The following is a 55,735-nucleotide window of genomic DNA, read 5'->3' on the forward strand; positions in this document are numbered from 1 at the left end:
GGTGGGGATGCCGCCGGGGATCGAGCCGCGGGTGGGGATGGTCTGCAGCAGCAGCGCCGCGTCCTCGTCCAGGCCGAGCAGCTCGGCGACGGCCTCGGCGGCGGTCTTCGGCAGGGCGTGCTGGCCGAGGACGGCGGCGGTGGTGAAGGCCACCGACAGGCCGGACACGTCGGCGATCTGCTGCCAGGTGAGGTCCTTGCGGGTCTTGGCGTCGACGGCGGCGACGGCGAGCGCCTGGCGGGCGGTGGGGTCGAACTGGGCGTGCACCATGGGGGGCTCCTTCGGGTGGACGGCGCTTCGCGGTGGCGCGGAGCGCGCGGGTCGAGGGGTCCGGGTCGCGCGGACGGGGCGGCCCGGGGACTGGGCGATCAGGCCGCGAGTGCGGTCCGGTCGGCGGCGGTGAGGTCTTCGACGCGCCCGGTGGCGATGTCGAAGACCCAGCCGCGCAGGGTGACCGTCCGCTCGGCCAGGGCCCGGGCGACGGACGGATGGGTGGCCAGGTTCGCCAGCTGGGCGAGCACGTTGTGCCGCACCAGGGCCGGGACGTCCCCGGCGGTGGCGGTCCGGGCCACCGAGGCGTCGGCGAGCCGCAGCCAGTCGGCGACGGCCGGGACGCCGCTGAGGTCGTGGCCGTGGGCGAGGGCGGTCATCGCCCCGCACGCGGAGTGCCCGCAGACGACGATGTCCCGGACGCCCAGGGCGGCGACGGCGTACTCGATGCTCGCGGTGACCCCGTCGGCCCCGGGGGTGTAGGCGGGCACCAGGTTGCCGGCGGTGCGGATGACGAACAGCTCGCCCGGCTCGGACCCGGTGATCAGCTCCGGCACGACGCGGGCGTCGGAGCAGCCGATGAGCAGGGTGTGCGGGCTGTGGTGGCCGGCCAGGCGGGCGAAGAGCTCCTCCTTGCCGGGGAAGACGTCCCGCTGGAAGTGCGCGATGCCGTCGGCGAAGTCACGCATGGAATCACTCCCTTTCGTGGCGCCGGGCCGGGGGGCCTGGCGAGATCCACTGTGCATGACCTGGGCGTATAGAGTCCAAGAGCTGCTACCGATGGTTTCCATCGATGAGGTCTATAGTTCGACCATGGCTCTGGAACTGCGCCACCTGCGCTACCTGCTCGCCGTGGCCGACCACGGCAACTTCACCCGCGCCGCCGAGGAACTGCACATCTCCCAGCCCACGCTCTCCCAGCAGATCAAGCAGCTCGAACGGACCCTGGGCACCCAGCTGCTGGACCGCACCGGACGCACCGTGCGCCTCACCGACGCCGGCCAGGCCTACGCCCACCACGCCCGCCGCGCGCTGCGGGACCTCGCCGCCGCCGAACGCGCCGTCCACGACGTCCAGGACCTCTCCCGCGGGCAACTGCGCCTGGGCATCACCCCCACCTTCACGGCCTACCTCGTCGGCCCGCTCGCCGCCGGACTCCACGAGCGGCACCCCGGCATCACCCTCACCGTGCGGGAGACCAGCCAGGACGGCATCGAAACCGGCCTGCTGACCGACGAGTTCGACCTCGGCATCGCCTTCCGGGGCCCCCACCCGCCCGGCGTCACCGCCACCGACCTGTTCACCGAGACCCTCACCCTGGTCACCGGCGTCGGCCGGCTGCCTGCTGGCCCGCTGCCCGTGCGGGACCTCGCCGAGCACCGACTCGCCCTGCTCAGCGGCGACTTCGCCACCCGCGGGCACATCGACGACTACTTCGCCCGCCACCGCGTCAGCCCGCGCATCGCCGTCGAGGCCAATTCCATCCAGGCCCTCACCGAGGTCGTCCAGCGCACCCCGCTCGCCACCGTGCTGCCGGACGCCGTCACCCACGACCACCCCCGGCTCGCCCGGATCCCGCTCGACCCGCCCCTGCCCACCCGCACCGTCACCCTCCTGCACCGCGCCGACGCCTACCGCAGCGCCGCCACCCGCGCCTTCACCGCCCTCGTCCACGACCTCGTCCGCGCCCGCGGCTACCCGCCGGCCACCTGAACACCAGGCGACCGGCGGGCCCGGTCACGCTCAGCCGGCCGAGGGCGCGCCGAACCAGCGGGCCAGGGACGGCCGCAGGGTCGCCGGGGTGCTCACCCAGCAGACATGGCCGTCCGGACGGATCAGCATCGGCTCGACGGGCGCACCCCGGCCGGCCCGGTCCACCCGGTCCGACCAGGGCGCGGCGGCCTCGGCGAGGGTGCCCTCGGGGTCGAGCAGCACGCCGCGCCCGGACCGCAGGAGTTCGTACACCCGGGCCGGGCCGAGGTCGACGTCCGGCACGGGCCGCCCCAGGAGCGGGTGGTCGCCACCGTCCGGCATCGGGTAGCGGATGGCCGTTCCGGACATCAGGGCGGCCAAGTGGCGCCGCACGTCCGGCAGTTCGCTCAGCTCGACGAAGACGTCCCGGGTGGCCAGCACGTCCGGGTCGCGGGTGCCCACCCAGTCCATCAGCAGGCTCTGCGCCTGGACGTTGCGCAGCGCCAGCGCCCCGGCCAGGTGGCGTTCGGCGTGGTAGCTGTCGAGCAGGCCGTCCGGCGCCCAGCCCCGTACGGCGGCGCCGAGCTTCCAACCCAGGTTGAAGGCGTCCTGTATGCCGCCGTTCATGCCCTGGGCGCCGAGCGGGAGGTGGACGTGGGCAGCGTCGCCGGCCAGGAACACCCGCCCGTGCCGGTACTGGGCGGCCTGCCGGGCCGCGTTGGTGATCCGGCGGGCGTGGCAGAGTTCGAGCAGTTGCACCCGCTCGCCGAACACGGCGCGCAGCCCGTCGCGGATCTCCTCCTCGGTGATCGGGACGTCCCTGGGCAGCGACCGGCCCGGCCCGCCCATGGCGAGCCGGCGCAGCGGCCGGCCCCGGCCGTCGGTGCCGAGCGGGAACAGTCCCGCCCAGGCGCCGTCGGCAGCGCGGTGGTGCGTCGGCAGGCCGTCGGCGCCGCTCAGCCGCACATCGGCGGCGATGGTGGTCAAGGTGCCTGCCCGGCCCGGGAATTCGGCCTTCAGCAGGGACCGCACCGCGCTGTGGCCGCCGTCGGCGGCGACGAGGTAGCGGGCGCGGACGGCACGGCCGTCGGCGAAGGTCGCGGTGACGGCGTCCTCGTCCTGGCTGAGGCCGACCAGTTCGTGGTCGCGCCGGACATGGAGGCCCTGATCGGCGAGGTGGCGCTCGAAGAAGGCCTCCAGTTCGACCTGGGGGACGGAGCGCCAGGGCTGCCGGGGGCGGAAGGCCGTCCGGGCCGCTTCGGCCTCGGGGGCCTGGACGGGCGCCAGCGGGATGCCCGCGAAGTGGCCGTCGCCGACCGGGTGGTCCCCGCCGGCCAGCAGCGGTGCCAGCAGCCCGCGCTGGTCGAGCGCCTCCAGCGTGCGGGTCTGCACGCCGCCCGCCCTGGACAGGGTGCTGCGCTCCGGCAGCCGGTCGGCCAGTACGGTCCTGGCCCCTGCCAGCAGCAGTTCACCGGCCGCCGTCATCCCGGTGGGGCCCGCGCCGACCACGAGTACGTCGGTGTCCATGGTTCCTCCCTGGTTCCGTCGATCGGCTGCTCCGCCGATCGGTCGCCCAGCCGGCCGGTCGTTCCGGTCCGTGGCTCCGGCCGGTCGTTCCCGGCCGTGGTCCCGGCCGGTGGTTCCCGGCCGCGGTGTCGGCCGGCCGTCCCGGCCGGTCGTCCTGGCGACGGGACCAACGCTCCGTCCGCCGGGGGGCCTTGGGCCAGTGAGGGGCCCGATGGTGCCGGTATCCGACGCCGACTACCCTCGGCACGGTGGAATCCGACTACGACGAGCTGGACCGCCGCCTCGTCCACGCCCTGCAGATCGACGGCCGGGCCCCGTTCAGCACGATCGCCGCCGCCCTCGGGGTGTCGGACCGCACCGTCGCCCGCCGCTACGCCGCGCTGCGCTCCACCGGCGCGCTGCGGGTGCTCGGCGGCGTCGACCCGACCGCGCTCGGCGCGGTGCTCTGGCTGCTGCGCGTGCGCTGCGCGCCCAACGCGTCGGTCGCGGTCGCCGAGGCGCTCGCCCGGCGCCCCGACACGTCCTGGGTGAGCCTCACCTCCGGCGGCACCGAGATCACCTGCTCCGTCCGCACCGAGACCGACGCCGACAGCGAGGCCCTGCTGCTGGCCCGGCTCCCCCGCACCCCGCGCGTCGAGGGTGTCAGCGCCCACTCCGTCCTGCACTCCTTCTACGGCGGCCCGGACAGCCTGATCGCCAAGCTCGGCCCGCTGGACGCCACGGCCGTCGAGGCGCTGCGCCCGCCCCCGCTTCCGCACCGGCCCGGCCCGGCACGGCTCGACGACGGAGACCGCCGGCTGCTCGCCGCCCTGGCCGCCGACGGCCGCGCCGGGTTCGAACAGCTGGCCGCGGTGACCGGCTGGTCACCCACGACGGTCCGGCGCCGGATGACGGAGCTGCGCGAACGCGGGGTGCTCTACCTGGACCTCGACTGCGACCCGCGCCTGCTCGGCATCGGCACCCGGACCCTGCTGTGGCTCTCGGTCGCTCCCCCGCACCTGGAGGAGGCCGGCGAAACCCTGGCCGGGCACCCCGAGGTGGCCTTCGCCTGCGCCACCACCGGGCCGACCAACCTGTACGCCAGCGTGGTCTGCGCCGACCATCGGGCGCTGTACCGGTACCTCACCACCCGGGTCGCGGCCCTGCCGGCCGTCACCCACGTCGAGACCGCGCCGGTGATCCGGACCGTCAAGCAGGCCGCGAACCGGGTGTAGCGGCCGGGGTGCGCCGGGGTGCGCCGGGGTGTCCGCCTCCCGGGAGGGAGGTGGGCCGCCCCGATGGGTCGTCAGACCCGCATCTGTTCGAGGATGCCCGTGGTGTCTCCTGACGGCCCCCGTAAATGCGTTGAGGGTCTCAGGTGGTTCGTGAATGATCCGCTGCATGACCATCTATCTGGAGACCGAGCGCCTGACGCTGCGCCGATTCACTGCTGACGACGCGGACCTGTTGATCGAGTTGGACAGCGATCCGGCGGTGATGCGCTTCCTCTCCGGTGGGGAGGGGACGCCTGCGGAGGTCGTCCGCGAGAGCCATCTGCCGAACATCATCGCCGGCTACGAGAGGTGGGGCGGCGAGCTCGGGTTGTTCGCCGCGTTCGAGAAGGACGGCGGGGCGTTCATCGGCTGGTTCTGTCTGCGACCCGCGAAGGACGGCCCGAAGGACGAGGCCGAGCTCGGGTACCGGCTGCGGCAGGCGGCCTGGGGCAAGGGCTATGCCACCGAGGCCTCGCGGGCCCTGCTGCGCAAGGGGTTCGGCGAGCTCGACCTGCGCATGGTCTGGGCCGCGACGATGGCGCTGAACCGCAGTTCGCGCAACGTCATGGAGAAGGTGGGCATGACGTTCTCCCATCCCCTCCCCACCCCGGACGACATGCTGATGGTCGAGGGCGCCGACCTCGGCGGCGTGCAGTTCGAGATCACGAAGGAGCAGTGGGAGCAGCGCTGACCTCCCGCCCTGTCCGGCCGTGCGGCACGGAGGCGGGTGAGGACGGCCAGGACGCGGCGGTCGCCTTCGGCGGGGTCGAGGTCGAGTTTGGTGAAGGTGTTGGCGCAGCGCTTCACCACGGAGGCTTCGACGACGTCCTCCCCGTCCTGGACGCCGACGGCCTCGTACCAACGGACGGCGAGCTCGCCGACCGGTACCGGCCGTGGCCGCCCCCGGCAGGTCCCGGCAGGTCACGCCCGGTGCCGCCGGTGCCGCCCGGTCACGCCCGGCACCGCCCGGCGCTGAGCCGTCAGGGCCGGTCGGCCGCCTCCCGGAGCGCGTCGAGCAGGCCGCGCACCGCCGGGTGGGCCAGTGCGGTCTCCCGGACGGCGGCGTGGACGGTACGGACCGGTTCGGGGCGGCGCACCCGGCGGACCACGACGCCGGGGTGGCGGCTGCTGAGCCCCAGCCTCGGCATCACGGCCACCCCGAGCCCGGCGGCGACGAAACCCCGGGCGGTGGCATGGTCCTGACCGTCCACCACGAAGTCGGGGCTGAAACCGGCGGCCGCGCAGGCCTGGAGCACGGGTTCCAGGCAGGGGCCCGGCGGCTCGCTGCCGACCCACGGCTCCTCGGCCAGGTCGGCGAGGTCGAGGACACGTTTCGCGGCCAACGGGTGGTCCGCCGGGAGGACCGCCACGTACGCGTCGTCGAGCAGGTGGACCGTCCGGACGCCCGGCGCCGGTTCCTCGGTGCCGCCGATCACCAGCGCGAGGTCGGCTCGGCCGTCCGCCACCTCGCCCAACGGGTCCTCGGGGTCGTGCAGCCGCAGGTCGATCCGCACCCCCGGGTGTTCCCGGCGCACCCGGGCGACGGCGGGCGCGACCAGCCGGGCCCCGACGGTCGCGAAGTAGCGGATGGAGAGCCGGCCGGTCCGGCCGGCCCGCAGTTCGGCCAGGGCGGTCTCCGCCTCGGCGACGTTGCGGCTGATGGTGGCGGCGTGCTCGGTCAGCAGCCGTCCGGCCTCCGTCGGACGGACGCCCCGGCCGGCCCGTTCCAGCAGGGCGATCCCGGCCTCCCGCTCCAGGGTCGCGATCTGCTGGCTCACCGCTGACGGGGTGTACCCCAGGTTGGCCGCAGCGGCGGTGACCGAGCCGCTGCTGACGACGGCCCGCAGCACCTGCATGCGCCTCACATCGATCATGTAGCCCAGCTTAACGGACCTGAAGATCTTTTCGCTTGTGCTGTCGAATGGGCCCGGGCAGCGTTCCTCCCATGAGAACCGCAAGCCTGTACTGGTCACGCGTGGGAATCCTCGCGCTGCTCTGGGGATCCACCTTCCTGTGGATCCGACTGGCCCTGGACGGCCTGCAGCCGGCCCAGGTCACGGTCGTCCGCTGCGCCCTGGGGGCGGTCGTCCTGGTGGCACTGTGCTTCGCCCGGGGCCTGCGGCTGCCGCGCTCGGCCGGGACCTGGCGGCACATCATGGTGGCCGCCTTCTTCTGCAACGCCCTGCCGTTCACCCTGCTCAGCCTCGGCCAGCAGAGCGTCGACTCCGGCCTGGCCGGCGTGCTGAGCGCGACGACTCCGCTGTGGTCGCTGCTGATCGGTCTCGCCGTCGGCACCGAGCGCCCGGGCCCGTTCCGCCTGGGCGGGCTCCTGCTCGGGTTCGGCGGCACGCTGCTGATCTTCGCGCCCTGGCAGCACGGCCGGGCGCTGGGCTGGGGAGCCCTCGCCGTCCTCGGCGCCTCGTTGAGCTACGCCATCGCCTTCGGCTACATGCGGCGCCACCTGGTCGGCCGGGGTACGCCCACCCTCTCCCTGTCCGCCGCCCAGCTGATCGCCGCGACCGGACTGACCGCGCTGGCACTTCCCGCGGGCGGCTCACCGCCGGCCCATCCCGGCGCGACCCCGCTGATCGCCGCGGCCGTGCTCGGGGTCTTCGCCACCGGGGTGACGTTCCACCTCACCTACCGGATCATCGCCAGCGAAGGCGCCACCGATGCCGCCACCGTCGGCTACCTGCTGCCCGTGGTCTCGATCCTGCTGGGCGCGCTCGTCCTCGGCGAGCCCGTCGGCCCGAGGACCCTCGCGGGAATGGCCGTCGTACTCGCCGGGGTGGCGCTGACCCGGCTGCGCAAGGCCCCCGCACCGGCCGGCGCGAGGTGACGATGACGCCCCAATCCCCCTGGCGGGTAACGGACTTCCGCACCCTGTTCGCCGCGACCATGCTCAGCCAGCTCGCCACCAACGTCAGCTACGTCGCCGTCCCGCTCATCGCCGTATCCGCCCTCGACGCGACTCCGGCCGTGGTCGGCCTGCTCGGGACGCTGGGCACCGCCGCCTTCCTCCTCATCGGCCTGCCCGCCGGAGCCTGGGTGGACCGGCTGCACCACCGCGGGGTGCTGATCACCGCGGACCTGTCCCGCGCTTTGCTCTTCGCCTCCGTACCGCTCGCCTGGTGGCAACACGCCCTCACGGTCTGGCAGTTGTCCGTGGTCGTGCTGCTGAACGGCGCCGCGACCGTCTTCTTCGACATCGGCTCACAGAGCGCGCTCCCGCACCTCGTCGGCCGGGACGCGCTGGTACGGGCCAACGCCGCCGTGGTGAGCCTGATCGCCCTCGGCAACGTCGCCGGGCGCGGCGCGGGCGGCGCGCTGGTCCAGGTGCTGACGGCTCCGGTGGCGGTCGCCGCCACGGCCGCGTGCTACCTCGCCTCCGCCCTGCAACTCACCGCACTGCACCGGTCCCCGGCCTCCCCCGCCCCCGGACCGCCCGCCCGGCTGCGGGACCAGATCGCGGACGGCCTGCGCCACGTCTTCGGCCATCCGGAACTCCGGGCGCTCGCGCTCACCGCCACCCTCGCCAACCTCGGCTCGCAGATCGTCAACACCACGCTCCCGTTCCTCTTCCTGCGCGAACTCGGCCTGTCCGCAGGCACCCTGGGCCTGTTCTGGGCGGCGGGCGGGGCCGGCCTGCTGCTCGGCGCCCGGTGCGCCCGCCCGTGGGCCGCCCGACTCGGCCACGGCCGTACCCTCGCCCTGGCCGGCCTCTGGCTGTCCCCGACCGGCCTGCTGGTGCCGCTGGCCGGCCACGGGGCCTGGCTGTGGCTCGCCGGGTGCGGCTGGGTCCTGGCCATGTTCAAGATCGGTATGGACAACGTGCTCGGCGTGAGCCTGCGCCAGCGGATGACCCCCGACCCCCTGCTCGGCCGGATGAACGCCACCTTCCGCTTCCTTCTCACCGGAGCCCTCGCCGTCGGCTCCGCGATCGCCGGCGCGATCGGTCAACTGGGCGGCGTGCACCTCGCGCTGTGGGTGGGCGGTGCTCTGATCGCGACGGCCTTCCTGCCGGTCTTCCTCTCCCCGGTGCGCCACCGCCGCGCCCTTCCGCCGCAGTCCACTCCGGTCGACCGAAGTGCGGGCCGACCCGAGCCGACGCGAACCGGTCCGCCGGCCACCGGCGACGGGGCGCCCTAGGCTCACCGGGTCACGGATGCAAGCCCTGAGGTCACGCCCGGGTCGTCGGATCCGAGCCACCGGAACAGGGTGTTGTTCTTGGCCTGGCCCGGCTTGCCGGGGCCCGAGGTGCCGATCCCGAGGGCGGAGCGGACGAAGCTTCGGGCGCCGTCGGCGCCGATCAGGTGGTCCGCCCGGATCGTCCGGCCAGCGGCGAGGACGGCCGTCACCTGGTCCGCGTCCTGGAAGTCCCCATGCCGCTGGGCTCGTCGGTTCCACGGCCCGCGGCCCCGGCGGGCCCGCCGTCGCTCCCTGCAAGGCGGCCCATTGGTCCCGGAGCTGCCCGCACACCCCCGGCTTGTACGCTTGCGGTTGTCCGGAAGATCTGCGGTTTCTTGAAGGGAAGGCCCTGTGCGCGTCCGCCGGTGGATATGTGTGGTCGCGGGAGCCGTCGCGCTGAGCAGCCCGACGGCCGCCTATGCCCGTGGTGGGGGCGGCGGTCACGGGTTCGGGGGCAGCGGGGGCGGGGGCGGCCATGGCGGCGGCGGTGCCGGCTTCCACGGGTCGACTGGCGGCGGCTCCGGAGTCGGCTTCGGGACCGGCTTCGGGACCGGTTTCGGAGCCGGTGGCGGTGGGCTCGTCGCCGTGCTGGTGATCGTGGCCGTGGTCCTGCTGATCCTGTGGCTCAGGTCCCGGCGCCGCAAGGCGGCATTGGCAGGCGACCTGAACACGGTCTCGGACCGCACGGCGCACCGCGCGGACGCCCAGGCGCGCGAGCGCGCCGCCCGGGTCTCGGCCCGGGTCGATGCCATCGCCGACACCGATGCGACCTTCGACCGCGCGGCACTCGAGCGCCGCGCCGTGTGGCTGTACGTGACGGCCCAGCGGGCCTGGACCGGACACGACCACGCCACGCTGCAGCAGATCCTGTCCCCCGTGCTGTACGGCAAGTGGGCCGAGGAGCTGCGCGACTACGAATCGCGTGGCGAGGTCAACGTCGTGGAGATCGTCGACGGTCCGGTGGTCGAGCTGGTCCACGTCGCCAACCGGGCGGGCGAGCTGAACGACACCGTGACCTTCCGGATCACCGCGACGCTCCGCGACTACGTACGCAGCGGCGACGGCCGGCAGGCCGTGCGCAAGGACGGCTCGACGCGCCCGGTCGAGTACTGGACACTGCGCAAGAGCGCGGCCGGCGAGTGGATCGTGTCCTCACTCGAGCAGGCCGGCGAGGGAGCGCACCACCTGAGCAGCGCCATCGAGACCGACGGCTGGGACCAGAAAGAGGTCGCCCGGGACGCGGTGCTCGAGGTCGCGCAGAAGAGCACGGTCACCGGGGCGAGCGATGTCCTCTCCCTCACCAACATCTCGTGGAGCACGGACGCCGACACCGCCGCCGGCGATCTGAGCGTCCTCGACGGCCGCTTCGACAGAGCGGTTCTCGAGGTCGCCGTCGAGCGGTTCCTCGAGGAATGGGTCATGAACGACGGCAGCCTCGACTTCACCCCCGTCCGCACGCCCCGCCGGACCGTCCTGCGCGAGGCCACCGTCACGTCCGTCACGGTGCGCTCGCTGGTCTCACGCGAGCCGGTCGTCTTCCGCGTCGCGGTCGACGCGCAGGGCGTCTACTACGAAGTCGACCGCCGCACCGAACAGGTGCTGCGCGGTGACGCGCACAAGCGCAGGCCGATCGCCTTCACCTTCGACCTGCGGCTGGACGACACCTCGGCCAAGGCATGGACCGTGATCGCCACCGACACCCCCTAGCCACACCCCCCGCCACACCCCCCGCCGCCACCACCGGCCCAGTACCGAGCGACTGTCCATATCCGTGGATCGGTCGGGCCTGGCTTCGCTCGGTGGGTCGACCTCGGAGCCGTGCTCGTGTGGGGGACATGGTGCAGTCCGCTCCCCGCGTGCGGGTGTGCCGGTCCCACCGTTCCGTTGCTCGTCGCTTCGGCCTCCTGTCCAGCAAGGCGACGGTCCGCTCCGTACGCAGTCGGCCGCCGGGCGGACACCTGTCCGATCCGTTCAAGGCTCCCGCACATGACGACGCAGAAGATCGAACTGCATGTGCATCTGGAGGGGTCGATCCAGCCGGAGACGCTGCTGGAGATCGCCCGGCGTAACCACGAGTCGCTGCCCGTCGACACGGTCGAAGGCCTGGCTGAGCTCTACCGGTTCACCGATTTCCGTCACTTCGGCCGTACGGTTCCGGCCAAGTGGGAACCGGGTGTCCGGCGGTTCCACGACTCCGCTTAGAGGCACCCGGGAGCACGCGCCAAGACATGTCCCTGACAGGACAACGCGGCGGTGGCGGCCGGACCGGGCAGCGGGCGTTCCGTTTGAAGGTCCGGCGGTTCGGTGGTTCCGGCCAAGGTGTACGGCACCTGTTCCCCAGGACCCGCCGGTCGCGGAGGATTTCAGTCCCCGCCCAGGCGTTCCAGCCGGGAGTGGATGAGGTGGACCCGCGTCCTGCCATGTCGCGGGTTCCGGCGGGCGTCGACGGCATGGGAGGGGCCTTGTCCACAGGTGCCGGCAGAGCGCGGTCGTCCGCGCGGTCGTGGTTGCGGTGGATCGTCTTCGCGGTGGCGACGGTGTTGGTGGCTTCGCTGCTCCAGGCGGGAGTCCTGCCATCGGCACAGGCGTCCGCGTCCGCGGCGTCGAGGACGGTGCCGCGGGATCTGCCGATCCTGTCGGTCCCGTCAGCGGCCGAGCAGCAGCCGCGGGCCGAAGTGCGGCAGCCGAAGGCCGACTTCGCGCCCTTGGCGACCGGCGGGCATCCGCGGTTCGGCGCGCGCGGATCCGCGCGCGCCGCGGCCCCGGCGGCGCCGCAGACCAGCATGGTCTCCCCGGTCGATGGTGCCGTGGTGGGTACGGAGACGCCTGCGCTGCAGGTGGCCGCGGCCGGTGACGGCGTCCTGTACTGCTTCAAGATCTCCACCGGGTTCGACGGTCGTTCGGGCAGCGTGGTGGACTCCGGGTGCCTCGACCAGCCGCAGTGGACGGTCCCCAAGCACGTGTTGCACGACGGCGGCCGTTACACCTGGACGGCGGCCACCGCGATGTCCGGCGAGACGACCGCGACGCCGCCGCAGTGGGTCGGGCACTTCACGGTCAACCAGCGGGTCGGCGACCCGGGGCCGGCACCGACCGACCACCTGGGCCCGGTGACGGTGAACCTGTTCAACGGCAACGCACACGTCGAGGCCGCCGGGCCCGCGTTCCAGACCGTCGGCGGACCGGCCGGGGTGAACCTCGCCTACAACTCCCGGCAGGGCGCCCCGCACGGCGTGCGCGCCTCGTACTTCAACGATGCGCGGCACGCGGGCGCCCCGGACGCGACCCCGGTGATGGTGCGCGGCGAGTCGCAGGTCAACCTGGACTGGGGCATCCCGTGGACCGGCAACCCGGACAACCTGCCGTGGCGGGACAACCCGATGCCGCCGGCCCTGGACAAGAACTGGTTCGTCGTGCGCTGGGAGGGCCAGTTCAAGGCCCCGGTGACCGGGGACTTCCGGTTCGCCGGCGCGCACACCGACGGCGCGCGGGTCTGGTTGGGCGACAAGCTGGTCTACGACAACCCCGACCCCGCCGATCCCGGGGACGACTTCCTGCTGCCCGGCCCGCACCAGGACCACGATGTCGCCTTGAAGGCCGGCCAGCTGGTGCCGATCCGCGTCGAGCTGTACCACCACTCGGACCAGCGTCCCCGCATGGTGCTGTGGGCCAAGAGCTCCGTCGGCGCCGATGACCAGCGCAGCCACAACCTCGAACCGCGGATCGTGCCGACGGAGTGGCTGTTCTCGTCGGATTCGGAGTCGTTGCCGGCGGGGTGGACGCTGTCGGCGCAGTCCAGCGGCTACAGCCATGCCGAGATGCTGGACGGTTCGGTGGTGCTCACCGACGGAGCCGGCGGCAAGCACACCTGGGCCAAGGCCTCCTCCGGCGGCTACACGCCGCCGGTGGGTGAGGACGGCGTGCTCGCCTTCGACGCCTCGGGGCGGATCACGCTCACCGAGGGCGACACCGTCTCGCTGTTCAACCCCGACGGCACGCTCGCGGCGGTGGAGTCGGTGCTGGACGGCAGGAAACCGGCCGCACTGCAGTACGTCTACAGCGGGACACCGCCGCGGCTGACCCAGATCAAGGACCCGGTCTCCGGCCGGTCGCACCAGCTGTTCTACAACACCGATGGCAGCGACGGCTGTTACGGCGCAGCGTCCCGGCCGCCGGGCTCCGACCCGGCACCGCCGCAGATGCTGTGCCGGGTCCGCTACTGGGACGGCAGCGAGACCCGGCTGTGGTACCAGATGGGCACCCTGGCCCGGGTCGAGAATCCCGGCGCGGTCATGCAGGACTTCGACTACCTCGGCCGGGCCTCGGCCAAGCAACGCTACGACCAGGCCGGGGACAACGAGGAGGAGAAGCAGAAGGCCCTGGACAGCATCGGGCCGCTGGCCACCATCCGCGGCAGCCTGGCCTACGACTGGGTGGCGCACCAGGCCCCGTCCGCGGAGAACGGGTGCACCAACACCGGTGACATCGCCGCCGCCTGTACGGTCATCGGCTACGACTCCGTGACCGAACAACCCCAGGAGCCGCCCGCCCTGCGCGCGGTGCAGGTGCTGGCACCTGCCCCGGACGGCCGTTCGAGCGGGCTGCGTGCCGAGCACTTCTACCAGTACTACCTGGAGCGCAAGCAGGCCACCGTGGCTCTGGCCGGGGTGTACGACTCCACCCGTTCGCGCACCGTGACCTACGACGACGCCGGCCGCGCCCTGGTCACCACCGACTTCACCGGGGCGAGCATCGCCGCGGAGTGGAACACCAAGGACCAGGCCACCGCGTCCGTCGACAGCGCGGGCCGCCGCTCCACCACGGTCTACGACCACGCCGACCGCCCGGTCGACAAGTACGGGCCCGCGCCGGCGTCCTGCTTCACCGGCCAGACCCCGACACCCGCCTGCGCGGCCACGATGCCGCACACCCACACCACCTACGACGAGGGCTTGGCGGGGCTGTCCGCCGCCTTCTACGACAACCCGGAGCTGGCGGGTGTCCCGACGGTGTTCGCCACCGGGGTCGGCGCCGCCGACGGGGCACTGTCACGGTCGTGGGCGGCGAGCCCGCCGGTGGCGAACACCGGCGGCTGGTCCGCACGCTTCACCGGCGAGCTGCAGTTCCCGGCCGCCGGGGAGTACGGCCTCGGGTTCACCGCGGTCGACGGGGTCCGCCTGTGGGTCGACGACGTCCTGACCGTCGACGGCTGGGGCGACAAATCCGCCACCGCGGTCACCGGAAAGTACGTCAACACCACGGCCGGCGGCCGGCACCGTGTCCGCGTCGACTACTACAACCGCTCCGGCACGACTGGAGCCCTGGACTTCACCTGGACCCCGCCCGGCGCCGGCGCCCCCGCCCCGGTGCCCGGGACGAACCTCGCGCCCCGGTACGGGTGGGCGACGGGTACGACCACCGACGACACCTCCGGCGGGGACAAGGAACGGGCGCCGTCCAGGCACACCGCCAGCAGCTACTCGGATCCGGGCGCGGGCATCGACCCGGCGTACGGGCTCCCGGTGTCCACTACGGCTGACCCCGGCGGACTGGGCCTGACCGCCCGGACCACCTACGAGCGGCCTGGCGAGGGCTATCTGCGCAGGCTGGCCACGGCCATGCCCGCCGGCGACATCGCCAACCCCGACAAGCGCGGCACGACCGTCTACTACGGCGACAGCGAGAGCCGCGCCAACCCCTGCGACCCGAACGCTCCCGCCGCCAACCAGGGCGGCATGGCCAAGACCGCCACGGCCGCCAAACCGGGCAACGGACCAGCGCTCACCGGCGAGACGGTGTACGACGAGGCCGGCCGTGTGGTGGCCCAGCGCATCAACGACGAGGCATGGGCCTGCAACAGCTACGACGTACGCGGTCGGGTGGTGAGGAAGAGCGCGCCCGCCTACGGCGGCAAGGCGGCGCGCACCGTCGTCACCGACTACGCCGTCGGCGGTGACCCGCTGACTTCGAAGGTGACCGACGAGAACGGGTCGATCACCACCGTGATCGACCTGCTGGGCCAGGAGGTCGGCTACACCGACGCCAACGGCGTCACCTCCACGGCCACCTACGACCAGGTCGGGCGGCTGACGACGGACACCACCACCGTCAAGGGCGTGTCCAGTACGGTGGCATACGCCTGGAACACCGCCAACCAGTTGACCAACGTCACGGTGGACGGGGTCACGGCCGCCACCCCCGCCTACGACGCCGCCGCCGAACTGGCCGGTGTCGCCTACGGCAATGGATCCCGCCTCGCCTCGTTGGCACGCAACGACGCGGGCAAGTCATCGGCGTTGACGTGGAAGACCTCGGCATCCACGGTGGTCGACACGGTCGCCCGCTCCCGCGACAACCGCGTCACCGACGACGCAGTGACCGCGGACGGGAAGCCCGTCGCGAACTACTCGTACACCTACGACGCCCTGGGCCGACTGACCGCGGCGACCGTCCCGCACCACCAGCTCGGCTACCGGTTCGACCCGGCCGAGGGCTGCGGTACGAACAAGGCGGCCGGCCGGAACACCAACCGGACCTCGTCCACCGACAGCCTCGAAGGCGCTCCGGCGGTCACCACCACCTACTGCTTCGACGACGCCGATCGGCTGACCTCCACCAGCGGCGGCCTGACGCTGACAGTGGCCTACGACACCCACGGCGACACGGTCACGCTCGGGGGCGACACCCTCGGCTACGACTCCACCAGGCGGCACGTCCAGACCACGACCGCGTCCGGTACGTCGATCTCCTACACCAGGGACCCGGCCGACCGGCTGATCGCCCGCACGATCGCCGGTGCCGCCGACGTGTCGAAGAACGGGACCACCCGCTACTCCTACAGTTCCAAGCACGACGACGCGGACCTCATCCTGGGCAAGGACGGCAGCCTGCTCCAGCGCATCGTGGCGCTGCCCGGCGGGGTGCTGCTGACCAAGAACTACGACAAGGCCGCCACCACCAACTGGGCCTATCCGAACATCCACGGCGACGTGCTGTTCACCGCAGACGGGTCCGCCACCCGCACCGGCGACATCCGCCTCTACGACCCGTACGGCCAGAACATCGGCCCCGCCACCGGCGCCTTGACCGACATCCCCGTCCCGGCCACCGCGGCCGGTGGGATGGACTTCGGGTGGTTGGGCCAGCACGAGCGGCCGGTGGAGCACCTGGCCGGCCAGCAGGCCATCGAGATGGGCGCACGCGTCTACCTGCCGGTGCTCGGCCGCTTCCTGCAGGTCGACCCGGTGCAGGGCGGGTCGGCCAACGACTACGACTACGTCAACGCGGACCCGATCAACGGCCTGGACCTCGCCGGCACCTTCGGTTGGAAATCGGTCGTCTCCACCGCCACCAAGGCGGCGGAAGTGGTGGCCTTCGTGCCGGGCCCGATCGGGACGGTCGCCTCTGGCGCGGCCGCGGCCGGGCAACTGGCGCAAGGGCACTACAAAGAAGCCGCCATGGACGCGCTCGGTGCCGTCCCCGGCGGCAAGCTCGCCAGCACCCTCGCAAGATCCGCCGCGAAGGAAGCGTCGACCGTCGGCAAAGCCGCCCAAGCCGCGGAGAAGTGCAACTCCTTCGCCACGGACACCCCTGTGGTGATGGCCGACGGCACCACCAAACCCATCAGCTCCGTTCAGATCGGCGACCAGGTCCAAGCCACCGACCCGGCCACCGGTCACACCGCGGCTGAACCCGTCACGGACGTCATCGTCGGCCACGGCACGAAACACCTGATCGACATCGGCCTCGACACCCGGACCCCGACGACGATCACCGCCACCGCCAATCACCCCATCTGGGTCCAAGGCCGAGGCTGGACGGACGCGGGCGACCTGCGACGCGGCGACCAGGTCCGCGGCCCACGCGGCGCCGACGCCGTGACCGTCACGGCGGTGAACGATCGCGGGGACGTCGATGGCCAGACCGTCTACAACCTCACCGTTGGCCAGATCCATACCTATTTCGTGCTGGCGGGGCCGACGCCGGTCTTGGTGCACAACAACAGCTGTGGCCTTCCGCAGGAGGGGGTCTACGCGTTCAAGGACAGGGCGGACCCGCAGGGGCGGCTGTACGTGGGGCAGACCAATGACTTCGACCGTCGACTGGGTGAACACGTCAGGAACGGCAGGACGGAGAAAGGTGACGACGTCCTCCTCGTCCACGTCCCCGGCGGCAAGGGCTCTCGCGAGAAGGCGGAGGCCTCGCTCATCGACGAGCTCGGCGGCAAGGGCAACCTGTCCAACAAGGTCAACTCCCCAGGGCACAGGCCGTAGGGGCACGACGAAAGGAGCACATCGGTGACAAGAAGAGCAACAAGAAGACCAACCCTATGGAGGAGAGCGACCGTTGTCGCGGCGGTGCTGTGCGCGGCCGTGGGGATCATGACGTCCCCTGCTGCCGCGCATGAGGAGAGCGGTGCGTCGGTCACGGCACTGGTCCAGCTGACGTTCACCAACGTCAGCAACGGGAAGCTGCTGGACGTCCAGGACGGCAGCTACGACGACAACGCGGCCATCTCCGTCAACCCGGCGCCGGGGTCCGCCACCACGTGGCGCATCAACACGGGCACCAGCCTCGGCTCGGGCTTCGCCATCGCCAACGCCACCACCGGCAAGTGCGTGGACCTGACCACCGCCGGCTACCAACTGCGGCAACAGCCCTGTGACGGGCGGGCGTCCGAACAGTGGTACTTCCAACCGGTCGCCGGATCGGCACAGAAGGCGTTCAGGATCCGCCAGGTCGGCGACAACTCCTGCCTGACCGTCCAGATACCTCCCGCCAGCGACAACTGGGCGTACACCTACCGGTGCGACAACACGCCGTACCAGCAGTGGACGCTGCCCACCGAGGTCTACCAGACGGCGTGGAACACCGCCGTGGACTACGCGGCCGCCCGGTGCAACAAGGACACTGCGACCTGCTCGTGGACCACGAGCAGCCAGACACCGCCGTTCACGCTGCCGGAGCAGTGCGTCTCCCCGATCTGGTTCAACGACACCTCGACCACGATCCCGTGGGAGTTCTCGCTGAGCACCACCACGGGGTGGAGCAACACCATCGGCTTCAAGCTGGGGGGAAGCCTGAAGGTCGGCGGCGACATCGGTCTCGCCAAGGTCGAGCTGGAAATCACCGGTGAGATCAACGGCGCGACCACGGTGGACCTCAAGCAGGAGCTGGGCAGCAAGCTGACCGTGAGCGTGCCTCCGCGCCAGTACGGGTGGGTCACGCTGTCCGAACTGGCCACCAAGGCCACCGGAACCTTCACGTTCGACGCCCAGGGCTTCCCCTGGACCGCCGACGACACCATCACGGTGCCCCTCAAGTACGACAACAACGGCGGCGCGAGCATCTACAGCGCGCGGACCAGGCCCACGTTCACCAACTGCGCCGGAACCGCGTAGCGGCGCCCAACCGGTCCTGGACGCGGCGGCCCCGGTAGTCCGGGGACCGTCGCGTCCAGGCCGGCCCCATGAGGTTCCGGGTGCGCCACGGCCCCTACGGCGCCGAGCGGTCCGCCTGACCGGAGGCCGCCGAGCGTCGGACGTCTCCGGCCGGTCGGCCGGATTCGTCGAGCCACAAGCTCAGGGAAACTTGGCCTCGATGTGGGCGAGTTGGGCGGCGAGGATCTCCTCGAACGCGGTACGGCGGTCCGCGCCGAGGGGGCGGATGTCGCGGGCGAAGTGGGCCAGGGCGGGGAAGTGCTCGGGGTCGGCGCCGAGCACGGCGACGCGGAACTGCTCCATGCCCTGCGCGTACTCCTCGGAGCTGACGGTGCTGAGGCCGGCCTCGGAGGAGATCAGCGCGGCGAGCAGGATCACGAGCCGGTGGTAGCGCGCCGGGATCTCCGGGTCGGGCAGGCCGGAGGCGCGCAGGGCCTGCAGCAACTCCTCCATCACCAGCCGGGACCCGGTGCCGCCGGAGCCGTAACGCCCCCAGATCGCGGCGAGTTGGGGCTGCTCGCCGAAGGCCTCGCGCAGGCGCAGGGCCAGGGCGGTGACGCGTTGCTTCCAGTCGCCCTCGGGGCGGTGGCCGTCCATGGTGGCCAGCAGGACCCGGTCGGCGACCGCGCGCAGCAGTTCGGTCTTGTTGCGGAAGTGCCGGTAGAGGCTGGAGGAGTCAGTCCCCAGGGCCGCGGCGAGCTTGCGCACGCTGAACGACTCGGCGTCGCCCGTGCGCAGCAGCATCGCCGCGGTGTCCAGGATCTCCTCGGTCGACCATCGCCTGCGGCCAGTCATCCCGTCCCTTTCGTCCAGGCTGAGCCTAATGCATGCACTCGCCAATGCTCTCCTTAATGCACTCGCCGCTGCACGCGGTGCGTGCATAATGTCGGCATCGGGTTGTCCGACCGCGACGACACCCGGCATCGCGCCGGAAGAGGAGCAGGGCACATGAGTGAGAACACCACCGCAACCACCGCGCCCCGGCCGCCGGAGCCGGACTTCGGGACGATCACGACCGGGGAACTGCTCGCCTACCGCGAGGCGGAGAACCGCTTCCGTGCCTCCGAAGCGGCTCGGGCCGTCCTCGGAGAGCCACACCCCGGCGCCACGATCCACTGGCAGCGGATCGCGCTGCCCGGCCGCGACCTCCCGGTCCGGGTGTACCGGCCGGCCCCGGCCGAAGGCGACGAGGACGGCGCGCAGGCCGACCTGCCACTGGTGGTGCACGTCCACGGCGGCGGCTTCGTCGGCACGGCAGCCCAGTGCGACTGGACCAACAGCCACCTCGCCGCCCGGCTCCCCGCACTCGTCGTCTCGGTCGAGCACCGCCTCCTCTCCCCCACCGACCCGCTCCCGAACGCCGCCGACGACGGCTGGGCCGTCCTCGACCACCTGGTGCGGCACGCCGCGCGATGGGGCGTCGACCCGGCGCGCACGGCCGTCTTCGGCGAGAGCTGCGGCGCGCTGATCAGCGCCCTGGCCGCCCTCCGGGCCAGGGAGGCCGGCCTGACACTCAGGGCACAGGTCCTGGTCAACCCGGTGGCCGACGTGACCGGGACGATGTTCGGCTACCCGTCCATGGCCGAGTACGCACACACCTCGACCCTGGCCCTGCCACAACTGCGGCTCTTCCAACGGCTCGCCGCCCCGTCGGAGACCGACGCCGCCGCCGTCTCACCGCTCTACGCGGACGACCTGGGCGCACTCGCCCCGGCACTCGTGGTGGTGCCCACCCATGACCCGGTCGCCGACCACGGCCGCTGCTACGCCGAGCGGCTGCGCGAGGCGGGGACACCGGCCCGGCTCTCCGAATACCCGGGCGCGCAGCACGCGTTCCTCACCCTGCCCGGCGTCGAACCCCAGGCCGAAGCCGCCCAAACCGAGATCCTCCGGTTCCTCCGCGCGGCCCTGGCGGGGTGACGGGGGAATGCGTTCGGCTCAAGGCCGTCCTGCACCACCCACTCGGCACCCGGGATCCTGGCCGACACCGTCACCGGCAAGCCCGTCCCCCACGCCCACGCCTGACGGCTGCGGCCCCACCGGAAGTGCGAAGCGGAGCTTGGACCGCCCGTGGGCTCCCGCGCGGTGGTAGAAGCGGATGGCGTCGGTGTTCCAGTCCGGTGTCTGCCACTGGAGTTGGGTGGCGCCGCCGGCCGCTGCCGCGGTCCGCACGGCGGCGAGCAGGGCGTGCCCCCAGCCCTCGCCCCGGTGGGCCTCGGTGACGAACAGGCAGTCCAGGTGCACGTAGTCGGCCGCCTGCCAGGTGGAGAACTCCCGGGAGTAGGTGGCGTATCCGATCAGTTCGCCGGCGCACTCGACGACGAGGCACCAGGCTCTCGGCGGTGCCGAGAACAGTGCGGGCGCCAGGCGCTCGGCGAGGTCGGCGGGCACCGGACTGGCGCGTTCGAAGGCGGCGTGGGCGGCGCACAGGTGGGCTATCGCCCGGAGGTCGGCCGGGGTGGCCGGGCGGATGGTGCCGCCCGGCCGTGCGGTGTGGGTCAGCATGCGCAGGAGATGCCCGAGCGCGGGGCGGTCAGGTCGTCGATGGGGCGCTGCTGGGGGCCGGTGGCGGAGTCGTAGGCGAAGCCCTCGCGGGCCCAGTACTCGAAGCCCCCGAGCATTTCCTTGACCTGGTAGCCGAGGCGGGCGAAGGCCAGCGCGGCGCGGGTGGCGCCGTTGCAGCCGGGGCCCCAGCAGTAGGTGACCACGGTCTGGGCCGGGTCGATCAGGTGGGGCGCCAGGTCGGCGATCCGCGCGGTGGGGATGTGGAGGGCGCCGGGAATGTGGCCCTGGGCCCAGGCGACGTCGCTGCGGGTGTCGACGACCACGACGCCGGGTGCACCGGAGGCGAGGTCGGCGTGGACGTCGGAGACGTCCGCCTCGAAGGCGAGCCGGGCGGCGTAGTGGGCGGCGGCCTCGGCCGGGGCGGCGGCGGGCACGCTCAGGACGGCGCTGGTGATCTCGGGGGACGTGGTGGCGGGCATGGGGCTTACCTCGTGTTCCTGCTGGTGGGGCGGGGATCCGGACCGGCATCCCCGGTCGGCGACGGCTCCATCCTCTGATCCCCGGGCCCGCCCCACGAGTGGCGTGAACGCCTGAGGCCGCCAAGATCCCGCCAGCCGTACGCTGCGAGAGGATTCCGGCATGACGATCACACCGCGACTGGTGGCCACGTACCCGATCCCGGACCCGCACGGCGCCCAGGCCTTCATCGACCCCACCGGCCCCGTTCCCCGGCTGCTGGTCCACACCGCCGGGTCGCTGCGCGTCCACGAGCTGCGGGAACAGGCGGAGCCGGCAGCCGAGTTCCCGGCCCCGGCGCCCACCGCGTGGCCGAGGGTGTGGCCGGCGCCCGACCTGTCGTTCGCCGTCTTCGGCACCGCGACGGGGTACGTCGCCGTCGCCCGGGACGGCAGGAGGTTGTGGGAACAGCCGTACGGCGCCTGGGAGGTGGGCCGCTGGGGGTACCTCGCGTTCTCGACGGTCGGGACGGACACGGCCGGCGCGGACACGGAGCTCCGGATCTGGCTGCGGCTCCCCTCCGGCCTGCCCGACCGCACCCTGATCCTCACCCTGGACGCCCAGGGGACGGTGCTGGCGCGCAGCGTGCTCCCGTGCGGCGGCTACGAACGGTCCGTCGGCCTGCTCTGGGACGAACACGGCGAGGTCGCCGGCGTGACCGTGTCCGGAGGACGGACGGCCGATACCCGCTACGAGGCGCGCTGGGAGGCCGGGGCCATCGTCCTGGGCGGGCCGGCGCCGCAGGACCGGGGCGCCCTACGCCTCGGCGACCGCGACTACCTGGGCACGGACTCGCGGAACACCCGCTGCATGACCCTCGACCGCAGAGGACGGGACGTCAGCTGGCACAGCCTGCCCACCCGCCAGGTCACCGCCTCGCTCGGCCTGGGCGACTTCCCGGCCCCCGGCACCGGCGACTGCTCGGTGCACAACGCCCCGTACATCTCCTCCTGGAGCGGGTTCGTGGACGACGACACGGCGATGGTGACGCTCCACAACCCGTACGACGAGGCCGCGGTGTACCTGTTCGGCGAGGACCGCTGGCAGGAGCACAGCCACTGGCTCGCCGACCCGGCGACCGGCGCCCTGCACGGCCGCATCGAGTACCCGATGGCCGAGGTCGACACCGTGGTGCCGGTCGGCGACGGCACCTGGATCACCCGGGAGTGGGACACCTTCCACCGCTGGCGCCGCTGAGCCCGTCGATACCGGACGTCCGGCGGCCGGGGCATCGGCCGCCGAACGCCACCGGGCGCGGGATCAGTGCCAAGCGGTGCAGAACGAGTAGATGGATCAGGGCCCGATTTCGGAGCCCTCCCCGGGTGGAACGCCGTGGCCCACCGCCACGGCGTTCCACCGGGAAGCCTCAGCGACGAACGGCTCGTCGACGTGCGGTGACCACAGCGCCCGTACCGGCGGCGAGCAGGGCCGCGCCGGCGACGCCGTAGGCGAGCATCCGGTCACCGTCGCCGCCGGTGCGGGCCAGGCTCCCGCCGGGCGCGTTCGAGGCGGCCGGGCCGGAGGGCTGTGGCGCCGAGGGGGACTCGTCGTGGCCCGGGGCCGCCGACGGAGTGCCGGTGGGTGACCCGGACGGTGCGGCGCTGGTCGACGGGCCCGGGGCCGGAGCCGCCGTGGTGGTCGGAGTCGCCGTGGCGGTCGGGGTCGGACTCACCGTCGCGGTCGCCGTGGCGGTCGGACTCACCGTCGCGGTCGGGGTCCTGGTGGGCGTCGCCGTGGGGGTGACGGTGGGCGTCGCCGTCGGGGAGGACGTCGGGGAGGACGTCGGCTTCGGCTCGCACGGCAGGCCCCCGTTCCACGCCGCGATGAGCCGATCCTCGAGCGCACTGTCCGGATAGCGCGGGAGCGGACCGGCGACCCCGTCGAACCTCTCGCTGCCGACGTACAGGTCGATTTGGCCGTAGCACTCCGGCAGGTGGGCCGACACGTCCAGGGTCGCCCTGAACCTGTCCCGGTCGAGCGTGACGGTCGCCCAGCCGAGGAGGGTCTGACGGCCCGAGGTCGGCCACGTCGGACCCTCGGTGCCGTACGAGGCCAGCGAGAACTCGTACTGGCAGCCGACCTCGGGCGCCCGGTCGAGCTCGATCTCGATGACGCCGTGCGGCTCCGCCATCCGGGCGTCCGCCCGCCAGGTGCGGCCCCCGTCCACCGAGTACGAGACCCCGGGCCCCGAACAGTCGGCGGCCGTCTCGGCGCGCGCGGTGCCGAGTGGGAGGAACGTGGCTCCCGTGGCCATACCGAGTGCGGTGAGACCAGGGATCGTCCGACGAAACGCGTGGTGCACGGGTATCACTTTCTCGCGGCTTCCTGTCGCTGGGTTTCCGGGCCTCCACTTCTGAAGGCCTGTCGAACCTATCCGTCGGTACACGGAGAACCGGCCTGATACCCGGGGCACTTCCTGCAGATACGGCGTGCAGCCTCCTGCAAGGCTCAGGACATTGGTCCCGACCAATTCGAGGCGGAGGCCCCTGGGACGGCCCGGCGCACCGGTGCAGGATCACTTCCCGTCGACGCGCCCGGGCCGGGCCGCCGCACCTCACCCACGCCGTCACCCGGAGGTCCCATGAAAGCCAACGCGCTCGCGGTGCTCGGCCTGAGCGCGCGGGAGGAGACGGTCTACCGGCTGCTCCTGCGGTCCCCCGGGATCGGGCTCGCGGCGATCGCCCACCTCTGCGGCACGGACCAGGACGATGCGGCAGCCACCGTCGACCGGCTGCGGGACCTGGGCGTGGTACGGGCGACCAGCGGCCTGAGCGCGTTCAGCGGTGTCGACCCCACGACCGCCGTCGACCGGCTGGCGCGGCTTCGCATTCACGGACTGCAGGGCGAGATCCGACAGGTCGCCGCCTCGCGCCACCTGATCGACACCCTGACCGAGGACCAGCAGGCCGGGAGGCACGCGGCGGTCAGCGAACTGCAGCAGGTCGAGGGCCTGGACCAGGTCATCGCGAGCGTCGACGAACTGTCCTTCTTCGCCCGCGAGGAGCGGCTCACCACACACCCGGGGCCGATCCTCACCGCGGCCCTCGACGCGATCAGGACGTCGGATCTCCAGTACCTGCGGCGCGGTCTACGGATGCGGACCATCGTGCACACCAGCGCCCTCGACTGCCCGCGGGTCGACCACTTCGCGTCGGAACTCGCCGAGCAGGGCGCCCAGGTGCGCGGCACGGCCGGCCCGCTGGAGCGGATGGTGATCTTCGACCGGCGCACGGCCCTGGTGGCGGCCGACCCGCGCGACATCACCCGGGGCGCTCTGATCGTCCGCCAGCCCGGCCTGCTCTCCCACCTCCTGGACCTCTTCGAGCGCTACTGGTCACGTTCCTGCACCCTCGCCCAGGAGCTTCCCAGCACGGCCGAGCGGGAGGTCCTCCAGGTCATGGCGCGCGTCGACAAGGACGAGGCCGGGGCCCGGGAGCTAGGCGTGTCCCTGCGGACCTACCGCGGCCACATCGCCTCGTTGCTGCGCCGCCTGGGCGCCCCGAACAGGTTCCAGGCGGCCCTGACGGCCCGCGACCGGCGCTGGATCTGACCGGCCACCGGCCGGCGGCTGCGCATGGGCCGGCTGACGGGCGGCACGACCGGGCCCCGGGTGGGCGTGATCTACGACACGTCGTGCAACAGATCGGGCCCGCCAATGGCTCGGAGAGTCAGGAGAGTTGTCGATCGAGGACGGGCGGGCAGGGTGGGCCGGAGGCGCAAGGGTGGACAGGTCGCTCACGAGGCGGCGGGCGGTGAGCTGTCGGGCGGAGGGCCGGCCGGGCGGCGGTCGCCGGTGCTGATCGTGGGCCGGGTGGCGGCCTGCACGGTGGGCTTCGCGGTGTTCGCGGCCAGCGGGGTGGTCTGGTACGAGTACACCTCGCTGACGGACGGGATGACGACGTCCAACGCGATCGAGGAGACCAGGAAGGACGCCCCGAAGCACCTGGACAACTCGGTCAACCTGCTGCTGATCGGGCTGGACAGCCGCAAGAACATGGACGGTTCGGACGTCGACCCGGCCGTCGTCCAGAACGAACTGCACGCCGGCGCCGACTCCAGCATCGGCGGGTACAACACCAACTCGCTGATCCTGCTGCACATACCGGCGAACGGCGGCAAGGTGCAGGCGGTCTCCATCCCGCGCGACGACTGGGTGATGACCTTCAACGGGAGCGGCACCGAGATGGGCATGGCCAAGATCAAGGAGGCCTACGGCAACGCCAAGGACGCCTTCGACCGGAGCCCGAAGGCCAAGGGCCTCAAGGGCGCCGATCTGGAGAAGGCCGGCCGGGACGCCGGGCGCGCGGCCACCGTCCGCACCGTGCAGAAGTTCGTCGACCAGCCCGTGGACCACATCGCCGAGGTCAACCTGATGGGCTTCTACGACATCGCCGACGCGCTCAAGCCGATCGAGGTCTGCCTGACCCACCCGGTGGACGACCCGATCATTGCCCGGACTCCCGGCCACGAGGGCGGCGGCACCGGGCTCAAGCTCCCGGCCGGGCGCAGCAAGCTGGACGCGGCGCAGGCGCTCTCCTTCGTCCGGCAGCGGCACAACCTGAACGACGGCCACGGGAACTCGGACGACTTCGCCCGGACCCACCGCCAGCAGGCCTTCATCTCCTCGGTGATGCACAACCTCAAGGAGAAGGGCGTCATCGGCGACCTCGGGGCGATGCAGAAGCTGTTCGGGGTGGTGCAGAAGAACCTGGTGATCGACAACGAGTGGAACGTCCTGGACTTCGCCCAGCAGGCCCCGGCCCTGACCGGCGGCAACGTCGAGTTCAACACGCTGACCTACGACGGGGGCGGCGTGAAGAACGGGCAGGACGTCAACCTGGTCACCCCGTCGAAGATCCAGAAGGTGGTCAAGCAGGTGTTCGGCTACGCCGACACCTCCGCTCCCGTACCCGCCCCCGGCGACACCCCGAGCAGCGAACCGACCGGCACCACCCCGCCCCCGGCGCCCACCCAGGCCGCCGCCCCGGCCACCGTGGACGTGTTCAACGCCTCCTCCGCCGCCGGGGTGTCCTCCGCCAACGAGGCCAAGGTCCTGGTCGGCCTGGGCTTCAAGCAGGGGACGACCGGCCCGGCACGCACCAAGCCCAAGACCACCACGGTCACCCACGGCAAGGGCGCCAAGGAGGCCGCCGACCGGATAGCGGCCCGCTACGGCGTCACCGCCACCGAGTCCGCCTCGGCCGGCGCCGGCCGGGTCGTGGTCACCCTCGGCACCTCCTTCGACGGCGTCGCCTCCGACCGGCCCGCCACCCCCAGCGCGGCTCCGAACGATCCGACCGCCAACCTTCCGATGCAGGGCCCCAAGGTCGAGGCCCAGTCCGACGGCGGCATCCCCTGCGTCTTCTGACCTCGACCGGGAGCACGCGCGGGGCCGGCCGCGCCTACCCGGGTGCCTGAGGTACGGGTGCCTGCAGTACAGGTGCCTGCGCTACGGGCGCCGCGCGCGCCCGGCGCGACCAGTCCAGCAGCCTGGCCGGGCTGGTGGTGACGGCGGCGCGCAGGACCGCCGGGTCCGGACCGGCCGCCGGCATCGTCCTCTTCGCCGGCCTCGCCTACGCCCTGGCCGCCGTCGCCGCCCTCTGCCTCCCCGACACCCGCAACGACGAACCGACCCCGGCCCCCACCCCCTTCCGGGAGCACACCGCCGGCTGACCACACCGCCCGTGCGGCGCCGGTGGGTTCGGCCGGCCGCGGTCAGCCGCAGGCGCAGGCCGTGGCTGTGGGGGTCGAGTCGGTGGTGGTGCAGCAGGCACCGGGGGCGGTGGCGCTCTTGCCGAGGGTGTCGCCGTCGGCCTTGACGACGTAGACCTCCCAGGGCTCCCGGCCCGGGCCATGGACCCAGACCTTGTCCTGGAGGGCGTAGCAGCAGGAGGTGTCCTCCTCCTCGAAGGTGGCGAGGCCGGCGCCCTGGAGGCGGGTGGCGGCGGCAGTGACCTGCTCGGTGCTCTCAACCTCGACGCCGAGGTGGTCCAGGCGGGTGTCCTGGCCCGGCTCGCCCTCGATGAGGACGAGTTTGAGCGGCGGCTCGGCGATGGCGAAGTTCGCGTACCCGGGCCGGCGCTTGGCGGGCTCGGTACCGAAGAGCCGGGAGTAGAAGGCGACGGATCCTTCGAGGTCGGCGACGCGCAGAGCGAGTTGAACGCGGGACATGGCGGTTCTCCTGATCGGCGATCTTGACTCGAAGCCTCGACTCGGGGCCTTGACTCCAGCCTTGATTCGATGGCTGTCGATATGGAAGACGTTGCCACTCGCATCGACAGCTGTCAACATAGACATATGTCGAATCAAGAGCTTGTGGTGCTCGGTCAGGACGACGCGGCCGTGTGCTGCTCGCCGATGGTCCGTGAACCGCTGGGCGAAGAGGCCGCCGTCGACCTCGCGAGGATGTTCAAGGCCCTGTCGGACCCGGTGCGGCTGCGGCTGCTGTCGCTGATCGCCTCGCACGAGGGCGGTGAGGCCTGCGTCTGCGACCTGACCGGCCCGTTCGACGTGTCCCAGCCGACGATCTCGCACCACCTCAAGGTCCTGCGCGAGGCCGGCCTGGTCGGCTCCGAGCGCCGCGGGACCTGGGTCTACTACTGGGTGCTGCCCGCCGCGCTGGCCAAGCTGTCCGCCCTGCTGCAGGCCCCGGCCGCCGCCGGAGGATCCAGATGACCGGGATGGCACCGCTGGGCCGCCGGGCGGCCGTCGAGTTCGTCGGGACCGGCACGCTGGTCGCCGTCGTGGTCGGCTCCGGCATCCAGGCCGCCAGGCTGTCCAGCGACGTCGGCGTGCAGCTGCTGGCCGACTCGCTCGCGACCGTGTTCGGCCTCGGCGTGCTGATCCTGCTGCTCGGCCCGGTCTCCGGCGCCCACTTCAACCCGGCCGTGACACTGGCCGCCTGGTGGACCAGCCGCCACGATGCGGACGGGCCCGGCCTGCGGGAGGTCGCGGCCTATGTCCCGGCCCAGATCTCCGGGGCGATCGGCGGGGCGGTGCTGGCGGACGCGATGTTCGCCGAGCCGCTCGTACGCTGGTCGACGCACGACCGCTGGGCGCCGCACTTGTGGCTGGGTGAGGTCGTCGCGACCGCCGGCCTGGTGCTGCTGATCTTCGGACTGGCCCGCATCGGCCGCGCACACTTCGCCCCGATCGCGGTCGCCTCGTTCATCGGCGCCGCGTACTGGTTCACGTCCTCGACCAGCTTCGCGAACCCGGCGGTGACGATCGGCCGGGCGTTCACCGGCACCTTCGCCGGCATCGCCCCGACCTCGGTGCTGCCGTTCATCGCAGCGCAGCTCGTCGGCCTGGTCGTGGCCCTCGGGCTGCTCCCGGTACTGTTCGGCCGCCCGACGGCCGGCGCCGAGGACATCGTCGTCCGGCACGGCGACCACCGCCCAGCCCCGGCCGCCCGCTGACCCCGGCCACCCGCTGACCCCGCCTGCGCCTGCTTTCCCCGAAGATCAAGGATTCCGTTCGTGAGCACTTCCACCGTCCCGTCCGTGCTGTTCGTCTGCGTGCACAACGCCGGCCGGTCCCAGATGGCCGCGGCCTTCCTCACCCGCCTCGGCGGGGACCGGGTGCAGGTCCGCTCGGCCGGCTCCGCTCCTGCGGAGACCGTGAACCCCGCGGTGGTGGCGGCGCTGCGCGAGGTCGGGATCGACATCTCCGCCGAGATCCCGAAGGTGCTGACCGTCGCGGCCGTCCAGGCCTCCGACGTGGTGATCACCATGGGCTGCGGCGACGCCTGCCCGTTCTTCCCCGGCAAGCGGTACCTGGACTGGACGCTGGCGGACCCGGCCGGGCAGGGCGTGGACGCGGTCCGGCCGATCCGCGACCAGATCGAGCGGCGTGTTCGCGACCTGCTCATCGACCTCGGCATCGAGTAGCAGCGGGCGACGGGCGACCCGAGCGCCAGCGGGCTCAGGTGTCGTAGCGGTGGGCGAACGGGCGGCCGGGGCAGCTGCGGCACTCGAAGAGGTAGACGCCGCCCAGGCCGCCGAGGCTCACGGCGCCCACCGGGTGGAGGTCGCGGTCCTCGGCCGGGGTCCAGGCCTGGCGGGGGCCGTACTCCTCGGTGCTCTCGACGGTCAGCAGGTGGTCCATCGTCGTTCCGCAGTCCGGGCAGTCCGGCCACTGCGGCTCCTGGCACCAGCCGGGGTAGCCGCCCAGCTTGGTGCCCGGGGCGGTGGAGAGGTGGTCCTGGTAGTTCCAGCCCGTCTCCCGCTCCAGCTGCTCGAAGCGGTCGTCCAGGGCGTCCCAGAGTTCGTCCGGCAGGTCCCAGCTCGGGTACTCCGTGACCAGCTCCGGATGTACGACGCACGGCCGCGGCAGCTGCCCGTACCCGGCGTCGGCCGGCACCGGCGGGGCCTGCCGCACCTCCCCGACCTCCGCCGCGGACCGCCAGCAGACCTGCGGCACCACCCACTGGCCCTCATGGGGCCTGGGGCACCAGAGCACCTGGAGCAGGTCCCGTCCGGCCGGGAAGGGCACGACGTCCGGAATGTCGCCGCGGTGGATCTGGAGGACCGCGACCATCGGCGAGCCCGGGTGCTGCGGGCACTCGGGCCACGGCTCGCGCGCCGGCCAGAGCAGCGGGCCGCCCACCGAGCTGTCACCGCGGGTCGACCGGCCCGCGCGGGGGTGGAGGCGCACGGTCTCCCTGCGGAAGGGGGCGAGTTCGGGGAACAGCTCTTCGACGTCCACGGGGCGCGGCGGAGTTCGACGGGTCACGAGCGGACGCTACCGGTGGCAGGGGACCGGGCGCACCCCGCTCTCGGGCTATCGGGCTATCGGGCTATCGGGCTATCGGGCCGGGAACGGGCCTTGGACGACCCGGACACGCCAGGTCACCGCCCGTGACGCCGGGCGTTTCCCACCCCTGATCGGCGGATGTCCGAAACTCGCCGCTTGTCCGTAATGAACGGTTGTGTTCCCTATCGCCCGGGGCTACCTTCGGTAGTGGCGAACGAATCCGTCCCCCTGCCCGTCGTTCGCCCCCGAGCCATTGGGGAACCTGCCATGGCCACCTCGCGTGCCCTGGCCACGGCTCCGCCCGCGACCGCACGTCGGGGCCAGCACCCAGGGATTGCCCTCACCGTCATCGCGGCCACCCAGCTGATGGTGGTCCTCGACATCACGATCGTGAACATCGCCCTGCCGCACATCCAGCAGGCGCTGAAGTTCTCCACCACCGACCTGTCCTGGGTCATCAACGCCTACACCCTCACCTTCGGCGGGCTGCTGCTGCTCGGCGGGCGCGCCGGCGACATCCTCGGGCGCCGGCGGGTGTTCATCGTCGGCGTCCTGGTGTTCAGCCTGGCCTCGCTGCTCGGCGGGGTCGCCCAGAACGCCCCCTGGCTGCTGGCGGCCCGCGCTCTCCAGGGCCTGGGCGGGGCGATCGCCTCGCCGACCGCGCTGGCGCTGATCGCCACCAACTTCAAGGAGGGCCCGGAGCGCAACCGGGCGTTCGGGGTGTACTCCGCCGTGGCCGGTGCGGGCGGTGCGGTGGGCCTGCTGCTCGGCGGCATGCTGACCTCCTGGCTGTCCTGGCGGTGGGTGCTGTTCGTCAATGTGCCGATCGGCATCGCGATCGCCCTGCTGGCACCGCTCTACATCAACGAGTCCGAACGGCACCCTGGGCGCTTCGACCTGTCCGGCGCGTTCACCGCCACGGCGGGCATGGTCTCGCTGGTGTACGGCTTCATCCGGGCCTCCGACCACGGCTGGACGGACGCCGTCACCCTGACCGCCTTCGCCCTGGCCGTGGTGCTGCTGGCGGCCTTCCTGCTGAACGAGCGGCGGGTGGCCCAGCCGATCACCCCGCTGCACCTGTTCCGGGACCGCAACCGTTCCGGCGCGTACGGGCTGATGCTGTGCGTGGCGGCGACGATGTTCAGCATCTTCTTCTTCATCACCCTGTTCGTGCAGGAGATCCTCGACTTCAGCCCGCTGCGGGCCGGTTTCGCCTTCCTGCCGATCAGTGTGGCGATCGTCGCGGCCGCCCAGTTCGCGGCGCGCAACCAGGTGCGGTGGGGCCCGAAGCCGTTCCTGGTGACCGGCTCGGCGCTGGTGCTCGCCGGGGTGTTCTGGGCGACCAGGGTCGACATCCACAGCACCTACGCGGGCGGCGTCCTCGGGCCGACGCTGCTGTTCGGCTTCGGGATGGGCTCGATCTTCGTGCCGGTGATGCTCACCGCCGTCTCGCACGTGGCCCCGCACGAGACCGGCGCGGCCACCGGCATGCTCAACACCACGCAGCAGGTGGGCGGTTCGCTCGGCCTGTCGATCCTGGTCACGGTGTACGGCACGGCGAGCCGCAACGAGGCCCGGCAGCAGGTCGGAGCGTTCCTGCGGCAGGCGACCCCGCAGCAGGCGGTCGCGTTCCGGGCGAGCGGGCAGCTGCCGGCGCCGTACTCCTCGGAGGTGCTGGTGCACGGGATCGCGACGGCCTTCCAGATGGGGCTGGTGTTCGCGTCGCTGGCGGTGCTGATCGCGGTGTTCGTCATCAAGGTGCGACGACCGCCGGAGGCGGCGCCGGTCAGCCCTTCGGGGGGCGGTACTTGACAGGGCGTCGGGGCGTCCAGGACAGTCCTTTTACGCAAATGGTTTTCATCTTCGTTAACCATTCCCCGTCCGCGCCCAGCGCGCGCCCGCGAAAGAGGACCTCCATGTCGCTCGACGTCTCCCCCGCCCTGCTCGACCAGGCCCGCGCCGGCCGCGTGGACCAGGCCGACTTCCTCGACACCGTGCGCACCTCGCTCCCGTACGCCTACCAGGTCGTCGCCGGACTCAGCACCGAACTCGCCGCCACCGACGACGAGTTCACCACCGACAACACCACGCCCAGCGACGAGCAGCGCGCCCAGCTGCTGCGCGCGCTCGCCAGCAACGCCATCCGCGGCAGCCTGGAGGACCACTTCGGCGTCAAGCTCGCCTTCGTCAACTGCCACCGCGTCGGCGCCTTCCGCCCCGGATCGGACGACAGCGAGGCGTACCGGGAGTTCACCTCGCTGCACAACCAGATCCGCAACCAGAGCCCGGAGCTGCGCAGCTGCTGATCCCCGTCCGGTTCCGCAGGCGGCCCCGGCGGGCCCCGCCCGAGGAGGGCGGGGCCCGCCGGGCGGCGTCCCGGCGTCGCGTCTCCGCTTTCCGCGTTTCCGCCCGTGGCGGGTCCGTCTGTTGCGTTTCCGCCCGTGGCGGGTCCGTCTGTTGCGTTTCCGCCCGTGGCGTTTCCGTGTGTTGGGTTTCCGTCTGTTGCGCCGTGTTGCGGCCCGTTGTCCGGATCGCACGCCGATCTTGTGGCGCCGCGGGCGGCCTGCGTACGGTCGACGAGCACCACCCGTCCGGCCCTCCCCGGGGCCGCAAGAGCCCACGCGGAGCCGCCACCATGCCGACCTCCCCACGCCCGCTGCGGAAACTCGGCTTCCTCACCATCGGACTCTTCGACGAGGCCGACCCGCGCCGGGGCCACGAATCCACCCTCGACCTGATCACCCTCGGCGAGCAGCTCGGCTTCGACAGCGCCTGGCTGCGCCACCGCCACCTCCAGTACGGGATCTCCTCCCCCGTCGCCGTCCTCGCCGCCGCCACCCAGCGCACCCGCCGCATCCAGCTCGGCACCGCCGTCACGCCGCTCGGCTGGGAGAACCCGCTGCGGCTCGCCGAGGACCTCGCCACCGTCGACGTCCTCTCCGGCGGCCGGCTCAACCCCGGCTTCAGCGTCGGCCCGCCCATCCACTACGAGCACGTGCGCGGCGCGCTCTACCCCGACACCGGCGCACAGGAGGACTTCAGCCCCGCCCGCGCCGAGCGCTTCCTCGCCCTGGTGCGCGGCGAGGACGCCTCCGACTTCGCGGGCACCGAGGGCATCGAGGTGTACTCGCGCCGCGTCCAGCCGCACTCCCCCGGCCTCGCCGACCGGCTCTGGTACGGCGCCGCCAGCCTGCGCTCGGCCTGCTGGGCGGGCGAGCAGGGGCTCAACCTGCTGACCAGTAACGTGGCCAAACCCGAACCCTCCGGTCCCGAACCCTCCGGCCGCGGACCCTCCGGCCGCGAACCCGACGACGCCGAAGCGCACTTCGCCGACATCCAGGCCGGACAGATCCGCGCCTTCCGCGCCCACCACCCCGACGGCGAGCACGCCAGGGTCTCCCAGGGCCTGGTGGTCATCCCCACCGACAGCGCCACCCCCGAGCAGCGCGCCAAGTACCGGGCGTACGCCCTCGCCCGCACCCCGCGCACCCTCGCCCCGCAGGGCCCGGCCCGACTGCTCTTCGCCCCCGACCTGGTCGGCGACTCCGAGGAACTCGCCGAACGGCTGCACGCCCACGCCGGCTACCGCGAGGTCGACGAAGTCGCCTTCGCGCTGCCGTTCACCTTCGACCACGAGGACTACGTACAGATCCTCACCGACCTCGCCACCCGCCTCGGCCCCGCCCTCGGCTGGTCCCCCTCGACACTTTCGGCACCACCGGCACCATCGGCGCCCGGTCAGGGCTGAGCCCGTCCGGTTCGGCCGACCGCTCCCACGGCTCGCGGAGGTCGGAACGCAGGGGCCGGGCCGGGCCGGGCGAAGCTTCGCCTGGGCGGCGATCACCGAGTGTCGGCAGACGGCGGCGTCAGTCCGCTGTGCCGTACCTGAGTCCGTCGAGGGTGAGGTCGAGGAGACGTTCGGCCTGTTCACGCTGTTCGGGCTTTCCCGAGGCGAGCGCGACGCCGGTGAGGGCGGCGAACATGTCGGCCGGGCCGACGTCCGATCGGATGCTCCCGGCGGCGGTCGCGGCATCCAGGAGCGAGGTGAGGGCGGTCATCATCAACTCCCGGCTGTGGGCGTAGGGGTTGACGCCGGAGTCGACGACGGCGCGGAGGGCCTCGGCCATCCCCAGTTTCGCGGTGGCGTAGTCGATGAAGCGCCCCATCCAGGCGCGGAGCGCCTCGCGTGGCGGCATGGCCGCCAGGAGTTCGGGGGCCGCCTCGCACAGCCGGCTCAGTTCGTTGCGGTAGGCGGCCTCGATCAGGAGTTCCCGGGTCGGGAAGTTGCGGTAGAGCGTGCCGGTCCCGACTCCCGCCGCCTTGGCGATGTGCTCCAGGTGGGCGTCCAGCCCCTGCTCCGCGAAGACACGCACCGCGGTGGAGAGGATCTTCTCCCGGTTACGCCGCGCGTCGGCCCGCAGCGGCCGGCCGGTCTCTGTGGTCACCGGAGGGCTCCTTCCTCGAAGAGTTGATAAGTGGAGGCGCCTCCGATTAGTGTGACGTAAGTGGCGGCGCCTCCACTTATGAGTGTAGGGCATGCGCTGCCATCGTTCGCATGGTGCGGGCAAGCACATCAGAGGAGAAGACAATGAGCCTCCCACTCGAAGGCAAGGTCGCCGTGGTCACCGGTGGCGCGTCCGGCGTCGGCCTGGGGATCGCCCAGGAACTCGTGGACCAGGGCGCCCACGTGGTCATCACCGACCTTCAGCAGGACCGGCTGGACGAGGCGGTCGCCAAGATCGGCCCGAACTCCTCCGGCATCGTGGCCGACGTCACCAGGCTTGCGGACATGGAGGCCGCGTACCAGGAGGTCATCACACACCACGGTCACCTCGACGCGGTCGTGGCCAACGCGGGCATCGGCGCGCACGCCCCACTCGACGCGATCACCGAGGAGCAGTTCGACCGGACCTTCAACGTCAACGCCAAGGGCGTCCTGTTCACCGTCCAGCCGGCGATCGCACTGCTGCCGCCCGGCGGCACGGTCGTCGTCATCGGGTCGACCGCGTCCATCCAGCCCCCAGCCGGCATGGGCCTGTACGGCGGGTCCAAGGCCGCGGTGCGCGCCTTCATCCGGTCCTGGATCCAGGACATCAAGGGCACCGGCATCCGCATGAACGTCCTCAGCCCCGGCGCGGTGGACACCGAGTCCCTGCGCAGCGCCCTGGGCATGGCGCAGGGCGCCGAGGCCGTTGCCGCCGCGGTCCGGACGATGGGCGAGGGCAACCCGACGGGGCGGATCGCCGACCCGCGCGAGATCGGCAGGGCCGTGGCGTTCCTCTCCAGCGACGCCTCCAGCTTCATCACCGGCGTCGAACTCTTCGCCGACGGCGGCATGGCGCAGGTCTGAGCGGCCTATCCGGAGTGGCCAGAGGGTCCTTGGGCTTCGGCGCGGATGTGACGACGAGTGCGCATCAGGATCCGGCCGAGCATGTTCTTGCCGGTACCGGTCCTCCCGCGGCCCCACCCGCCGCACCGGTGGCGCTGGTGCTCCCGCTCGGCTCCTCGCATCCTGACACCGGGGGTGCCGGAGCCAGGAAGCGGCCTGTGGGGCTCCAGACGATCCGACGACAAGGACCGACCCCGATCGTGGGGCTGCTCATTGGTCATGCGTAGCCGACGACGCCTTCAGCGAGCGAGTCGAACAGCAATCCCCAGTTGCCCGGCAGATGCCGCACTGCGGACACCAGGTGGAAGCGGACCACCGTCCACTCGTCGGGTCGGGCAGCCGTCCCGTGCTCTCGGATGACGTGCAGGCAGCGGTCGATGAACTCTGGCGAACTGATCGGCGAGTTCCTGTTCCATGGGGTCGACCGTCCTGGCGACGACCGACACGTCGGCCGGCAACGCCGCAGTGGGCGGCCGGCCCTGCGTTCACCGGCCGACGGCGTAGCCCTGCATGCCGCGCGGGTTGGCGCCCGCCGAGAGCACTCCGGTCTCCGGGTCGCGGGCGACGGCGCACAGCCGCCCCTCCGACCACGGCGGGCCGACGGTGACGTGGTGTCCGCGCCGGCGCAGCCGCTCAACGGTGTCCGGGCCGAACCGGGACTCCACGAAGAGGCTGCCGGGCCGGCTGCGGCGCGGGTGGAACGAGCTGGGGAAGCCCTCGGTGTGCCAGTTGGGGGCGTCGATCGCGCCCTGGAGGTCGAGCCCGCCGCGCACCGGCGGGCGCAGCGCGGCGGCGAGGAGGAAGTGCAGGCTCCACTGGTCCTGCTGGTCGCCGCCCGGGGTGCCGAAGGCCAGGACGGGTTGATCGCCGCGCAGGGCGAGCGAGGGCGAGAGCGTGGTGCGCGGACGGCGGCCGGGGGTCAGGGAGTTCGGCAGTCCGGGGGTGAGGGAGGCCATCTGGAGCCGGGTGCCGAGCGGGAAGCCGAGGCCGGGGACGACCGGGTTGGACTGGAGCCAGCCACCGCTCGGGGTGGCGGAGACCAGGTTGCCCCAGCGGTCGACCACGTCCAGGTGGCAGGTGTCGCCGCGGGTGGCGCCGTCCGTGCCGACGGTCGGTTCACCGGCCCCGGGCGCGTCCTCCTCGGACGGGCCCGGGGTGCGCACGTATTCCGCGAGGCGGGGTGCCCGTCCGTCCGGGCTGCCGGGCCTGAGGTCGTACGACGCCTGATCGGTGATGAGGGCGCGCCGGGCGTCGTTGTACCGGGGCGACAGCAGCGCGTCGATCGGCACCTCGGCCGCGTCGCCGTACCAGGCCTCGCGGTCGGCCATCGCGAGCTTGGTGCCCTCGACCAGGGTGTGGACGTACTCGGCCTCGTCGAGCGTGCCCACGTCCGATGGCAGCAGGGCGAGTTGCTGGAGGAACACCGGCCCCTGGCTCCACGGCCCGGGCTTGGCCACCGTCCAGCCGTTCCAGGTGGAGGTGACCGGTTCCTCGTAGTGCGCGCGGAAGCCCGCCAGGTCGTCCCCGGTCAGGGTGCCCGCGTGCCGCTCGCCGGAGGTGTCCATCGCGGGCCGGGCGGCGAAGTCGGCGAGCTCCTCGGCGATGAAGCCCTCCCGCCAGATCCGCCGGGCGGCGTCGATCTGCGCCTCGCGCCCGCTCCCGGCGGCCTCCGCCTCCCGGATCAGCCGCCGCCACGTCGCGGCGAGCGCCGGGTTGGTCAGCAGCGCGCCGGGCTGCGGGGCCTGCCCGCCGGGCAGGTAGAGCTCCGCCGAGCTCGTCCACTCCTTCTCGAACAGCTCCCGCACCGTCTCGACGGTCGTCCCGACCCGCTCGACCGCCGGGTGCCCGTTCTCGGCGTAGCCGATGGCGAAGCGCAGCACGTCGGCGAGCCGCCTGGTGCCGTGGTCGCGCAGCAGCAGGAGCCAGGCGTCGAAGGCCCCGGGCACGGCGGCCGCCAGCGGCCCCGTCCCGGGGACGAGCGAGAGCCCGAGCGAGTGGTAGTGCCCGATCCGCGCCCCCGCCGGCGCCGGCCCCTGCCCACAGAGCACCCGTACCGGCCCGTCCGCCGGCGCGAGGATGATCGGCACCTCCCCCGCCGGCCCGTTCAGGTGCGGCTCCACCACGTGCAGCGTGAACCCGGCCGCCACCGCGGCGTCGAAGGCGTTCCCGCCGTCCTCCAGCACCGCCATCCCCGCCGCCGACGCCAGCCAGTGCGTCGACGACACCATCCCGAAGGTCCCCTGCAGCGTCGGCCGGGTCGTGAACATCGGTATCCCTCCATGCCCGTGCGGCTGGAAGGAATCCTGACCGGCCCCGCCGGGCTTGTCACCACCGCGCCGGGCCCGTGACCGACTGCCCCGCCGGGCTTGTCACCACCGCGCCGGTGGGCGTCACGGCGGTCAGCCGGCGAGCGTCTGCGTCCCCAGGACGGTGATCAGCGCGAGGCGCTCGGCGGCGTCGGTGCCGGGCTCGGCCGTGTAGACCATGATGCGCAGGTCGCTGCCCGCCACGGTCAGCACGTCGCAGTCGAGCGTCACGGGCCCCGCGTCCGGGTGGTCGATGGTCTTGTGCGCGGCCTCGTGCCGGCCGACGGCGCCGGAGTCCCACAGCGCGGCGAACCGGTCGCTGCCCGCGCGCAGTTCCCCGACCAGGCGCCGCAACCGCCGGTCGGCCGGGTACCGGTCCGCGGCCACCCGCAGGTCGGCGACCACCGCGGCTTCGAACGCGCGCAGGGACTCGGGCGTGTGCCGGGCCCGGCTGCCGGGGCCGATGAAGTGCCGCCACACGCCGTTGCGTTCGTTGCCGCGCCAGCCGGACGGGTCACCCATCAGCGCCGCGTACGGCGGGTTGGCGGTCAGCAGCGTCCAGCACGCGTCGTAGACCGCCACCGGCGTCCCGGCCAGCCGGCCCAACAACCGCTGGACGCTCGGGGTCAGGTGGGTCGGCACCGTCTCCGGGCCCGGCGGCACCAGTCCGGCCAGCCGGAAGAGGTGGCCGCGCTCGGCGCCCGACAGCCGCAGTGCCCGGGCCAGGGCCTCGACGACCTGCGCCGAAGGATGGGCGGCGCGCCCTTGTTCGAGGCGGGTGACGTAGTCGGCGGAGATGCCGGCCAGCAGGGCCAGCTCCTCCCGGCGCAGGCCCGCGGCCCGTCGGTGCCCGCCCCCGGGCAGACCGGACTCCTGCGGGGAGGACCGGTCCCGCCAGCGGCGCACCGCCCGCCCGAATTCCGCGTTTGCCATGCCTGCCAGTCTGCACCCGGCACGGGCGGGCCTGCCTGGTACCGCTGGTCCCAGGAAGGCGGGACGGCTGGCTGGGTGCGCCGCCGCGGCGGGACGCTGGAGGCATGACGACAACACTGATCACCGGAGCGAACAAGGGCCTGGGCTTCGAGACCGCCCGCCGACTCGTCGCCGCCGGCCACACCGTCTACCTCGGGTGCCGGGACGCCGAACGCGGGCGCCGGGCCGCCGAGCGGCTCGGCGCGCGGACCGTCCTGCTCGACGTCACCGATGACGCGTCCGTCGCCGCGGCGGCCCGGGCGGTCGGCGCCGACGGTGGACTGGACGTCCTGGTCAACAACGCCGGCGTCGAGGCACGGGCCGAGGACAACAGCGTGGTCGGCGCCGCGGAGGTCACCGGGGACATGATGCGGCGGGTGTTCGACACCAACGTGTTCGGCCCGGTGCGCGTCCTGCACGCCTTCCTCCCGCTGCTGCTGCGCTCCACGGCACCGGTCGTGGTCAACGTCAGCAGCGGTCTGGCCTCGCTGACCCGGGTCAGCACCCCCGGCACGCCGACCCACGCCTACCCGGGGGTCGCCTACCCGGCGTCCAAGGCCGCGCTCAACATGATCACCGTGCAGTACGCCAAGGCGTTCCCGGCCCTGCGGATCAACGCGGTGGAGCCCGGCTACACGGCGACCGACCTGAACGGGCACACCGGCACCCAGTCCGTGGCGGAGGGCGCGGAGATCATCGTCCGGATGGCCCAGGTAGGCCCGGACGGCCCCACCGGCGGCTACTTCGCCCTCGACGGCCGCCTCCCCTGGTAGGCCCCGGACGCGCCTGATCGGCAGGCGGGCCGACGGGCCGGCCGGCGGGGCGGGCTTCGGCGCCGCCTGCCGGGGGAAGCGTTTCCGGGCGGGGGAATCCGGAGCAGAGGAGGACGGTATGGACCGGAGCGACGGCAGGTTCCCCGACGGGTCGGCGGACGCGGCGGCCGGGAGCGGGGGCGGCGATCCCGACGAGCGCTACCGCCGCTCCAACGCCTTCCTGGTGGACGAGATTCTCGGCTTCCTCTACCCCGCCGCGCTGCGCGCCGCCGCCGAGGTGGGCGTGGCCGACCACCTCGCGAAGGGCCCCGGCACCCCCGCCGAGCTGGCCGCCGCCACCGGTACGGACGCCGGCGGTCTGTACCGGGTGCTGCGGCTGCTCGCCACCCGGGGTGTCGTGGCGGAGGACGGGTCGGGCCGGTTCGCGCTGACCGAGGCCGGGCAGGCGCTGCGCAGCGACGTCCCGTACTCCGCGCGGGCGGCCGTCCGGATGCTCAGCGACCGCACGATGTGGCGGCCCGCCGGGGAGTTGACGCGCTGTCTCACCGAGGACGGCTCGGCGTTCGAGGAGATCTTCGGCATGCCGTTCTTCGACCACTTCGCCCAGGACGCGCGCACCGCCGACGTCTTCCACGTGGGCATGGCGGCGATGTCCGACGCGGAGAACGCCGCGATCGCGGCCGCCTACGACTACCCGCCGAGCGGCACCGTCGTGGACGTCGGCGGCGGCCACGGCGGTCTGCTGCTGGAGGTGCTGCGCCGCAACCCCGGGCTGACCGGCGTCCTGTACGACCGCCCCCACGTCCTGGCTGGCCACCGCCTGGGCGCGGCCGAGGAGTTGGCGGGCCGGTGGAGCCTCGCGGAGGGCGACTTCTTCACGGCCGTGCCGCCCGGCGACGTCCACCTGCTCAAGCGGATCACCCACGACTGGGACGACGACCAGTGCGCGACCCTGCTGGGCCACTGCCGACGCGCCCTGCGCCCGGGCGGCCGGGTCCTGGTGCTGGACGCGGTGGTCCCGCGCGGCAACGCCCCGCACCAGTCCAAGGCGCTGGACCTGATGATGCTGGCCTCCCTCGGCGGCCGGGAGCGCACCGAGGAGGACTTCGCGGACCTCCTCGGGAAGTCCGGCCTGCGCCTGACCCGCGTCATCCCCACCCCGACGGTCCTCTCCGTGGTGGAGGCCGTCCCGGCCTGACCCGCCGCCGGGACCGCTCCCCCTGGGGACCGGCCCCGGCGTGCCCCGAGGGGTGGCGCTGGACCGCTGCGGTCTTGCCGGGAGGGGGACTTACCGGTTTCATGGCCACCATGGCAGACGGCGAGCTCATCCTGATGACGGATCACGGTTCGACCGAGGGCAGCCGGAACGTGCTGGCCACCGCCGTACGCCGGCTCACCGGGCGGGCGCCCGTCCTGCTGGACGCGCGGCACTTCATGTCCGGCGGCGACGGCAGGATCGAGACCGACGGTACGGGCCTGCGGCTGACGGCCGACCGGCGGAGCGTGACGGCGGACACCGTGCTCGTCTACGAGATCCCGCCGCACCGGCGCCGGGACTTCGAGGCCTGCCAGCGCCGGCTGCACGCCCACGGCGCCCGGTCGCTGGGCACGGGAGCCGACGCCTGGCGGGCGGCCACTGAGAAGGACCTGACCGTGGACCGCCTCACCCGCGACGGCGTCCCGCACATGCCCACGCTCACCCTGCGCCGGCCCACCCCGCAGGAGGCCGCCGACGCCTTCGACCGGCTCGGCGGCGACGTGTGGGCCCGGCCGACCGTCGGCATGGGCGGCAACGACGTCTTCCACCTCACCACCCACCGCCAACTCGCCGATGCCGCGGCCCACTACGCCGCCCAGGGCGCCGACTGGCTGATCGCCCGGGACGCGGCGAACTTCACCCCGGACGGCCGCCGCCACCAGTACCGGGCGGTGGTGCTCGGCGAGCGGGTGGTCCGCGCCGTGGAGCACATCCAGCCGGATCCCGACGCGCCGTGCAACGAGAGCCAGGGGGCGGCCTCCACCCTGCTGGCGGTCGAGGACCTGCCGGCGGGCCTGGCCGAGCTGGCCGTGTCCGCGACGAAGTGCCTCGGACTGCCCTTCGCCGGGGTCGACCTGGCCGCGGAGAACGGTGGCGTCGTCTTCGAGGTCAACGTCCACCCGATGTTCGGCACCGTCCGCGGCCTGGAGACCGTCGCCCTGCCGTACGTCGCCGCCCACCTCGAGCTGAACCGGCGGCCGACGCCGGCCTGACCCTGTTCCACTCCGCTGCCCCTCGGCCGCCGGCGCAGGTGACACCCGTCGCCCAGCGGCGTGCCGCCGGTGCCGGTTGACCCGTTCAGGCAGAGTTCCTTCGCTCACTATCCGTATCGGCGCCATTCCGTGCTGTCATGGCTCTGCAAAATCCCCCGGCGCTCATGCGCATTCGCACGGGAAGGCAGACCCATGGGCAGATCCACATGCGCGGTCAGGGCGACAGCCGTCGCCCTGACCGCTTCGGCGTTACTCGCCACCGCGGCCGGACAGGCGCAGGCCGAGGCCGGACAGGACACGATCACCATGCTGAAGCAGGAGAAGACCCAGTGGTGCTGGGTCGCCTCCGGGCTGACCATCGCGAAGTTCCACGGCTACGGCAGCACGCAGACGGACTTCTGCAACCGGGCCCAGCCCTACTACGGCTGCAACAACCAGCCGGCCACGCTCGACGACATGGCCAGGGGCTGGAGCAGCCTGGGCATGACCCGCCCCGGCACGGGCCTGAGCAGCGCGGCCACGTTCAACCAGGTCTACACGGACGTCAAGGCGGCCCGGCCGGTCGCGGCCCGCATCGGATGGACCTCCGGTGGCGGTCACATGAACGTGGTCTACGGCTTCGACACCTCGAACAACACCATCGGCGTCGCCGACCCGTGGCCGGACACCGCCACCTACACGTGGTGGAACTACCAGGACTACGTCAGCAACAGCTCGTTCAAGTGGACCCACTCCCGGATCGGCATCTCCCAGTAAGGCAGGCGGCATGCGCGACACCAGAACACCCAGCGAGCGGACGGCCTTCCGGCTCTCCCGCCCCTCCCGGCTGGCCACCGTCCTGACCGTGGGCGCCACGGCGCTGCTGGCCCTCGCCGGCCCCGTCCACGCGGCCCCGGCCAAGGATCCGGTTCCGGCGGACATCCCGGACTACCAGGCCGCCCTCGACCTGGTGAGGTCGGCCGACGTCCACGACGCGGTCTGCCGCTTCCTCAGCGTCCCGCTGCCGCAGGGCAACGGGGCCGCAATGGCGCAGCGGATCCCCGACAGCGCCGCGCCGTGCGAGGGCATCCCGGCGTTCACCGTCAACGACCCGCTGGCCCTGAACGAGATCACCCCCGGCTTCGCCGCGGGGACGGCCCTGCCGATCCCCTCCGAGGCGATCCGACTGAGCCATCTGGTCTCCGCGTTGAACGCCCCGGTCAACGGGCGCAACGCCACCGTCATGCTCGCCCCCACCGACGGCGGCGGCTGGCACCTGGCCGCCGTGCGCGACGGCGACGGCGACGCCGTGTACGCGGGCAAGGCCAAGATCGGGAGCCTGGTGTTCAGCGAGCCGCAGATCCGCGGCTGGTACCAGCTGACCCTCACCACGGTCGCACCGCTCAACGACCAGGCACGGCAGGGCCTGAACGGCCGGCCCTCGGTCTCGCTGAGCGACTACCAGAAGCTGGTCAAGGCCCGCTACGCCGACAAGCTGCCCGGCTCGGCGTACGACACCACCGGCATGTCCAGCGGCTACGGCGGCACGGAGAAGACGGCGGCGGCCTCGTCCTCGACACCCGTGCTCGTCGGCGGTTCGAGCGCGGCCCTGGCACTCGCGGGCACCGTCCTCTTCCTCCGCCGCCGGCGGCGCACCACCGGCTGACCCCGGCTCGCTTCGCCCCGGTCCCCGGCTCCAGGCCAGGGCCGGGGCGAAGCCGTGGCCGGCAGGGCCTGGCCAGAGGGCGCGCTCCCGCGGCAGCGGATGGCCGAGCCGGGCCTCACACAGGAGGCCGAGGACGGCCGAAAACCGCGTGCGCCGCGATCATGGCGCCTGCCAAGCTCGTCCCATGCCTGCCCGTAACCGCCACCTGCCCCGGAACATGTCGTGGCCGCTCACGCCGACCGACATCCGCACCGCCCTCGGCGACGCGCTGATGGATGCCGTCGACCTTTCGTTCCACGAACACATCTCGGAGAGCGAGATACTGCTGTCCGCCATCTGGCACCCCATGACTCGCTCGAACTACGCCTACGGTGAACTCCCCGACTGGTGGGGGAAGGTGCAGGTCAGCGTCGGCGCGCTCCCCAGCCACGAACGAGCCCGGGCCCGTGAGGTGCTGCGTGAGCACGCACTCCCCGCACTCCGGGACTGGACGGCCGAGGCCCTCCAGCGGACGGGTGAAGCCTGGGCGCTGCATACCCGCCATCGCCACTGGTGGGTCGAAGACGGCAGAGTGCACCACTGCGAGCACACCTGGGAAGGGTAGGTTCGCTGAGCCCTGGGGCCGGCCTGACGGTGTGGCAGTTGGCCTCGCTACCGCCGTGTCGTAGCCCTCGAAGGGGACCGGTACGGCTGGTGAAGGCCGCCGGCCGGTCGTCCGCAGCCGGCTCCAGCACATCGCTCCTCGGCAGGCTCCGGCGTCGTCGCGGGCCGCCGCTCCTGGCGCGAGCCGGCGAAGGGCCGCTGCGGTCATCGGCCTGGGGCGCTGCGGGGTGCTCCGCCAACTCGGCGAGATCATGCGGTCACAGCGTCCAGGGGCGGCGGGATGCGGTTCGCCGACGGGGCTCGCCCCGATGGCGACAGAATCAGACGGGATCCATCACGCGTCAACGCTCCGACGCTCCGTCATATTTTCGCTCTGCATGACGAAAACCGAGTGAAACTCCTGTTCAGATCCGACGGGGCTCGCTACATTCCACCGCTGGGACACCCGCGCGCCCTGCTCCTCGGTGCGGGCGTACGTCTCGAAGCGAGGAAGCCCCGGCCTGCGCTTCCTCGCCGTCCCTCCCGGCGGCCGGTACCGGCCGGCGGAGGACGCCGGACTGACATGGTTGCCGCCGAGTCGGGAGCCGGCGAAGAGCACGAGGTGGGGACGGCAATGGAGCACGAGAAGGTCGGGATCGTCGAGGTGGCCGAGCGCGCGGGGGTGAGCGTGGCGACCGTCAGCCGGGTCCTCAACCGCAGGACGGGCGTCTCGCCGAAGACCCGTCAGGCGGTCGAGCGGGTGCTGGAGGAGCTCGGGTACGAGCGCAGCGCCACCGGTGGCGGCGTCATCGGGGTGATCACCCCCGGTCTGTCGATCCCGATCTTCGGCGTGCTGGCCGAGAGGATCGGTCTGGCCCTTGCCCCCCACGGTCTGCGGGCCGTCGTCTGTCCCGCCCTGCCGGGCGGTGTCCAGGAGCGGGACTTCCTCAAGTCGCTGCTGGACCTCGGCGCCAGCGGCATCGTGTTCTGCTCCGCCAGCAACACCCTGGACGCCGTCGACCCCGAGCTGGTGCCGCTGCTGGAGAGCCGGGCCGTCCCGTACGTGTGCATCAACGGGCGTTTCGAGGAGGGCAGTTCGGTCGCGTACTCGACCGACGACGGGTACGCCGCCGAGCTCTCCGTGCGCCATCTGCACCAACTCGGGCACCGCCGGATCGGGATGGCCGCCGGCCCGGTCGGGAACCGGCCGGCCGACCGGCGGGTCAAGGGCTACCGCGCCGCGATGGCGGCCGTCGGCCTCGACCCCGAGGGGCTGGTCGTGCGTCAGACCTATTCGGTGGAGGGCGGCCGGTTCGCGGCCGAGCAGCTGCTGGACCAGGGCGCCACCGCGGTGATCGCCTGCAGCGACCAGATGGCCCTCGGGGCGATCCGCGCCGCCCGTCGCCAGGGCCTCGCCGTCCCCGGGGACGTCTCGGTGATCGGCTACGACGACGGCCCGCTGATGGAGTTCACCGACCCGCCGCTGACCACCGTGCGCCAGCCCGTCGACCGACTGGCGGCCGAGGTCGCCCGTGGCCTGGTCGGGCTGCTCGCCGGGCGCCAAGTGCCGGTCGGCGAGCTGATGTTCCAACCCGAGGTCGTCGTGCGCGGCACGACCGGCCCCCACCACGACCGGCGGCCGCCGTCCTGAGGCCGCCGGGGAGCACATCCCCCAACGACGATGTCGGAGGACCCATGCCCCACCTCTCGAGCCGCCGCGTCCACGCCCACCTGGGGCTGATATCACTGGCCGCGAGCGCCCTCGGCCTCTTACCCGCCACCGCGGCCCACGCCGCGACCGGCACACCCGTCGTCTCCGGCAGCAGCTACACCCTCGCGTCCGGAGCCACCGGCCAGTGCCTCGGCGGCCGGTGGGCCGGCACCGCCGACCTCACGCCGGTCGTCCAGCAGCCCTGCCAGGGCCTGCTGGACCAGCGCTGGCAGCTCACCGCCGACGGCGGGGGCGGCTACACCATCACCAACCGCGCCGCGAACACCTGCCTGAACGTCCGGGGCGGAGCCACCACCTCCGGCACCCCGATCATCGAGTACGCCTGCGACGGCGGCGCCAACGAGCGGTTCACCCTCACCAGCACACCCGACGGCGCCACCGTCATCCACCCGCAGAACAGCGCGCTCTGCCTCGACCTGCCCGGCAGCTCCCCGGCCCCCGACCTCCGGATCCAGCAGTACACCTGCCACGGCGGAGCCAACCAGAAGTGGCTGCTCACCCGCGCCGACCCGCTGGCCTTCGCCGACCCCGGCTTCGAACAGGGCTCCGGCAGCTGGACGTTCACCGCCCACACCGGCACCGCCACCAACAACCCGCACAGCGGCTCCGGCCTGGCCTACCTCGACGCCGGCACCGGGTACCGGGTCAGCCAGAGCAGCACCGCGCCGCAGGGCGGCAGTTACGACGTCAGCGCCTGGATCGCCTCCGGCGCCGCCGGCGGCACGCTCACCGTCCAGGTCAACGGCAGCACCGCCGGCTCGCTGACCCTCCCGGCCCAGACCACCTACGCCCTGTACACCGTGCCGCGCGTCCGGGTGAACGCCGGTGACACCGTCACCCTGGCGATCGGCTCCGCCCCCGACGGCTGGGTCAACGCCGACGACGTCACCGTCACGCCGTCCGCGCCCAACGACCCGCAGGTCAGCTCCTCCAACCCGACGGTCACCGCGCTGTTCGACTGGGCCAAAGCCAAGGCCAACTCCTTCGCCACCCAGCCCGGCCTCAGCGGCCCGGTCAACGGCGACGCCACCCAGCGGGCCGTCTACTCCAACACCGTCTGGGCCGGCTACCCGTTCCGCCCCTACTACTACTCCCGGGACTTCGCCCACCAGCTGGTCGGCGCGCACCTGCTCGGCCTCGACGCCGCCAACAAGACCATGCTGCGCTCCTTCGCCGCCTCGGCCACCCCCGACCAGGGCTACGACCCGTACTGGTCCGTCAACTTCGACGCCAAGACGCCCGGCGCGATCGACTACAACGGCCCGGCCTCCTTCGTCCGCGAGCTGCCCGCCGCCTTCGAACTCGCCCAGAAGGTCAACGACGCCTACACCTGGACCGGCGACCCCGACTACCTCCACGACCCGGCCCTGTCCACCTTCGTCGCCAACACCGTCGGCCCGTACATCAGCGGGCACACAGGCCCGATCGACAACGGCGCAACGCCCGTCGCCCAGGCCACCAGCGGCGACATCTTCCAGGGCGTGGCCAGCTACAACGAGAACGGCGCCACCCTCGCCGAATCCGGCGACGCCATCGGCTCCCAGTACCAGGCGTACCTGGCCGCCGCCGCCCTGGCCGGCGCCAAGGGCGACACCGGCCACGCCCGCGCGTACGCCGACGCCGCGGCGAAGCTGAAGAGCTACTACAACACGACCTGGAGCGTCGACCCGGCCGACCCCGCCAAGGTGGTCCGCGCCTACGACGTCAACGGCACCGCCTACACGGACTGGGGCAAGGAGAACTCCTGGTTCATGCCGCTCAAGGGCATCATGGACCCGGGCCCCCGGCAGGACGCCTACCTCGACTTCATCGACGCCCAGGCCTCCGGCCCCGGCGCACCGGGCAACCTCGAAGCCGACACCTACCTGCCCGACGTCTTCTTCGGCCACGACCGGGGCGCCACCGGCTGGAAGTGGATGCAGTACGTCTACGCCAACGTCAACGCCTCGCACGGCGGCTTCCTCAACGCCGACTACCCCGAGATCTCCTACACGCTCCTCGGCCAGACCGTCCAGGGCCTGATGGGCGTCCAGCCCGACGCCGGCGCCACATCGCTCACCACCACCTCCCGGCTCCCGGGCGACATCGGCTGGCTCCAGCTCACCTCCGTCCCGGTCGGCGGCAGCACGGTGACCCTGCGCCACGACGGCACCGCCAAGTCCACCCTCACCAACACCTCCGCCACCGGCAGCCTCAGCTGGACGGCCCGGTTCCCCGGCAGCCACACCGGCATCACCGTCAACGGCGCCGCCCGGCCGGTCCGGACCGTGACCGTCGACGGCACCACCTACACCTACGCGACGGTCACCGTCGCCGCCGGTCAGAGCGCGGCCGTCCAGGTCACCGGCTGATCCGCGCCCCGGCTCCGTCCCACGGCGGGCCCGCCACCCTCGGCGGCGGGCCCGCCGTCGAGCCGTGATACCGCCCGCCGCCACCAGGTCACCAGCGCGCAGGCTCTAGGCTCGCCCGCATGGGTCTTGACGAACAGGGCAGTGACGGTGTGGTCCAGGTGCCGGTGCCGCCGGTGGGCAGCTACGAGTCCGGCCGACTCTTCCACCGGCTGCTGCAGCTCTTCCTGCGGGACATGAAGGAGGCCGGGCAGCCGGTCGGCCGGCACCAGTACCTGCTCGGTGCCGTGGTGCAGCTGCACGAGCCCGCCCGGGCCGCGGGCCGTGGCCACGACCCGCGGCAGCCGAGCTGCGCGTGCTGCCGCACGCCCTACCCGTGCCGCACGGTACTCGGCGTGGCGGTGAGCGCCGGGCTGCCGATCCCCTGGGACTCCCCGGCCGCCGTGGTCCCCGCGCTGCGTGACGCGGGGCTGGACCCCAGGCCCGGCGGCGAGGTCACGGCGGAGCAGGTGCGCTGGGCGCGGGGCTGGGGCGCGCAGCGGGCGGCGGACGGGAGTTGGGAGATCGGCATCACGGTCGACCGGGGCGAGGTCGAGACCCAGTCCGTATCGGACGACGCGGCGATGGCCCGCTACCTGGCCGCGACGGCGGTGGCCCTGGGCAGCCCGTACCCGTACGGCTGGGTCGAGGACGCGGCCGAGGCGGCAGCGGTGCGGCCGGCGGCGCACGAGCAGGTGGCGGACTGGCGGGAGCGGGTGCGACTGCCCTACCTGGACGTGCACCGCGAGTACGGGGCGCCTGGGGACGGCACGACCTGACGGAGCGCGCGCTCCAGGGACCGGTTGCGGCTACCGGCCGGGAGGCCGGCCCGGCGGCGGTCCGCCTGTCCTTGGGTAGGCTGCCGGGATGGTCCCCGACGCTCCCCGGCTGCTGCGCGCCGACGCCGCCCGCAACGCGGAGAAGATCATCCGGGCTGGCCGGGAGGTCTTCGCCGAACAGGGCCCCGACGCCCACCTCGACGAGGTGGCGCGCTGGGCCGGGCCGGGGGCCGCCACGCTGTTCCGCCGTTTCCCCGACAAGGCCGCGCTCCTGCGGGCCGTGCTGGACCAGCGCTTCGGTGAGCACGTCCGGCCCGTCATCCGGGCCGCCGCCCACGACCCCGACCCAACTCCTTCTGGCAGAACATCGCCCAGGCCACCCTGCTGGTCGCCGTCGTCGTCACCCAGCAACGCCGCAACCGGGACCGCCCGATCGGCCTGCCCGCCTGAGCGCGGCCGGCAAGGGGGATCCGTCCGAACGACGCCGGAACCGCCGGAACCGCCGGAGGGGTCAGCCTCCTTGGCGGGGTCTTGCGGGGCGGGCTGCGGTAGGCGCTGGAGGATTTCACTGCCATCCTGCCCGTATGAGCCCTGACAGCGACTACTGGGAGCGTTGGATCGCGCCGTTGCTGGCCTTCCTCGCCGCCGACACCCCGGACCAGATCACCTGGTCCGGCAAACACCGGGTGCGGGCTGCCGCGGTCGCCGAAGAAATCGAGTTCAGCCTTCATCTCGCCGAAGGAATGTCGGACCGGGGAACCCTCGAACCCGCAGCGCTCCAGGACCTCAGGACGATCGGCCGGCTGTGCGGCGAGGTGGCCCACCGCGGTCACGTCGGCCGCTGGGAAGACGCCGTGCACGTCGACCCCGCCTGGGACGAGATCCGGGCTCTGGCCCGTCGGATCCTCATCGACCGCCTCGGTACCTGGAGCCGGCCACTTCCGAGCCGTGTACTGCCTCAGCGGGACGACGACTGAGTTCCACTCGGGCCTCCCCGGTCGCGCCACGAACGCGACACCGCACACCGGGATCCGGCAGGCCCGGCAGGTCGTCCCGAGCTTCAAGCCCTCGAGACCGGTCAGATCGGCTGGGCGGGGTCGTCCAGCCAAGCCTGCCAGCCCTGGGACGTGACGGTGAGTCCGAGCCGGTCGACGCCGGGCTCGCCCGCCCGCCGCCACCAGGTGAGGGTCTCCTCGAAGTCGTCCCACAGCCGGCGGCCGCCGTACTGGCGGACCGGGTGGACGTCCTCGCCGTCGCGGAAGGTCGCGGCGGCCCAGGCCGGGACGGTGAGGGAGTAGAGCCACAGTGTCCGCGCGCCGTCCGGGTGGGGCTGGACGGCGTGGACGATGTCCAGCAGGCGCAGACCCGCGGCGAGCGGGAACGGGTCGAACTTTCCGTGCGGCGGCAGAACGGTGCGGGTGGTGGCCTCGGCGACGGTGCCGCCGTCCGGTGGGTTCTGTGGCCACCGCAGCCGTTGGGAGCGCATCTTCATGAACTCCACCGACTGGAGGAACGGCCCGGACGCGGTGCCGTCACCGTGCACCGTGAGGCGCAGCAGGGCGTCGGCGTTGGAGTAGTGGGTGCCGAACGGCGCCAGGATCAGACCGCCGGGGCGGGTCTGCTCGATCCACGTCCACGGGATCCGCCGCAGCCCGTAGGTGACGATGATCCGGTCGTACGGAGCGCCGGGCGGATGGCCGAACGCGCCGTCACCGCACACGACCTCCGGGCGGTAGCCGACGCGCTCGAGAGCGGTCCGGGCGCGGGAGGCGACGCCCGGGTCGATCTCGACCGTGGTCACGCTCGTGTCGCCGAGCCGGTGGGCGAGCAGGGCGGCGTTCCAGCCGGTGCCGGTGCCCTGCTCCAGCACCCGCATCCCCGGCTCGGCCTGGAGGTCGTCCAGCATCGTGGCGACCAGCGACGGCATCGAGGCCGAGCTGGTCGGTACCCTGCCGGGCTCGGCGCCCTGGTGCTCGCCGTCATCCCACTGCGTGACGACCGGGATGTCTGCGGCCGCGGCCGCCAGCCAGCTCTCCTCGTCGGTGGTCCGGTCGACGGGACGGCTCTTCCCGGTGGCCAGGTCGTGCGCCCACACCAGGTCCGGCAGGAAGAGGGCTCGCGGGACGGCGTCGAAGGCCGGCGCCCAGGCGTCGGCGACGGGGTGGGACCGCCCCGGCCTGGGGCGGTCCTCCTGCTCGGGTACGAGCGTCACTTCCGGTGGCCCCCGTCCCCCGGCGGCGTCGTCCCGTCGGGGGACGGCGGGTCGGACGGCGGCGTCCACGGGGTGCCCGGGTGCCCGTCACCCTCGCCGCCGCCACCGCCACCGCCACCGCCACCGCCCGATCCAGCGCCGTGGCCTCCGTCGATGTCCATACCGAACTCCTTGTCGTCGCTGTGCTGGTGCCCTCCCGGGGCACCGGGCGGAGCTGGACACCCCGCGTGGACGGTCGTGCCGTACGGCCGCCTGGACGAACAGCGGATCCACCCTCGCGTGGGGTCCAACCTGGCGAACCATGGTGTCACCATGCCCTCCCGTACCTAGGCGGTCGCACAGTTCAGCAAGACGCTCCACCCGACGGTCACCGCACGTCAAGGGCGTGTGGGAGCGGCCGGGCGGCACGCGTCGCGCGACGGGTGCCGGTGGGCGCCGGTGGGCGTCCGGCCCGCAGGGCAGTCGGTGGCCCGGCCCGCACACCGCCTGCGATGGCCGACCCAGCGGACCGAGTGCCGCATGGGACACTCGGTCAGTGATCAACGTGGGCAAGACCGACTGGGACTGGGCCGCCGAGGCCCGGACCTTCGAACGGGCCGCCGCGCGGGAGGGCGGCGAGGAGCAGTCGGCGTCGTTGGCGCAGGCCGGCGCGCACTGGGCCTCGGCCGGTGAGTACGGGCGGGCGATCGAGCTGCTGAGCGATGTCGCGGCGCGAAGCGGCGACCCGTGGGACGCGGCGTCGCCGGTGCTGGGGTACGCGCTGCTGATGGCCGGGCGGGACGAGGAGGGGCGAACGGTGTTCCGCGCCGCCGAGCGGCTTGCCGCCGACGCCCGGGACTGGCAGGAGTTCCAGGACATCGCCGAGCACCTGGCCCGAGCGGGCCGGCCGGAGCAGGCCCTGGCCGCTCTCGACGCGGCGCTCGACCTGGTCCTGGCGCTGCCGCACCCGGACGAGCCCGTGCCGCCGGGCTCGGCGCTGCGCCCGTACACCTTCGTCGTGCGGGAGCGGCTGACGCTCCGCGAGCAGCTGGGCCTGCCCGCCGACGAGCACGACCGCGCGGCGGCGCCGGCGGGGCTCTCCCGCCGCGGGCGCCGGCGCCGCTGACACCCACCGCCAGCTGAAGGAGCACCGTGGGACGACTGTTCGGCCCGCTGACCTACACCTCCGAGGAGTCCGCCGAGGAGTGTGAGGCAGCCGCCGCCACCGAGAGCGGTGCCGAGCGACTCGAGTCACTCGGCCATGCGGCGCTGTCCTGGACCGCCGCGGGGGCCTACCCCCGGGGGCTGGCGCTGCTCGACGAGGTGGCCGCGGCCCGCCGCGAGGGCGTTCCGGCCGGGGGCGGGCCCGAGCTGGACTGGCTGCTGCCGCTGTACGCGTTCAACCTGTTCACCGCGGGCCGCGCCGAGGAGGCCTGGGCGACCGTCGAAGCCGCCGAGGCGTACGCCCGTGGCTCCGGCGGCTCCTCCGCGTTCGACCAGCTCGCCGACTACCTGGCCGATGCCGGACACCTCGAGCCCGCGGTCGGCTACTGGACGGCCGCACTCGACCTGCTGCTGCACGGCGAGGATCCCCACCCGGCCGTGGCGTACGGCCCGGGCCCCGAGCACGCACCCGTCCACCGGATCCGTGCCCACCGCCGCCGGGTGCGTGAGCAGCTCGGCCTGCCCGCCGACGAGCACGACCTCGCTCCGTCGCCCCGGCCCCGGCGTTCGCTGGTCGGCCGGCTGTTCGGCCGCGGGTCGGCGCGCGCCGGGAGCTGAGGGGTTTCCCGCAGGGACGGGCTCAGGCCGAGGCCTTGACGACGGACCAGCCGCCGTCCACGACCAGGCTCGCCCCGGTGATGTAGGAGGCGTCCGAGGAGGCCAGGAAGGCCACGGCGGCGGCCACCTCCTCGGGGGTGCCCAGCCGCTTGGCGACGGTCTCGGCCACGCTGGCCGCGCGCCCGGCCTCGTCCACCCGGTCCCAGGCGGCCGTCAGGATCGGCCCGGGCAGGACGGTGTTGACGCGCATCCGCGGCCCGTACTCGACGGCCAGTTGCCGGCCCAGCGCGCCCAGGGCGCCCTTCGCCGCCGCGTACGCGGGGTGGCCGGGCAGTCCGACCAGGGCGTGCACCGAGGAGGTGAGCACCAACGAGCCCTCACTGTCGGTCAGTTGGCCGGCGAAGGCGCGCACGGCGAGCCAGCTGGCCTTGAGGGTCACGGCCAGCTGACCGTCCCACTCCCCCTCGGTCAGTTCGTGCGCGGGTTTCACCACCACCGCGTAGGCGTTGCTGTGCAGCACGTCCAGGCGGCCGTGGTGGCGGGCGACGTGGTCGGCCAACTCGTCCCATACGGCGGCGGAGGTGACGTCGCCGTGGCGGTACTCGGCCCGGCCGCCCGCGCGGGTGATCTCGTCCGCCACCCGCTGCCCGGCCTCGTCGGCGAGGTCGACGACGATCACCGCCGCGCCTTCGGCGGCCAGCCGCCGGGCCGTCGCGGCGCCGATGCCGCCGGCGGCGCCGGTGATCAGCGCGACCCGGCCCTGGAATCGTCGGCAGCTGGTCTCGTTCATGTGCTCACCCCGGTCATCGTCGTGGTGGGAAGGCCAGTTGGCACGTCACTCCGGCCACCGGCTCAACCAGCATGGTGTCACCGGTGGTTGTGCGGACGGAGGCCGGCCTCCCGGCCGGGCCGGTGACGGTCGGCTCTCCGGTGCCGGGCGGCGGCGGCACGGTGAGGCGCCGGGCCCGGGTGGCGTGGATGCTCGCCCCGGTGAGGCGGCTGTCGGCCCAGGGGAGGTCGACGCTGCTGTCGCGAGCCCGCAGTCCGGTGGCCCGGCCGTCGGGCCAGGCGGTGGGCCAGGCGGTGGGCAGGGCGGGGAACGGGCGCGGCACGCCGTTGTGGCTCTGCAGCAGCAGTTCGGTGGCGGCTGCGGCGGTGAGTCCGAGGTTGCCGTCGGTCCGGAGGAGGTCCGGCGGGTGCGGGCCGAGCAGGTCGGGGCGGTGTACTCGGCGAGCAGGGAGTGGAGGGCCCGGCGGGCGAGTCCGCCGTCGCCGAGGCGGGCGGCCAGGGCGGCGGCCCAGGCGGAGCTCCAGCCGGTGCTGCCGCTGCATGGGCCGGCCGGCGGTAGCAGAGTTCGGTCGGGGCGTGGGTCAACCGAGCGCTCCTGTCCGTACGTTCGGGAGTCCGGGAGTCCCGTAGGCGTTCCGGAGCCCCTTCGTCCCGGAGCCCCTTCGTCCCGGAGCCCGCTTCGGTCGGACCCCGCTTCGTCCGGACCCCGCCGGTCACGGTCCGGCGGGCGGTGCGGTGCTGCCCCGGACGATCAGCTCCGGACGCATCAGCTGCACCGAGTTGGCGGGGGTGCCGGTCTTGGTGAGGGCGCGCAGCAGCAGTTCGGTGGCCTGCCGGGCCATCTCCCGCGTGGGGATGGCCACGGTGGTGAGCGCCGGGTGGGTCAGCAGGACTTCGGAGATGTCCTGGCCGATCAGCGAGAGGTCGTGCGGCACCGAGCGGCCGGTGGCCCGGGCGGCTTCCAGGGCGCCGAGGGCGAGCACGTCGTGGGTGGCGAAGACGGCCGTCAGGCCGGGGTCGGCGGCGAGGGCCGCTTCGGCCGCGGCGAAGCCGCCCGCCGGGGTCGGCGCCGTGGCGTAGCGGACGGCGTCGTCGGGGACGGTGAGGCCGTCCGCGGCGAACGCCCGGCGGAAGCCCGCCACTCGGGCGGTGTGGGCCGGGCTGGCCAGTACGGCCACCCGGCGGTGGCCGAGTTCGCGCAGGTGGCGGCCGGCCAGGTAGCCGGCCCGCTCGTAGTCGATGGTGACCACCGGGAAGCGGTCCGGCGCCTCGGTCTCCCAGGCGCAGAGCACCACCGGGAAGCGGGCGTCGGAGAGCAGCGGGAGGTGGCCGAGCAGATCCTGGTCACCGGCGATCAGCAGGGCGTCCACCGAGCGGCTGGTCAGCCCGGCCAGGTGTCGGCGAGCCCGTTCGCCGTCCAGCCGGGTGGTGCAGAGCAGCAGGTGGTAGCCGGCGTCTTCCAGGACGTCCTCGACCTCCTCGACCATCTCGCCGTAGAACGCGCCCGCCACGGTGGGGACGAAGAAGCCGACCGTCCTGGTGCTGCCGGTGGCCAGGGAGCGGGCCACCAGGTTCGGGGTGTAGCCGAGTTCCTCGATCGCCGCCCGCACCCGGGCGGCCGTGGTCGGGCGGACCGCGACCCGGCCGGTGATGACGTTGGAGACGGTCTGCTTGGTGACCCCCGCCCGCTCGGCCACGTCCTGCATCGTCACCATCGGCGTTCCCTCGTATTTGACCGGTTAAGCAGAGCAGCTCGCAAAGTAGTCACGGCTCGTCACCCCGTCAAGCCGCCGACACGCAAAGGCTCGGAAACATCGGAGATCAACCGTCAACGAGCCGTCCCCTTCCCGGTTTTCTTCCACCGCCCTCTTGTTTTAGCGGTCAAATCCGCACTACGGTTCCGACCCAGTCGACGGCCCCGGTGCGACGGGCCCGCCGACGGCAACCCCGCGCGGCTCCCGCGCCTCGGAGAGGACACACTCATGGGCAGAACGACGATGCCGACCAAGCGGG

At 73.0% G+C, this 55,735-nt stretch carries 53 protein-coding genes and 1 pseudogene (2 of these 54 only partly in view); 35 read left to right on the forward strand and 19 right to left on the reverse strand.

Features of this window, described 5'->3' with window-relative positions; translation table 11 throughout:
• On the reverse strand, positions 1–270 hold the 5' portion of the coding sequence (cynS, locus tag ACZ3YL_RS05050) for a cyanase (protein ID WP_188309543.1). 201 nt of this gene lie to the left of the window's left edge; the window shows 270 of its 471 coding nt (coding positions 1–270); it begins with the start codon at positions 268–270; its stop codon lies off the left edge, out of view.
• Positions 271–368: 98 nt separating this feature from the next.
• On the reverse strand, positions 369–959 hold the full coding sequence (locus ACZ3YL_RS05055) for a carbonic anhydrase (RefSeq protein WP_188309542.1): 591 nt from the start codon (positions 957–959) through the stop codon (positions 369–371).
• 124 nt (positions 960–1,083) lie between these two features.
• Between ACZ3YL_RS05055 and cynR the strand changes: the two genes are divergently transcribed.
• Positions 1,084–1,983 (forward strand): transcriptional regulator CynR, encoded by a 900-nt coding sequence (gene cynR / locus ACZ3YL_RS05060; RefSeq protein WP_188309541.1) that lies wholly within the window; start codon positions 1,084–1,086, stop codon positions 1,981–1,983.
• A gap of 30 nt (positions 1,984–2,013) precedes the next feature.
• On the opposite strand, the gene ACZ3YL_RS05065 is transcribed toward cynR, so the two are convergent.
• Complete coding sequence (locus ACZ3YL_RS05065) at positions 2,014–3,489, reverse strand: FAD-dependent monooxygenase (RefSeq protein ID WP_465655492.1); 1,476 nt, start codon at positions 3,487–3,489, stop codon at positions 2,014–2,016.
• A 248-nt stretch (positions 3,490–3,737) separates the two neighbouring features.
• On the opposite strand from ACZ3YL_RS05065, the gene ACZ3YL_RS05070 reads away from it, so the two are divergent.
• Together ACZ3YL_RS05070 and ACZ3YL_RS05075 are read left to right on the forward strand one after the other, a co-directional pair.
• A complete protein-coding gene (locus ACZ3YL_RS05070) occupies positions 3,738–4,703 on the forward strand; it encodes an Lrp/AsnC family transcriptional regulator (protein WP_465655495.1) in 966 nt (321 codons plus the stop codon).
• A 166-nt stretch (positions 4,704–4,869) separates the two neighbouring features.
• Positions 4,870–5,433, forward strand: coding sequence for a GNAT family N-acetyltransferase (locus ACZ3YL_RS05075; protein WP_465655497.1), 564 nt, complete (start codon positions 4,870–4,872; stop codon positions 5,431–5,433).
• Between the two features lie 14 nt (positions 5,434–5,447).
• Here the strand turns inward: ACZ3YL_RS05075 and ACZ3YL_RS05080 are convergent.
• Both ACZ3YL_RS05080 and ACZ3YL_RS05085 read right to left on the reverse strand, forming a co-directional pair.
• Positions 5,448–5,567, reverse strand: a pseudogene (locus tag ACZ3YL_RS05080) (DNA-binding response regulator); the annotation flags it as partial.
• 155 nt (positions 5,568–5,722) lie between these two features.
• Entirely contained in the window at positions 5,723–6,616 is an 894-nt protein-coding gene (locus ACZ3YL_RS05085; protein WP_188309537.1) for a LysR family transcriptional regulator, read from the reverse strand.
• 71 nt (positions 6,617–6,687) lie between these two features.
• Here ACZ3YL_RS05085 and ACZ3YL_RS05090 point away from each other — a divergent pair, with 71 nt between their 5' ends.
• The gene (locus ACZ3YL_RS05090) at positions 6,688–7,581 is read left to right on the forward strand and encodes a DMT family transporter (protein WP_465655499.1); all 894 of its coding nucleotides are present in this window, start codon (positions 6,688–6,690) and stop codon (positions 7,579–7,581) included.
• A 2-nt stretch (positions 7,582–7,583) separates the two neighbouring features.
• Positions 7,584–8,891 (forward strand): MFS transporter, encoded by a 1,308-nt coding sequence (locus ACZ3YL_RS05095; protein WP_465655501.1) that lies wholly within the window; start codon positions 7,584–7,586, stop codon positions 8,889–8,891.
• Between the two features lie 2 nt (positions 8,892–8,893).
• On the opposite strand, the gene ACZ3YL_RS05100 is transcribed toward ACZ3YL_RS05095, so the two are convergent.
• The gene (locus ACZ3YL_RS05100; RefSeq protein WP_465655729.1) at positions 8,894–9,334 is read right to left on the reverse strand and encodes an FAD-dependent oxidoreductase; all 441 of its coding nucleotides are present in this window, start codon (positions 9,332–9,334) and stop codon (positions 8,894–8,896) included.
• Between the two features lie 181 nt (positions 9,335–9,515).
• On the opposite strand from ACZ3YL_RS05100, the gene ACZ3YL_RS05105 reads away from it, so the two are divergent.
• The 4 genes from ACZ3YL_RS05105 to ACZ3YL_RS05120 all read left to right on the forward strand — a co-directional run bounded on the left by ACZ3YL_RS05105 (position 9,516) and on the right by ACZ3YL_RS05120 (position 18,331).
• A complete protein-coding gene (locus ACZ3YL_RS05105) occupies positions 9,516–10,637 on the forward strand; it encodes a TIM44-like domain-containing protein (protein ID WP_465655503.1) in 1,122 nt (373 codons plus the stop codon).
• A 279-nt stretch (positions 10,638–10,916) separates the two neighbouring features.
• Entirely contained in the window at positions 10,917–11,132 is a 216-nt protein-coding gene (locus ACZ3YL_RS05110; protein ID WP_188309534.1) for a hypothetical protein, read from the forward strand.
• Between the two features lie 608 nt (positions 11,133–11,740).
• Positions 11,741–17,203, forward strand: a complete 5,463-nt coding sequence (locus ACZ3YL_RS05115; RefSeq protein WP_465655505.1) for a PA14 domain-containing protein — start codon at positions 11,741–11,743, stop codon at positions 17,201–17,203.
• 108 nt (positions 17,204–17,311) lie between these two features.
• Positions 17,312–18,331, forward strand: a complete 1,020-nt coding sequence (locus ACZ3YL_RS05120; RefSeq protein WP_188309532.1) for a ricin-type beta-trefoil lectin domain protein — start codon at positions 17,312–17,314, stop codon at positions 18,329–18,331.
• Positions 18,332–18,511: 180 nt separating this feature from the next.
• Here ACZ3YL_RS05120 and ACZ3YL_RS05125 read toward each other — a convergent pair whose 3' ends face one another.
• On the reverse strand, positions 18,512–19,165 hold the full coding sequence (locus tag ACZ3YL_RS05125; RefSeq protein WP_188309531.1) for a TetR/AcrR family transcriptional regulator: 654 nt from the start codon (positions 19,163–19,165) through the stop codon (positions 18,512–18,514).
• Positions 19,166–19,318: 153 nt separating this feature from the next.
• On the opposite strand from ACZ3YL_RS05125, the gene ACZ3YL_RS05130 reads away from it, so the two are divergent.
• A complete protein-coding gene (locus tag ACZ3YL_RS05130) occupies positions 19,319–20,290 on the forward strand; it encodes an alpha/beta hydrolase (RefSeq protein WP_465655508.1) in 972 nt (323 codons plus the stop codon).
• 18 nt (positions 20,291–20,308) lie between these two features.
• On the opposite strand, the gene ACZ3YL_RS05135 is transcribed toward ACZ3YL_RS05130, so the two are convergent.
• Positions 20,309–20,875, reverse strand: coding sequence for a GNAT family N-acetyltransferase (locus tag ACZ3YL_RS05135; RefSeq protein WP_465655510.1), 567 nt, complete (start codon positions 20,873–20,875; stop codon positions 20,309–20,311).
• The gene (locus ACZ3YL_RS05140) at positions 20,869–21,354 is read right to left on the reverse strand and encodes a rhodanese-like domain-containing protein (RefSeq protein WP_188309528.1); all 486 of its coding nucleotides are present in this window, start codon (positions 21,352–21,354) and stop codon (positions 20,869–20,871) included. Before ACZ3YL_RS05140 ends, ACZ3YL_RS05135 begins: the two co-directional genes overlap by 7 nt.
• 160 nt (positions 21,355–21,514) lie before the next feature.
• Between ACZ3YL_RS05140 and ACZ3YL_RS05145 the strand changes: the two genes are divergently transcribed.
• Positions 21,515–22,588 (forward strand): hypothetical protein, encoded by a 1,074-nt coding sequence (locus ACZ3YL_RS05145; protein ID WP_188309527.1) that lies wholly within the window; start codon positions 21,515–21,517, stop codon positions 22,586–22,588.
• A gap of 169 nt (positions 22,589–22,757) precedes the next feature.
• Here the strand turns inward: ACZ3YL_RS05145 and ACZ3YL_RS05150 are convergent, their stop codons facing one another.
• On the reverse strand, positions 22,758–23,645 hold the full coding sequence (locus ACZ3YL_RS05150; protein ID WP_465655512.1) for an LAETG motif-containing sortase-dependent surface protein: 888 nt from the start codon (positions 23,643–23,645) through the stop codon (positions 22,758–22,760).
• 327 nt (positions 23,646–23,972) lie between these two features.
• Here ACZ3YL_RS05150 and ACZ3YL_RS05155 point away from each other — a divergent pair, with 327 nt between their 5' ends.
• The 3 genes from ACZ3YL_RS05155 (at position 23,973) to ACZ3YL_RS05165 (ending at position 27,064) form a co-directional block, all read left to right on the forward strand.
• Positions 23,973–24,941, forward strand: a complete 969-nt coding sequence (locus tag ACZ3YL_RS05155; RefSeq protein WP_188309525.1) for a response regulator transcription factor — start codon at positions 23,973–23,975, stop codon at positions 24,939–24,941.
• A 243-nt stretch (positions 24,942–25,184) separates the two neighbouring features.
• Complete coding sequence (locus ACZ3YL_RS05160; protein ID WP_465655514.1) at positions 25,185–26,759, forward strand: LCP family protein; 1,575 nt, start codon at positions 25,185–25,187, stop codon at positions 26,757–26,759.
• 137 nt (positions 26,760–26,896) lie between these two features.
• The gene (locus ACZ3YL_RS05165) at positions 26,897–27,064 is read left to right on the forward strand and encodes a hypothetical protein (protein ID WP_465655516.1); all 168 of its coding nucleotides are present in this window, start codon (positions 26,897–26,899) and stop codon (positions 27,062–27,064) included.
• A 42-nt stretch (positions 27,065–27,106) separates the two neighbouring features.
• On the opposite strand, the gene ACZ3YL_RS05170 is transcribed toward ACZ3YL_RS05165, so the two are convergent.
• Entirely contained in the window at positions 27,107–27,562 is a 456-nt protein-coding gene (locus ACZ3YL_RS05170) for an ArsI/CadI family heavy metal resistance metalloenzyme (RefSeq protein WP_465655518.1), read from the reverse strand.
• Positions 27,563–27,688: 126 nt separating this feature from the next.
• Here ACZ3YL_RS05170 and ACZ3YL_RS05175 point away from each other — a divergent pair, with 126 nt between their 5' ends.
• From ACZ3YL_RS05175 to ACZ3YL_RS05185, 3 genes are read left to right on the forward strand one after another with little or no spacing between them, the layout of a single operon-like run.
• Positions 27,689–28,066 (forward strand): ArsR/SmtB family transcription factor, encoded by a 378-nt coding sequence (locus tag ACZ3YL_RS05175; RefSeq protein ID WP_188309522.1) that lies wholly within the window; start codon positions 27,689–27,691, stop codon positions 28,064–28,066.
• Positions 28,063–28,809 (forward strand): aquaporin, encoded by a 747-nt coding sequence (locus ACZ3YL_RS05180; RefSeq protein WP_465655520.1) that lies wholly within the window; start codon positions 28,063–28,065, stop codon positions 28,807–28,809. Before ACZ3YL_RS05175 ends, ACZ3YL_RS05180 begins: the two co-directional genes overlap by 4 nt.
• A gap of 60 nt (positions 28,810–28,869) precedes the next feature.
• A complete protein-coding gene (locus ACZ3YL_RS05185; RefSeq protein ID WP_188309520.1) occupies positions 28,870–29,280 on the forward strand; it encodes an arsenate reductase ArsC in 411 nt (136 codons plus the stop codon).
• 34 nt (positions 29,281–29,314) lie between these two features.
• On the opposite strand, the gene ACZ3YL_RS05190 is transcribed toward ACZ3YL_RS05185, so the two are convergent.
• Positions 29,315–30,124 carry a YwqG family protein gene (locus ACZ3YL_RS05190; protein ID WP_465655522.1) on the reverse strand — a complete coding sequence of 270 codons (810 nt, stop codon included), beginning with the start codon at positions 30,122–30,124 and terminating at the stop codon, positions 29,315–29,317.
• Between the two features lie 288 nt (positions 30,125–30,412).
• Here ACZ3YL_RS05190 and ACZ3YL_RS05195 point away from each other — a divergent pair, with 288 nt between their 5' ends.
• From ACZ3YL_RS05195 to ACZ3YL_RS05205, 3 genes are all read left to right on the forward strand, one after another.
• Positions 30,413–31,957 (forward strand): MFS transporter, encoded by a 1,545-nt coding sequence (locus ACZ3YL_RS05195; protein ID WP_188309519.1) that lies wholly within the window; start codon positions 30,413–30,415, stop codon positions 31,955–31,957.
• Between the two features lie 104 nt (positions 31,958–32,061).
• Positions 32,062–32,451 carry an SCO5389 family protein gene (locus ACZ3YL_RS05200; protein WP_188309518.1) on the forward strand — a complete coding sequence of 130 codons (390 nt, stop codon included), beginning with the start codon at positions 32,062–32,064 and terminating at the stop codon, positions 32,449–32,451.
• Positions 32,452–32,780: 329 nt separating this feature from the next.
• Positions 32,781–33,893 carry an LLM class flavin-dependent oxidoreductase gene (locus tag ACZ3YL_RS05205; protein ID WP_465655524.1) on the forward strand — a complete coding sequence of 371 codons (1,113 nt, stop codon included), beginning with the start codon at positions 32,781–32,783 and terminating at the stop codon, positions 33,891–33,893.
• Positions 33,894–34,011: 118 nt separating this feature from the next.
• Here ACZ3YL_RS05205 and ACZ3YL_RS05210 read toward each other — a convergent pair whose 3' ends face one another.
• Positions 34,012–34,590 carry a TetR/AcrR family transcriptional regulator gene (locus ACZ3YL_RS05210; protein ID WP_188309516.1) on the reverse strand — a complete coding sequence of 193 codons (579 nt, stop codon included), beginning with the start codon at positions 34,588–34,590 and terminating at the stop codon, positions 34,012–34,014.
• A 143-nt stretch (positions 34,591–34,733) separates the two neighbouring features.
• On the opposite strand from ACZ3YL_RS05210, the gene ACZ3YL_RS05215 reads away from it, so the two are divergent.
• Positions 34,734–35,495, forward strand: a complete 762-nt coding sequence (locus ACZ3YL_RS05215; RefSeq protein WP_465655526.1) for an SDR family NAD(P)-dependent oxidoreductase — start codon at positions 34,734–34,736, stop codon at positions 35,493–35,495.
• Between the two features lie 524 nt (positions 35,496–36,019).
• Here the strand turns inward: ACZ3YL_RS05215 and ACZ3YL_RS05220 are convergent.
• Both ACZ3YL_RS05220 and ACZ3YL_RS05225 read right to left on the reverse strand, forming a co-directional pair.
• A complete protein-coding gene (locus tag ACZ3YL_RS05220) occupies positions 36,020–37,801 on the reverse strand; it encodes a gamma-glutamyltransferase family protein (RefSeq protein WP_465655528.1) in 1,782 nt (593 codons plus the stop codon).
• A gap of 132 nt (positions 37,802–37,933) precedes the next feature.
• The gene (locus ACZ3YL_RS05225) at positions 37,934–38,773 is read right to left on the reverse strand and encodes a helix-turn-helix transcriptional regulator (RefSeq protein ID WP_465655529.1); all 840 of its coding nucleotides are present in this window, start codon (positions 38,771–38,773) and stop codon (positions 37,934–37,936) included.
• Positions 38,774–38,877: 104 nt separating this feature from the next.
• On the opposite strand from ACZ3YL_RS05225, the gene ACZ3YL_RS05230 reads away from it, so the two are divergent.
• From ACZ3YL_RS05230 to ACZ3YL_RS05280, 11 genes are all read left to right on the forward strand, one after another.
• Positions 38,878–39,585: an SDR family NAD(P)-dependent oxidoreductase gene (locus ACZ3YL_RS05230; RefSeq protein WP_188309512.1), complete on the forward strand. Its 708-nt coding sequence runs from the start codon at positions 38,878–38,880 to the stop codon at positions 39,583–39,585.
• Positions 39,586–39,703: 118 nt separating this feature from the next.
• Positions 39,704–40,783 (forward strand): methyltransferase, encoded by a 1,080-nt coding sequence (locus ACZ3YL_RS05235; RefSeq protein WP_188309511.1) that lies wholly within the window; start codon positions 39,704–39,706, stop codon positions 40,781–40,783.
• A 110-nt stretch (positions 40,784–40,893) separates the two neighbouring features.
• Positions 40,894–41,835, forward strand: a complete 942-nt coding sequence (locus ACZ3YL_RS05240) for an ATP-grasp domain-containing protein (protein ID WP_188309510.1) — start codon at positions 40,894–40,896, stop codon at positions 41,833–41,835.
• 192 nt (positions 41,836–42,027) lie between these two features.
• Positions 42,028–42,591: a papain-like cysteine protease family protein gene (locus tag ACZ3YL_RS05245; protein WP_188309509.1), complete on the forward strand. Its 564-nt coding sequence runs from the start codon at positions 42,028–42,030 to the stop codon at positions 42,589–42,591.
• A gap of 10 nt (positions 42,592–42,601) precedes the next feature.
• Positions 42,602–43,480 carry a hypothetical protein gene (locus ACZ3YL_RS05250; protein ID WP_465655532.1) on the forward strand — a complete coding sequence of 293 codons (879 nt, stop codon included), beginning with the start codon at positions 42,602–42,604 and terminating at the stop codon, positions 43,478–43,480.
• A 184-nt stretch (positions 43,481–43,664) separates the two neighbouring features.
• Positions 43,665–44,084: a hypothetical protein gene (locus ACZ3YL_RS05255; RefSeq protein ID WP_465655534.1), complete on the forward strand. Its 420-nt coding sequence runs from the start codon at positions 43,665–43,667 to the stop codon at positions 44,082–44,084.
• A gap of 612 nt (positions 44,085–44,696) precedes the next feature.
• The gene (locus ACZ3YL_RS05260) at positions 44,697–45,713 is read left to right on the forward strand and encodes a LacI family DNA-binding transcriptional regulator (RefSeq protein ID WP_465655536.1); all 1,017 of its coding nucleotides are present in this window, start codon (positions 44,697–44,699) and stop codon (positions 45,711–45,713) included.
• A gap of 44 nt (positions 45,714–45,757) precedes the next feature.
• The gene (locus ACZ3YL_RS05265; RefSeq protein WP_465655537.1) at positions 45,758–48,145 is read left to right on the forward strand and encodes an RICIN domain-containing protein; all 2,388 of its coding nucleotides are present in this window, start codon (positions 45,758–45,760) and stop codon (positions 48,143–48,145) included.
• A gap of 119 nt (positions 48,146–48,264) precedes the next feature.
• Positions 48,265–48,960 carry a hypothetical protein gene (locus ACZ3YL_RS05270; RefSeq protein ID WP_465655539.1) on the forward strand — a complete coding sequence of 232 codons (696 nt, stop codon included), beginning with the start codon at positions 48,265–48,267 and terminating at the stop codon, positions 48,958–48,960.
• A gap of 88 nt (positions 48,961–49,048) precedes the next feature.
• Positions 49,049–49,555, forward strand: coding sequence for a TetR/AcrR family transcriptional regulator (locus tag ACZ3YL_RS05275; protein ID WP_465655541.1), 507 nt, complete (start codon positions 49,049–49,051; stop codon positions 49,553–49,555).
• Positions 49,545–49,937, forward strand: coding sequence for a hypothetical protein (locus ACZ3YL_RS05280; protein WP_188309502.1), 393 nt, complete (start codon positions 49,545–49,547; stop codon positions 49,935–49,937). Before ACZ3YL_RS05275 ends, ACZ3YL_RS05280 begins: the two co-directional genes overlap by 11 nt.
• A 101-nt stretch (positions 49,938–50,038) precedes the next feature.
• Here ACZ3YL_RS05280 and ACZ3YL_RS05285 read toward each other — a convergent pair whose 3' ends face one another.
• Positions 50,039–51,172 carry a methyltransferase domain-containing protein gene (locus ACZ3YL_RS05285; RefSeq protein WP_465655543.1) on the reverse strand — a complete coding sequence of 378 codons (1,134 nt, stop codon included), beginning with the start codon at positions 51,170–51,172 and terminating at the stop codon, positions 50,039–50,041.
• 535 nt (positions 51,173–51,707) lie between these two features.
• Between ACZ3YL_RS05285 and ACZ3YL_RS05290 the strand changes: the two genes are divergently transcribed.
• Together ACZ3YL_RS05290 and ACZ3YL_RS05295 are read left to right on the forward strand one after the other, a co-directional pair.
• Complete coding sequence (locus ACZ3YL_RS05290; RefSeq protein ID WP_465655544.1) at positions 51,708–52,277, forward strand: hypothetical protein; 570 nt, start codon at positions 51,708–51,710, stop codon at positions 52,275–52,277.
• A 26-nt stretch (positions 52,278–52,303) separates the two neighbouring features.
• On the forward strand, positions 52,304–52,933 hold the full coding sequence (locus tag ACZ3YL_RS05295) for a hypothetical protein (RefSeq protein WP_465655546.1): 630 nt from the start codon (positions 52,304–52,306) through the stop codon (positions 52,931–52,933).
• 22 nt (positions 52,934–52,955) lie between these two features.
• Here the strand turns inward: ACZ3YL_RS05295 and ACZ3YL_RS05300 are convergent, their stop codons facing one another.
• The 3 genes from ACZ3YL_RS05300 to ACZ3YL_RS05310 form a co-directional block, all read right to left on the reverse strand.
• Positions 52,956–53,723: an SDR family NAD(P)-dependent oxidoreductase gene (locus ACZ3YL_RS05300; protein WP_465655547.1), complete on the reverse strand. Its 768-nt coding sequence runs from the start codon at positions 53,721–53,723 to the stop codon at positions 52,956–52,958.
• 13 nt (positions 53,724–53,736) lie between these two features.
• Positions 53,737–54,264, reverse strand: coding sequence for a glycoside hydrolase family 95-like protein (locus ACZ3YL_RS05305; protein ID WP_465655549.1), 528 nt, complete (start codon positions 54,262–54,264; stop codon positions 53,737–53,739).
• Between the two features lie 171 nt (positions 54,265–54,435).
• A complete protein-coding gene (locus ACZ3YL_RS05310; RefSeq protein ID WP_188309498.1) occupies positions 54,436–55,437 on the reverse strand; it encodes a LacI family DNA-binding transcriptional regulator in 1,002 nt (333 codons plus the stop codon).
• A gap of 267 nt (positions 55,438–55,704) precedes the next feature.
• On the opposite strand from ACZ3YL_RS05310, the gene ACZ3YL_RS05315 reads away from it, so the two are divergent.
• Positions 55,705–55,735, forward strand: the 5' end (the start) of a protein-coding gene (locus ACZ3YL_RS05315) for an ABC transporter substrate-binding protein (protein WP_188309497.1). It continues 1,265 nt past the right edge of the window; only the first 31 of its 1,296 coding nucleotides appear in the window; its start codon is at positions 55,705–55,707; the stop codon falls past the right edge of the window.

It is taken from the genome of Kitasatospora sp. NPDC023176 (assembly GCF_055560495.1).

Coding starts and splice junctions, on each gene's coding strand:
- ACZ3YL_RS05055 (WP_188309542.1), bottom strand. CDS start 959: ATGCGTGACTTCGCCGACGGCATCGCGCACTTCCAGCGGGACGTCTTC.
- cynR (WP_188309541.1), top strand. CDS start 1,084: ATGGCTCTGGAACTGCGCCACCTGCGCTACCTGCTCGCCGTGGCCGAC.
- ACZ3YL_RS05065 (WP_465655492.1), bottom strand. CDS start 3,489: ATGGACACCGACGTACTCGTGGTCGGCGCGGGCCCCACCGGGATGACG.
- ACZ3YL_RS05075 (WP_465655497.1), top strand. CDS start 4,870: ATGACCATCTATCTGGAGACCGAGCGCCTGACGCTGCGCCGATTCACT.
- ACZ3YL_RS05085 (WP_188309537.1), bottom strand. CDS start 6,616: ATGATCGATGTGAGGCGCATGCAGGTGCTGCGGGCCGTCGTCAGCAGC.
- ACZ3YL_RS05090 (WP_465655499.1), top strand. CDS start 6,688: ATGAGAACCGCAAGCCTGTACTGGTCACGCGTGGGAATCCTCGCGCTG.
- ACZ3YL_RS05095 (WP_465655501.1), top strand. CDS start 7,584: ATGACGCCCCAATCCCCCTGGCGGGTAACGGACTTCCGCACCCTGTTC.
- ACZ3YL_RS05110 (WP_188309534.1), top strand. CDS start 10,917: ATGACGACGCAGAAGATCGAACTGCATGTGCATCTGGAGGGGTCGATC.
- ACZ3YL_RS05120 (WP_188309532.1), top strand. CDS start 17,312: ATGACGTCCCCTGCTGCCGCGCATGAGGAGAGCGGTGCGTCGGTCACG.
- ACZ3YL_RS05125 (WP_188309531.1), bottom strand. CDS start 19,165: ATGACTGGCCGCAGGCGATGGTCGACCGAGGAGATCCTGGACACCGCG.
- ACZ3YL_RS05130 (WP_465655508.1), top strand. CDS start 19,319: ATGAGTGAGAACACCACCGCAACCACCGCGCCCCGGCCGCCGGAGCCG.
- ACZ3YL_RS05135 (WP_465655510.1), bottom strand. CDS start 20,875: ATGCTGACCCACACCGCACGGCCGGGCGGCACCATCCGCCCGGCCACC.
- ACZ3YL_RS05140 (WP_188309528.1), bottom strand. CDS start 21,354: ATGCCCGCCACCACGTCCCCCGAGATCACCAGCGCCGTCCTGAGCGTG.
- ACZ3YL_RS05145 (WP_188309527.1), top strand. CDS start 21,515: ATGACGATCACACCGCGACTGGTGGCCACGTACCCGATCCCGGACCCG.
- ACZ3YL_RS05150 (WP_465655512.1), bottom strand. CDS start 23,645: ATGGCCACGGGAGCCACGTTCCTCCCACTCGGCACCGCGCGCGCCGAG.
- ACZ3YL_RS05155 (WP_188309525.1), top strand. CDS start 23,973: ATGAAAGCCAACGCGCTCGCGGTGCTCGGCCTGAGCGCGCGGGAGGAG.
- ACZ3YL_RS05170 (WP_465655518.1), bottom strand. CDS start 27,562: ATGTCCCGCGTTCAACTCGCTCTGCGCGTCGCCGACCTCGAAGGATCC.
- ACZ3YL_RS05175 (WP_188309522.1), top strand. CDS start 27,689: ATGTCGAATCAAGAGCTTGTGGTGCTCGGTCAGGACGACGCGGCCGTG.
- ACZ3YL_RS05180 (WP_465655520.1), top strand. CDS start 28,063: ATGACCGGGATGGCACCGCTGGGCCGCCGGGCGGCCGTCGAGTTCGTC.
- ACZ3YL_RS05195 (WP_188309519.1), top strand. CDS start 30,413: ATGGCCACCTCGCGTGCCCTGGCCACGGCTCCGCCCGCGACCGCACGT.
- ACZ3YL_RS05200 (WP_188309518.1), top strand. CDS start 32,062: ATGTCGCTCGACGTCTCCCCCGCCCTGCTCGACCAGGCCCGCGCCGGC.
- ACZ3YL_RS05205 (WP_465655524.1), top strand. CDS start 32,781: ATGCCGACCTCCCCACGCCCGCTGCGGAAACTCGGCTTCCTCACCATC.
- ACZ3YL_RS05215 (WP_465655526.1), top strand. CDS start 34,734: ATGAGCCTCCCACTCGAAGGCAAGGTCGCCGTGGTCACCGGTGGCGCG.
- ACZ3YL_RS05220 (WP_465655528.1), bottom strand. CDS start 37,801: ATGTTCACGACCCGGCCGACGCTGCAGGGGACCTTCGGGATGGTGTCG.
- ACZ3YL_RS05225 (WP_465655529.1), bottom strand. CDS start 38,773: ATGGCAAACGCGGAATTCGGGCGGGCGGTGCGCCGCTGGCGGGACCGG.
- ACZ3YL_RS05230 (WP_188309512.1), top strand. CDS start 38,878: ATGACGACAACACTGATCACCGGAGCGAACAAGGGCCTGGGCTTCGAG.
- ACZ3YL_RS05235 (WP_188309511.1), top strand. CDS start 39,704: ATGGACCGGAGCGACGGCAGGTTCCCCGACGGGTCGGCGGACGCGGCG.
- ACZ3YL_RS05240 (WP_188309510.1), top strand. CDS start 40,894: ATGGCAGACGGCGAGCTCATCCTGATGACGGATCACGGTTCGACCGAG.
- ACZ3YL_RS05245 (WP_188309509.1), top strand. CDS start 42,028: ATGGGCAGATCCACATGCGCGGTCAGGGCGACAGCCGTCGCCCTGACC.
- ACZ3YL_RS05250 (WP_465655532.1), top strand. CDS start 42,602: ATGCGCGACACCAGAACACCCAGCGAGCGGACGGCCTTCCGGCTCTCC.
- ACZ3YL_RS05255 (WP_465655534.1), top strand. CDS start 43,665: ATGCCTGCCCGTAACCGCCACCTGCCCCGGAACATGTCGTGGCCGCTC.
- ACZ3YL_RS05260 (WP_465655536.1), top strand. CDS start 44,697: ATGGAGCACGAGAAGGTCGGGATCGTCGAGGTGGCCGAGCGCGCGGGG.
- ACZ3YL_RS05265 (WP_465655537.1), top strand. CDS start 45,758: ATGCCCCACCTCTCGAGCCGCCGCGTCCACGCCCACCTGGGGCTGATA.
- ACZ3YL_RS05270 (WP_465655539.1), top strand. CDS start 48,265: ATGGGTCTTGACGAACAGGGCAGTGACGGTGTGGTCCAGGTGCCGGTG.
- ACZ3YL_RS05275 (WP_465655541.1), top strand. CDS start 49,049: ATGGTCCCCGACGCTCCCCGGCTGCTGCGCGCCGACGCCGCCCGCAAC.
- ACZ3YL_RS05280 (WP_188309502.1), top strand. CDS start 49,545: ATGAGCCCTGACAGCGACTACTGGGAGCGTTGGATCGCGCCGTTGCTG.
- ACZ3YL_RS05300 (WP_465655547.1), bottom strand. CDS start 53,723: ATGAACGAGACCAGCTGCCGACGATTCCAGGGCCGGGTCGCGCTGATC.
- ACZ3YL_RS05305 (WP_465655549.1), bottom strand. CDS start 54,264: ATGCAGCGGCAGCACCGGCTGGAGCTCCGCCTGGGCCGCCGCCCTGGC.
- ACZ3YL_RS05310 (WP_188309498.1), bottom strand. CDS start 55,437: ATGGTGACGATGCAGGACGTGGCCGAGCGGGCGGGGGTCACCAAGCAG.